Genomic DNA, 57671 nt, shown 5'->3' on the forward strand with positions numbered 1-57671 from the left:
TACGTCCGACAGCACCCATCCAGGCGTACCTGCGCCCTTCGCTCCGGCCATGCGCGGAGTCACCGACCGACTACGTCCGACAGCACCCATCCAGGCGTACCTGCGCCCTTCACTCCCGCCATGCGCGGAGTCACCGACCGACTACGTCCGACAGCACCCATCCAGGCGTACCTCCGCCCTTCACTCCCGCCATGCGCGGAGTCACCGACCGACTACGTCCGACAGCACCCATCCAGGCGTACCTCCGCCCTTCACTCCCGCCCTGCGCGAAGCTATCGACCGACTACGTCCGACAGCGTTTACTGAGGCGGAACCGGGCGGATGTTCAGCCCAGCGGGACGCGGCGCAGCAGGCCGTCCCTGGCGTCGGCGGCCTCCACCTCGTGCCGGGTGACCCCGAGGATGAACAGGACCGCGTCCAGATACGGATGGGAGAGCGCGGCGTCGGCGACCTCGCGCAGCGCCGGTTTGGCGTTGAAGGCCACGCCGAGCCCGGCGGCGTTGAGCATGTCGATGTCGTTGGCGCCGTCACCCACCGCGACGGTCTGTTCCATCGGCACCCCGGCGTCGGCGGCGAACTTGCGCAGGGCGGTCGCCTTGGCCGCGCGGTCGACGATCTCGCCGACGACGCGGCCGGTCAGCTTGCCGTCCACGACTTCCAGGGTGTTCGCCTGCACGAAGTCCAGTTCCAGCTCGTGTGCCAGCGGTTCGATCACCTGCCGGAAACCGCCCGACACCACGCCGCAGCGGAAACCGATCCGGCGCAGCGTGCGGATGGTGGTGCGGGCGCCGGGGGTCAGCTCGATCCGGTCGGCGACCTCCTCGATCACCGACTCGTCCAGCCCGGCCAGCGTCGCTACCCGCTGCCGCAGCGATTCGGCGAAATCGATCTCGCCGCGCATGGCGGCCTCGGTCACCTTGCGGACCTCGTCCTCCACGCCCGCGTGCGCGGCGAGCATCTCGATGACCTCACCCTGGATCAAGGTGGAATCGACGTCGAAGACGATCAACCGCTTGCCCCGGCGCGCCAGCCCGGCACGTTCCACGGCGACGTCCACCTGCTCGGCCACCGCGACCTCGGCCAGCGCCGTGCGCAGCCGCGAATCGGTGTCCGGGCCGGAGTCGGTCGCGGTGACCATCAACTCCATGCCGGTCACCGGGTAGTCGGCGATACCGCGGATGGTGTCGATGTTGGCTCCCAGCGCGGCCAGTTGCCGCGACACCGCGCTGAACGCGCGCGCGGTGACCGGGCTGCCGAGAATGACCACCGCGTGGGTGGACATCGGCTGCCTGCCGATCGCCGCGTCCACCTCCACGTCGACGTTCATGCCGACGGTGTTCATGGCCTCTTCGAGCTCGTCCTGCAACGCCTCGGCGTCGGTCGGGCAGGTCACCAGGACACCGAGGGTCAGCCTGCCCCGGATCACGACCTGCTCCACGTCCAGCAGGCTCACTCGGTGCCGGGACATGGCCGCGAGCAGCACGGACGTCACACCGGGGCGGTCCGGCCCGGTGACGGTGACGAGGACGGTGGTGTCGGCCAACTGATGCGCTCCATGTTCGATGTTCGCCGTCGCTGTGCTGGACGTCGTTGTCGCAACGCACGGTGCGTACTGATCTCCACAAACGAGTGTGCACCCGCTGGTGACCAGCGGGTGCACACTCGTCGCGATGAATCCTACGGCGCGGCCGGACATCGCCCGTCCGGCCCCGCCGGGCAAGCGCCCTACTGCGCGAGGACGTTCGGCTCGTGCAGGTCGGTGGCGTGCTTGCCCGCGCCCCAGCCGACGTGCGCCTCGGCGCGCATGCGCTCGACCATGTGCGGATAGTGCAGCTCGAACGCGGGACGCTCCGAGCGGATGCGCGGCAGCTCGTAGAAGTTGTGCCGCGGCGGCGGGCAGGTGGTGGCCCACTCCAGCGAGTTGCCGTAGCCCCACGGGTCGTCCACGGTGACCACCTCGCCGTAGCGGTAGCTCTTGAAGACGTTCCACAGGAACGGCAGCATCGACGCGCCGAGCACGAAGGCGCCGATCGTGGAGATCGTGTTCAGCGTGGTGAAGCCGTCGCTGGGCAGGTAGTCGGCGTAGCGGCGCGGCATGCCCTCGGCGCCCAGCCAGTGCTGGACCAGGAAGGTGGTGTGGAAGCCGATGAACGTCGTCCAGAAGTGCCACTTGCCCAGGCGCTCGTCCAGCATCCGGCCGGTCATCTTCGGGAACCAGAAGTAGATGCCCGCGTAGGTGGCGAACACGATGGTGCCGAAGAGCACGTAGTGGAAGTGCGCCACGACGAAGTACGAGTCGGTGACGTGGAAGTCCAGCGGCGGGCTGGCCAGGATGACGCCGGACAGACCACCGAAGAGGAAGGTGACGATGAAGCCGATGGAGAACAGCATCGGCGATTCGAAGGTCAGCTGACCGCGCCACATGGTGCCGATCCAGTTGAAGAACTTCACACCGGTCGGGACCGCGATGAGGAAGGTCATGAACGAGAAGTACGGCAGCAGCACGGCGCCGGTGGCGTACATGTGGTGCGCCCACACCGCGATCGACAGCGCGGCGATGCCCAGGGTGGCGTAGACCAGCGTGGTGTAACCGAAGATCGGCTTACGCGAGAAGACCGGGAAGATCTCCGAGACGATGCCGAAGAACGGCAGCGCGATGATGTACACCTCGGGGTGGCCGAAGAACCAGAACAGGTGCTGGTAGAGCAGGATGCCGCCGGTCGCGGGGTCGTAGATGTGGCCGCCCAGGTGACGGTCGTAGGCCAGGCCGAACAGCGCGGCGGTCAGCAGCGGGAAGGCCAGCAGCACCAGGACGCTGGTCACGGCGATGTTCCAGGTGAAGATCGGCATCCGGAACATGGTCATACCGGGAGCACGCAGGCAGACCACCGTGGTCAGCATGTTCACGCCACCGAGGATGGTGCCCAGACCGGACACCGCCAGGCCCAGGATCCACAGGTCGGTGCCGACGCCCGGGGAGTGCAGGATGTCGGTCAGCGGCACGTACGCCGTCCAGCCGAAGTCCGCGGCGCCGCCCGGGGTGATGAAGCCCGCGGTCGCCATGCTGGCGCCGAACGCGTACAGCCAGTAGCTGAAGGCGTTCAGGCGCGGGAAGGCGACGTCGGGGGCGCCGATCTGCAGCGGGAGGATGATGTTCGCGAAGCCGAACACGATCGCGGTCGCGTAGAACAGCAGCATGATCGTGCCGTGCATGGTGAACAGCTGGTTGAACTGCTCGGTCGAGAGGAACTGCAGGCCCGGCCGGGCCAGCTCACCGCGCATCAGCAGGGCCATCAGGCCACCGATGAGGAAGAAGCCCATCGACGTGGTCAGGTACATGACACCCAGGACCTTCGGGTCCGTGGTGGTGACCATCTTGTAGATGAACGAGCCCTTCGGCCCGGTCCGAGCCGGATAAGGCCGAGTCGCTTCCAACTGAGGGACTGGCTGGGGCTCTACGGCAGTCACTGATCCTCCTGAAAGGTGCCTTTAGGTCGCTCCGCAGGCTCCGCTGATCGCATCCATCCCGATGTCGGAACAGACGACAGTTCGCTTGCGCTCTCCGAATCGTAAACCCGTGAAGATGCGCCCGACCGAACGGGTCCTACTCTCTGTCGTAGCTGTGTTGTTTTCCGGGACCGATGAGTTCTGTCGGTGGCCGGCGTCTGTAGAGGTGACACGAGTTCACCTCAGGCCAGGAGAGCAGCGATGACCGGAACCAACCGCACGAAGATCGGCGATCCCTGTTGGGTCGATTTGTACAGCTCCGACCTCGATCGGAGTATCGCGTTCTACCGCGAACTGTTCGACTGGACCGCCGAGAGCGCGGGCGAGGAGTTCGGCGGGTACGTCACCTTCCGCAAGGACGGGCGCGCGGTGGCGGGCGCGATGGCCAGGATGCCCGGCGACACCGACAGCCCGGAACAGTGGACGGTGTATCTGGCCAGTTCCGGCGCACAGGCCACCGCCGACGCGGCGACGGCGGCGGGGGCGTCGCTGGTCGTGCCGCCCATGGCGGTGGGCGAGCTGGGCACGATGGCCGTGCTCGGCGACGTCGGGGGTGCGGGCGTCGGCATCTGGCAGGCCGGGACGTTCCCCGGCTTCGAGACCATGGGTCTGGTCTCCGGCGGGCAGTGGCGTGAGCACGCGGGCGCGCCGTCCTGGTTCGAGCTGCACACCCGCGCCTACGACGCCTCGTTGACCTTCTACCGGGAGGTCTTCGGCTGGTCGGACATCTTCACCGTCTCCGACGCCCCGGAGTTCCGCTACTCCACCATCCACGCCGAGAGCCCGATGCTCGGCGGCGTCATGGACGCGTCGGCCTTCCTGCCCGAGGGCGCACCCGCGGGCTGGATCGTCTACTTCGGCGCCGACGACGTGGACAAGACCGTCGAGCGGCTAACCGAACTGGGCGGGACGGTGCTCTCGCCGCCCCAGGACACGCCCTACGGCCGGATGGCCGCGGTCACCGACGCCACCGGCGCCCGCTTCAGCATCGGAGGCAATAGAGCCTGATCCCGGCGGCCCGCACGCAGACCGGCACCGACCGGGGCGTTGCGTGCGGGCGTCTGCTGGGTGGTGGATTCCTGCCCGCGAAGCGCGGCGCACGGACGCCAACCGCCGCGACCTCACCCAGGGACCCGCCACCGCCGACATGTACCCTCACTCGCATGCCGGTGAGCGACGTGATGCAGGTACGCACCCGAATTCGCGCGATTCGTCATCGGAACGGCGCGGCCGGTCATCGGTTCCGGGCGGTCGTGGCCGGGTGTGCCGCGCTCGTGCTCGCGGGCTGCGGCGGCGCCACCGACGACTCCGCCTCCATCGTGCGCACCACCACCAACATCGCGGGCGCGGGTGTGGTGGGGCTGGAGCGCGACACCACCAAGGCGTGCGCGCTGCCGAGCGCGCCCGACCCGGCGGGCGGGGACACCCGCAGCGTCACCCATGCGGCGGGCGTGTCCGAGGTCCCCGCCGACCCGCAGCGCATCGTCGTGCTCAACACCTCCGCGTTGGACGCCGTCTGCGCGGTCGGCCTGTGGGAGCGGGTCGTGGGGACGGTGACCCTCGACGGCCCGAGCCCGCAACCGGCCTATCTGGGCACCGGCGTACTGAAGATCCCCGGCGTAGGCACCGCCGCGCAGCCGGACCCGGCCCGGATCGCAGCCCTGCATCCCGATCTGATTCTGGGCGAGAACCCCACCGGCACAGCGAGTTTCAGCACGTTGCAAGCCATCGCACCGACCGTGCTGGTCGGTTCGAACAACAGCTGGCAAGCCGAGTTCGCTGCGTTCGCGGCAGGCATGGGACGGCGCGACGCGGCGGAGACCGCACTGCAGAACTACCGCACCGAGGCGCGCGACACCGGCACCACGCTGGCGGCGGGCCAGACCCAGGCATCGATCCTCCGGTTCACCGGCGACGCCCAGCGGGTACAGGGCGGTGACAGCTTCTCCGGCCAGGTGCTCGCCGACGCGGGTGTGCAGCGTCCTGCCGCGCAGCGCGGCGCCTCGTTCGACGTGCGCGAGAGCGAGTTCGCCACCAAGGCGGAGGGCGACCTGATCTACGTGATCCTCGCGGGCCAGGAGGGCAAGAAACACGGTGAAGCGGTGCTGCGCACCGACGAGTGGAAGGAACTCGGCGCCGCCACCGATCGCCGGGTGTTCGCCGTGGAGGACAGCGTCTGGCACAGCGACGGCCTCACCGCCGCCCGCGCCCTGCTCACCGACCTGCGCAACACGCTCAACGGTTACGTGACCGACTGACCGCCCACCCCTTGGGTGAGGTTTCCCGCACCCTTGGAGTGCGCGGACCAGCGCTGGGGTTGCTGTCGAAAAGTCCGCTCGAGGACGAGATTCAGAGGTACGCCGAGAACCTCTCAATCGACCCCGAGGACACGACATGCACACGCTGACCGATTCGCTCGCCGACAACCTGTACTCCCTGCCGGTGGCACAGCCCGTCGCCGAGGTCGATCCGCACGCGGTCGTGGCATCCACCGCCGGTTGCGACCTGACCTACGCCGAGCTGGACCGCTGGTCCAATCGCCTGGCCCGGCTGCTGCTGCGCCTCGGCGCCGGACCCGGCACCCGGATCGCGGTCGCGATCGACCAGGCGATCGAGTCCGTCGTGGCCGAGCGGGCCGCCACCAAGATCGGCGCCATCGCCGTGCCGGTGACCGACGACGGCTCCTACGCGCTCGGCACCTCGGTGGGCGTCACCACCAAGGACCAGCAGCCCGAGTCCGCGGAAGCGATCACCTGGCTGGTGCTGGACGAGCGCTCCACTCTGCAGCGCTACCTGACCAGCTCCGCCGCCCCGCTGGGCGCGGCCGACCTGGATCTTCTCCCGAAAGCCGCCTGACCGGACACAACCCCTCCCCCGCGACCCGAACAGCGATGTTCGGGTCGCGCAGTGTGCCCAATACCCCCGCAGCGTCGACCGCGCCGGTTCAGAATTGAGTTGCCGCGTGCTGTGCGGCGGCAGGTACTACCGCTACCGCGGTGGCTACGGGCGGTCACTGCCGATCGGCCGGATCGCGGTCAGAACGTAGGACACGTCATGCAACAGCCTTCCCTTTCGGCGAAAGATTCCGACACAGTTCTTCCCGATGGGGCTTTCGCCCTATCGGCGGCACAGCGCGGCATCTGGTTCGCCCAGCACGTCGCCGGTGATACTCCGATCTCGATCGCCCAGTACGTCGAACTGAACGGTCCGATCGACCTCGACCTGCTCGCGCGGTCGGCGCGGCAGGCCGGGCGCGAGTTCGGCACCGGCTACCTGCGCCTGGTCGAGGTGGAGGGACATCCGTTCCAATTCGTCGACCCCACGCTCGACGACAGTCTGGAAACGCTGGACTTCCGTTCCGAACCCGATCCCGAGGCGGCCGCGCACGCGTGGATGCGCGCGGAGTACGAGGCCCCGCTGGAGCTGACCCGCGACCGGCTGGTGCGCATCGCCATGCTGCGCGTCGGCGCGGACCGCTGGTTCTGGTACTCGCGCATCCACCACATCGTGCTCGACGGCATGGGCGCGCTGACCATGGTGCAGCGCACCGGAGAGCTGTACAACGCCGCCGTCGAGGGCCGCGAAGCGTCGCCCGCGAAGGCCGAGGACCTGCGCAAGATCGTCGAGGCCGATCTGGCCTACCGCAGTTCCGAGCGGTTCGGCGCAGACCGGGAGCACTGGCAGGCGCATCTGGACGGCATGGCCGATCCGGTGAGCCTGGCCGGCCGCACCGCGGGCGTGGACGGGCATCCGCGGCGGGTCACCGGCGCGCTGCCCGCCGACACCGGCACCCTGCTGGACGCCGTCGCCGAGCAGGTGTCCTCCGGTGTCGCGCCGACCGTGGTCGCCGCCTTCGGCGCGTATCTGTCCGCGATGACCGGCGCGCCCGAAGTCGTGCTGAGCCTGCCGGTGTCCGCGCGCACCACCGCGACGCTGCGGCGTTCCGGCGGCATGATCGCCAACGTGGTCCCGCTGCGGCTGCGGCTGACGCCCGCCACGACCGTCGGCGAGGTGATCCGGGCGGCCCAGGGCGAGCTGACCGGGGCGCTGCGGCGCCAGCGCTACCGGCAGGAGGACATCTTCCGCGATCTGGGCTGGCCGATGGACGAGGCCGGGTCGTTCGGCCCGTCGGTGAACCTGATGATGGTCGACACCAGAATCCAGCTCGGCCCGGTGACCGGGCGGCTGCACGTGCTGACCTCCGGGTTGATCGACGACCTGTTCGTCAACCTGTATCCGGGCGTCGGCGGCGAGAGCACGCACATCGACTTCCAGGCCAACGGCAACCTCTACACCGAGGCCGAGCTGACCGGCCAGCATCGCCGCTTCCTGTCGTTCCTGCACCGTTTCCTGGCCGCCGGGCCGGACGCGCCGCTGGCGAGTGTGCCGGTGCTGTCGGACGACGAGCGCACCGGCTTCGCGCCCGCCCGGGGACCCGCTGGCGTCGCGGCGCGGACGCTGCCCGCCCTCCTCGCCGAAGGCGCGGCCCGCGATCCGCTGGCGACCGCGCTGGTGGAGGGCGAGACCGCGCTGACCTACCGTCAGGTCGACGACTACACCAACCGGCTGGCCCGGGTGCTGATCGCCGCGGGCGCCGGGCCCGAGCGCACCGTGGCGATCTCCATCCCGCGGTCCATCGGGTCGGTGCTGGCGACGATCGCGGTGGCCAAGACCGGCGCGGCGTTCGTGCCGATCGACCCGACCTACCCCGCCGACCGGATCGAGCACATGGTCGGCGACAGCGGCGTCGTCGCGGGCATCACGACGGCGGCCGCGCGAAAGTCGTTGCCGCGCCGGGTGTCCTGGCTGTCGCTCGACGACGAGGGCACCGAACGGGCGATGGCCGAGCAGGATGCCGCGCCGCTGACCGACGCCGACCGCACCGCGGCGACGCACCCTGACCAGGCCGCGTACATCATCTACACCTCCGGTTCCACCGGGCTCCCGAAAGGCGTGCTCGTCCCGCACCGAGGGCTGGCCAACCTGGTGGCGAGCTCCGGCGCCGGATTCGGCATCGACGCCGAGTCCGTCGTCGCCCACGCCGTGTCGCCGAGTTTCGACATCTCGGTCGAGGAGATCCTGGTCACCCTGGCCACGGGCGCGACGCTGGCCGTGGTGCCGCCGTCGGCGTACGCGGGCGAGGAGCTGGCCCAGGTACTGCGCGCCCACCGCGTCACCCACCTCAACGTGACCCCGGCCGTCGTGGGTTCGCTGGACCCGGCGAGCCTGCCCGAGCTGCGCACCGTGATCGTGGGCGGCGACGCCTGCCCGCCCGAGCTGGTGACCAAATGGGCGGGCCGGACCCTGTTGAACGGCTATGGGCCCACCGAGACCACCATCACCGTCACCCTCAGCGCCCCGCTGACGCCGGACGGTCCGGTCACCATCGGCAGTCTGGCCCGCGACGTGTCGGCGGTGGTCCTCGATCCGTGGCTGCGTCCGCTGCCGCCGGGCACCGTCGGCGAGCTCTACCTCGCCGGTCCCGGCGTCGCGCGCGGTTACCACCGGCGCAACGGGCTGACCGCCGACCGTTTCGTCGCCGACCCGTACGGCACGGGCGAGCGGATGTACCGCACCGGCGATCTCGTGCGCTGGGTGCACAACGACGGCCGCGTCGAACTGGAGTACCAGGGACGCAGCGACTTCCAGGTGAAGGTGCGCGGCTTCCGCATCGAGCTCGGCGAGATCGATGCCGCCTTGCAGCGGCAGCCCGACGTCGACTTCGCACTCACCCTCGGTGTCGAAACCGGTTCGGGCGCCACCGCGCTCGTGTCGTACGTGCTGCCGGAGCCGGGTGCGCAGATCCACCCCGAGGCGCTGAAAGCCGCGGTAGGAGAGTCGCTTCCGGCCTACATGGTGCCCGCCGTGATCATGGTGCTCGACCGTCTTCCACTCACGCCGCTCGGCAAGGTGGACCGCAAGGCGCTGCCCGCACCGGAATTCGGCGCGCGCACCACCGCGAGCAGGCCGCCGTCCACACCGCGCGAGGAGACGCTCGCCGCGCTGTTCGCGGAGGTGCTCGGCCTGGAATCGGTGGGAGTGGACGAGAGTTTCTTCGCGCTCGGCGGCGACAGCATCGTCTCGATCCAGCTGGTGTCGCGGGCGAAGGCGGCCGGGCTCGGGTTCGGCGCACGGGATGTCTTCGAGCGCAAGACCGTCGCCGCGCTGGCCGCGGTGGCCACCGATGTGCCGACCGGAGTGGTGCACGAGCTGCCCGGCGGCGGAGTCGGCGACGTTGAGCTGACGCCGATCGTGCGCGCGATGCTCGAGACCGGTGACACCTGGCGGCGGTTCGCCCAAGCGGTGCTGATCGAGTTGCCGTCGGGCATGGAACGCACGGATCTCGTCGCCGCGCTCGCAGCGCTGTTCGACCGGCACGACCTGCTGCGTTCGACGCTGCGCCGCACCGGCGACGGCTGGAACTGGGTGGTCGCCGAGCCCGGTGCGGTGAACGCGGGCGCCCTGCTGGAAATCGTGCCCGCGGACGCTGATCTCGACGCGACCTGCGAGCGTGCGTTGCAGCGCGCCGCCGACCTGCTCGACCCGGAGGCCGGCGTGGTCGCGCGATTCGTGTGGATCGAGCGTGCCGACGCCGCGCCGCTGCTGTGGCTTGTGCTGCACCACCTCGTCACCGACGGCGTTTCCTGGCGGATCCTGCTGCCGGACCTCGCCACCGCCGCGCTGGGCGCCGAGCTCGCTCCGGTCGGCACCTCGTTCCGGCGCTGGGCGCACGGCCAGCGCGAGCACGCGGCCTCGCGCACCGGCGAACTGCCGTTGTGGCAACACGTCCTGGCGACACCCGACCCCGCGCTCGGCTCGGCGCCGATGGACCCGGCCGTCGATGTGGTGGGCTCCATGGCGCACCTGGCGACCGTCGTACCGCCGGACATCGCGCAGTCCGTGCTCACCACCGGGCCGGATCGTTTCCACTGCGGGGCCGACGACGTGCTGCTGGCAGCCCTCGCGCTGGCGGTGGCACGGTGGCGCGAGCGCAGCTCCACGCTGTTCACGCTGGAGGGCCACGGCCGCGCGGAAACCGTCCTGCCGGGCGCCGACGTGGCGCGCACGGTGGGCTGGTTCACCAGCGTCTACCCCGTCGCGGTCGATCTGACCGGCATCGACGTGGCGGACGCGTTCGCGGGCGGGGCCGCGGCAGGCGCCGCGATCAAGGCGACCAAGGAACAGCTGCGCGCGCTGCCGGACAAAGGCATCGGATTCGGGATGCTCCGCTACCTGGTCCCGAGCACCGCGGCGGCGCTCGCGGACGCGCCCACCCCGCAGATCAGCTTCAACTACCTCGGGCGGGCGTCCACCGGCGGCGAAGCGGAACCGTGGCTGCCGCGCCGGTTCGCCGCGACCCAGGACGACCGCGCGCCGCTGGCCGCCGCGGTCGACATCAACGCCGTGCTCACCGATGCCGGACTCGAGGTGACCTGGGCCTACGCCGGACGGCTTTTCGAGGAGACGGATCTCGGCGAACTCGCCGCGCTGTGGGAGCAGGCGCTCGGCGCGCTGGCTCGGCACGTCGCGTCCGCGAGCGCGGGCGGACGCACACCGTCGGACTTCGATCTGGTCACCGTCACACAGGCGCAGATCGACGACTGGGAGCGCGCCTACCCGAACCTCGCCGACGTGTGGCCGCTCTCGCCACTGCAGTACGGCCTGCTCTTCCACGCGCTCTACGATTCCGACACCGCCGACGGCTACACGGTGCAGTCGCTGCTCACCTTGGCAGGCACCGTCGACGCGGCCCGGTTGCGCCGTGCCGCACAGGCTTTGGTGACCCGCCACGAGAACCTGCGCGTCGCCTTCGTCGAGACCGAGGACGGTCCGCGCCAGCTCGTCCTGGCCGACGCCGAGATCGACTGGCGGGAAGCGGATCTCACCGGCATCGCCGACGAGGCCGAGCGCGCCGGGGAAGTCGACCGGTTGATCGCGGTGGACGCCCGCACCCGGTTCGAGCTCACCCGGCCCCCGCTGCTGCGCTGCACGCTCATCCGGATCGCCCCGGACACCTACCGTTTCGTGCTGACCAACCACCACCTGGTGCTGGACGGCTGGTCGACCCCGCTGCTGGTACGCGAACTGCTCACCCTCTACGTCACCGACGGTGACGCCGCGGCCCTGCCGCCCGCGCATTCCTATCGTGAGTTCCTTACCTGGCTGGAGACCAACGACGACGCGGAATCCCTCGCCGCATGGACCGAGTCGCTGGCCGGTATCGACACCCCGACCCGCGCGGTGCCCACCCTCGCCGGGATCGAATCGACCGAAACCGGCATGACCTCCGTCGACCTGACCCGCGACACCGTCGCCGGGCTGGAGGCCGCGGGCCGGGAAGCGGGCGCGACGGTGAACACCCTGGTGCAGGCCGCGTGGGCGATGCTGCTGGCCATGCTCACCGGACGCACCGACGTGGTGTTCGGCGGCACGGTCTCGGGACGGCCGCCGGAGCTGGCCGGGGTCGAGGAGATGGTCGGCCTGTTCATCAACACGCTGCCGGTGCGGGTGCGGCTGGATCCGGCGGAAAAGGTCGCCGACCTGCTCGCGCGCGTGCAGGCCGAGCAGGCGCGGCTGATGGACCATCAGCACGTCGGATTGGCCGCCATCCACCAGGCGGTCGGCCTCGCCGAATTGTTCGACACGCTGACCGTATTCGAGTCCTATCCCATCGACCGCGAAGCGCTGTCGCAGGCGCTGGACATCGCGGGCATGCGGGTGCTCGACGTGGAGGGCACCGACGCGACGCCGTACCCGCTCAACCTCATGGTGATCCCGCTGCGCGGCGACGACGGCCGGGACACGCTGCGGATCACGCTGAAGTACATGGCCGACCAGCTTCCGGCGGAGGAGGCCCGGCCACTGCTGGATCGCTTCGTCCGGCTGCTGACCCAACTCGCGGACAACCCGCACGCGCTGGTCTCCCAGTTGCAATACTGCGACGACGCCGAGCGCGCCGCGCTGGCGCCGGTACGCGGCCCGGCGTCCGTGCCGCCTGCCACGCTGCCCGAGCTGCTCACCGCGGGCGCGCGCATCGATCCGGACGCGATCGCGATCACCGCGGGCGAACTCACCATGTCCTACGCCGAACTCGACGCCTGGTCCAACCGCTTCGCCCGGGTACTGCTGCGCCGCGGCGTCGGGCGGGAGGTGTTCGTCGTGCTGGCGCTCACCCGTTCGCTGGAGTCGGTGGTCGCCGTGTGGGCGCTGGCCAAGACCGGCGCGGCGTTCGCTCCGCTGGACCCGAACTACCCGGTGGAACGCATCGAGCACATGCTCACCGACTCCAAGGCCCCGATCGGCGTGACGGTCACCGCGACCGGCGAGACGCTTCCCGGCACGATCGACTGGCTGCTGCTCGACGACCTGAACACCATCCGCCGGGTGATGACGGTGTCCGAAGCGCCCATCACCGACGAGGAGCGCGGCGGGCCGATCGACCTCGATCAGACGGCGTACCTGATCTACACCTCCGGCTCCACCGGCAAGCCCAAGGCCGTGCTGCTCAGCCACCGCGGCATCGCGAATCTGGTGACCGCGCAACGGGAGACGCTCGCGCTCGACCACACCACCAGCGCGCTGCAAGTGGCCTCGCCGAGTTTCGACGCCTCGGTGTTCGAACTGCTCATCGCGCACGGCGCGGGTGGCAGGCTAGTGGTGTCGCCGCCGGATGTCTACGGCGGGACGGAATTGGAGACGCTGCTGCGCACCCAGCGCGTCACCCACGCCGTGATCACGCCGTCGGCGCTGGCCACCATGGAACCCGCCGGGCTGGAACACTTGCGCGTCCTCGCGGTCGCGGGCGAAGCGGCGACGCCGGAGCTGATCGAGCGGTGGGCGCCGGGCAGGCGGATGGTGAACCTATACGGCCCCACCGAGTTCAGCATCTGGGCGACCGGGCCGGGCGAACTCGTCAGCGGCGAGCCGATCACGATCGGCGGCCCCATCCGCGGCGCGGACACCGTGGTGCTGGACGCCTGGCTGCGTCCCGTGCCGATGGGAGTGCCCGGTGAGCTGTACCTCGCGGGTCCCGCGCTCGCGCGCGGCTATTTCAACCGGTTCGAGATGACCGCGAGCAGGTTCGTCGCCGACCCCTTCGGCGAACCCGGCGAGCGGATGTACCGCACCGGCGACATGGTGCGCTGGGTCGACAACGGCGCCGGTCCCGAGCTGGAGTACCTGGGCCGCAGCGATTTCCAGGTGAAGATCCGCGGCCTGCGGATCGAGCTGGGCGAGATCGACGCGGTGCTCTCCCGCGACGACGAGGTCGAATACGCGGTGACCATCGGGCGCACCGGCCCCGCCGGGACGACCGTGCTGGTCTCCTACGTGCTGCCCGTCGAAGGCGCGCGGCTCGACGTCGAGCGGCTGCGCGCGCAGGTGGCCGCCGAACTGCCCGGCTACATGGTGCCCGGTTACCTCGTCGTGCTGGAGACTATCCCGCTCACCCCGGTCGGCAAGCTGGATCGCAAAGCCCTTCCGGTGCCGGACTTCTCCGACAGCCACCGGCCCTACCTCGCGCCCCGCGGGCCCGTCGAGGAGGCGGTGGCCGCCGTGTTCGGCGAGGTGCTCGAACGGGACCGCGTCGGCGTCGACCAGTCGTTCTTCGAACTCGGCGGCAACTCGCTGAGCGCGACCAAGGTGGTGGCGCGAGTGAACGCGGCGCTCGGCTCGCGGATCGCGCTGCGTGATCTGTTCGACGCGCCGACCGTGGCCCAGCTGTCGGCCCGGGTGGTGCCCGCCACCGGCGCCGCGCCGGGCGGGTTCGGCCTCGCGCCCCGCATCCGGCCGGACCGGGTTCCGCTGTCTCCCGCGCAACAGCGCATGTGGGTGCTCAACCGGATGGATCCGGCTTCCGCCGCCTACAACATCGCGGTGGCACTGCGGCTCACCGGAGAGCTGGACGTCCAGGCGCTGCGCGCGGCGCTCGTCGACGTGGTGGACCGGCACGAGAGCCTGCGCACGCTCTACCCCGCCGACGCGGAAGGGCCGCGTCAAGTAGTGGTCGACGCCGACGTGGCCGTGCCCGCGATGCCGGTGAGCGACACCGAGGACGGCGCGGAACTGCGGGAACGGATCACCGAATTGGCGGGAACAGGCTTCGATCTCGCCACCCAGCCGCCGCTGCGGGTCGGCCTTTTCCGGATCCACGGCGACGTCGAGCCCTCCGCGAGTGCGGGACCGGTGTCGTCGGCCCCTTCCACCGGCGAAGCGCCGATCTCGTCCGGGCCCGTGAGCGCGACCGCACCGGTCTCATCGAGTTACACCGCGAGTTCCGCCGAGGTCGCCGCCGCCACGCCGCCGGTGCACGTCGTCGTGCTGGTCGTGCACCACATCAGCGCCGACGGCGCGTCGATGGCGCCGCTGGCCGCCGACCTGGTCGCCGCCTACTCCGAACGGTCCGCGGGCGGGCACGCCGTCCGTGTCCCGCTGCCGGTGCAGTACGCCGATTTCGCGCTGTGGCATCGCGAGGTGCTCGGCGACGAGGCGAATCCGGACTCTTTGGCGGCACGGCAGATCGAGTTCTGGCGCGCGACCCTGGCCGGCGCGCCCGACGTGCTGGAACTGCCCTCCGATCGGCCACGCCCCGCGGTGCAGACCATGCACAGCGCCGACTTCGGCTTCACCGTCGACGCCGAGACGCACCGAGCGCTGGTGGATTTCGCCACCGCGCACCACGTCAGCCCGTTCATGGTCGTGCACGCGGCGCTCGCGGTGCTGCTCGCGCGCCTCGCCACCACCGACGACGTGCTGATCGGCACCCCGGTCGCCGGACGCGGCGAGGAAGCGCTTGACCAGCTCGTCGGCATGTTCGTCAACACCCTGGCACTGCGCACCCCGGTCGATCCGGGCGCGGGCTTCGCCGCGTTCCTGGACACCGTCCGGTCCACGGACCTGGACGCCTTCGCCAACGCGGACGTGCCGTTCGAGCGGCTGGTCCAGGTGCTGGATCCGGCTCGTTCGACCGCGCACCACCCGCTGTTCCAGGTCTCGCTGTCGCTGCAGAACTTCGTCGAACCCGTGCTGGAACTGCCCGGCCTGCGGTTCGAGGTGGAGGACTTCGAGCGCGACGCCTCCCAGTTCGACCTGACCTTGGATCTGCGCGAGCGCTTCGCCGCCGGCGGTCCGGCGGGCATCGAGGCCGTGCTGACCTACGCCACGGATCTGTTCGACGAGGCGACGGTGGCCGCGTTCGCCTCCCGGTGGCGGCGCGTGCTCGCGGCGGTGCTGGCGCGGCCCGAGGTACGCATCGCCGATATCGACATTCTCGACGAGACCGAACGGGCGACGTTGGTACCCGTGCGTGGCCCCGCCGCGGCGGCGACCACGATCCTGCCGGACCTGCTGGCCGACACCGTGCGGCGGTACCCGGACCGCATCGCCTTGGTGTCCGACGGGCAGACCACCACCTATGCCGAGATCGACGCGCACGCCGATCGCCTGGCCCGAGTGTTGCTCGAGTCGGGCGGCGGCCCGGAAACCGTGGTCGCGCTGGGGCTGCCGCGTTCGCCGGAACTGCTCATCGGCATGTGGGCCGCGGCGAAAGCGGGCGCGGCGTTCCTTCCGGTCGATCCGAAGCACCCGGTCGAGCGCATCGATCACATGCTCACCGACTCCGGCGCGACGCTCGGGCTGACCCTCGCCGCGTTCCGGCCCATGCTGCCCGACAGCACGAACTGGCTGGTGCTCGACGACCTCGCGCTCGTCGAGCGGTGGAGCGCCGCGAGCAGCCGGCCGCTGGGCGAGCGTGAGCTGCCGGGCCCCATCCGGCCGGACAACGCGGCGTGGATGATCTACACCTCCGGCTCAACCGGCACACCGAAGGGCGTCTCGGTATCCCATCGCGGTATCGCCGATCTGGTTGCGGCGCAACGGGATTCACTCGGCCTGGACGAGCGATCCCGGGTGCTGCAGGTGGCGTCACCGAGCTTCGACGCGTCGGTGTTCGAGGCGATCATGGCGTTCGGTTCCGGCGGCGCGTCGGTCGTGGCACCGCCGGAGGTGTTCGGCGGCGGCGCGCTGGCGGAGCTGATCGACACCGAACAGGTCAGCCACATGGTGATCACGCCATCCGCGCTGGCGACCCTCGACCCCGCCGAGGTGACCAGCGTCCGGGTGCTCGCGGTGGCAGGCGAGGCGGTCGGCGCGGAACTGGTCGAGCGCTGGGCCACCGGACGCACCATGGTCAACCTGTACGGCCCCACCGAATCGACCATCTGGGCAACAGGTTCCGCGCCGCTGGCGGTGGGCGCCCCGGTAACCATCGGCACGCCGGTGCAGGGCGCGCAGGTGCTGGTCCTCGACGACCGGTTGCGCCCGGTCCCGTTCGGCGTGGCGGGCGAACTGTATCTCGCCGGGCCGTCGCTGGCGCGCGGGTACCACGCGCGGCCGAGTCTGACCGCTGCCCGCTTCGTCGCCGGTCCCTTCGGCACGGCGGGTGAACGGATGTATCGCACCGGCGATCTGGTGCGCTGGATCCGCGGCGACTCCGGACCCGAACTGGAGTACCTGGGCCGCACCGACTTCCAGGTCAAAGTGCGCGGACAGCGGATCGAGCTGGGCGAGATCGACGCGGTGCTCGGCCGCGCCGACGGCGTGGACTTCGCGGTGACGCTCGGCGTACCCGGCCCCACCGGGGCCACCGCGCTGGCCGCCTACCTGGTCCGCACGCCCGGCTCCGAGCTGGACGTGGCGAAGGTGCGCGCCTTCGCCGCCGACATCCTGCCCGGCTATATGGTGCCCTCGGCGTTCGTCGTGCTGGACGAGATCCCGCTCAACGCGGTCGGCAAGCTGGACCGCAAGGCGCTGCCCGCGCCGGAGTTCCGCGCCGACCGCACCGAGTACCGCGCGCCCGAAACGCCGACCGAACAGCAGCTGGCCGCGATCTTCGGCGAGTTGCTGGGGGTGGCGCGGGTGGGCGCCGACGACTCTTTCTTCGCGCTGGGCGGCGACAGCATCCTGGCGATCCAGCTGGTGTCGCGCGCCAAGCAGCAGGGCATCACCTGCACCCCGCTGCAGGTGTTCGAGCACCGCACGGTGGCGGCGCTGGCCGCGGCCGTCGACGCGGCGGGCGCCGCGGTGACGTTGGACGAGCTGCCCGGCGGCGGCGTCGGCGAACTGCCGCTCACGCCGATCGCGCACTACATGCTGGAGCGCGGCGGAAACCACGACCGCTTCGCCCAGACGGCGGTCCTGGAGCTACCGGTCGGCATCGAGCGGTCCCAGATCGTCACCGTGCTCGCCGCCGCGGTGGACCGGCACGACATGCTGCGCGCCCGGCTGGTGACCGACGGCGCGGACGGCCCGCGCATACTGGTCGGCTCCCCCGGATCGGTCGACGTGGACGCGCTGGTGCACCGCGTCGAGTTCACCGCCGTCGACCCGATCGAACTGCACGAGTTCGCCATGACGGAGCTGGACGCCGCCGCCGACCGGCTCGACCCGGCCAACGGCACGGTGCTGCAATTCATCTGGCTCGACCCGGTCGGCGACGCGGGCTCGCGCACCCGATCGGGCCGGTTGATCGTGCTGACGCACCACTTGGTGATCGACGGGGTGTCCTGGCGCATCCTGATCCCGGACCTGGTGGCCGCGTGGGCCCAGGTGTCGGCGGGCGCCACCCCGGTGCTGGCGGAGACCGGAACCTCGATGCGCCGGTGGGCCCACGCGCTGACCGAGGAGGCGCACTCCGAACAGCGGGTCGCCGAATTGGCGTACTGGCACGACGTGCTCGCCGGACCCGACCCGCTGATCGGGGGCCGGGAACTCGATCCCGCCGTCGACCGGACCGGCACGCTGCGCATGGTCGAGCGAGAGGTGTCCGCCGAGGTCACCACCGCGCTGCTCACCACCCTGCCCGGCTTGTTCCAGGGCAGCGTCAACGACACGCTGCTGGCCACCTTGGCGCTGGCCCTGGTGCGCTGGCGCGCCGGTGACCCGTCGGCGCTGCTGCGCCTGGAAGGTCACGGCCGTCAGGAAGAAGTGGTGCCCGGCGCCGATCTGTCCCGCACCGTCGGCTGGTTCACCAGCATCTACCCGGTGCGCCTCGATCTGGCACAGATCGACATCGACGACGCGCTGGCCGGTGGACCCGCGTTGGGCGCCGCGATCCGCGCCGTGAAGCACCAGTTGCTCGCGGTGCCCGACAAAGGCATCGGCTTCGGCCTGCTGCGCTATCTCAACGCCGAGACCGCGCGCCAGTTGCCGCGGCGGCTGCCGGGCCGGGTCGGCTTCAACTACCTGGGCCGCTACTCCACCGGGGACATCCCGGCCGGACTCGAGGGCCTGGGCTGGCTGCCGACCGACGAACTGGGCGACGTGCACGTCGCCGAAGACCCCGGCGTGCCGCTGCAATCGGCGATCGACGTGAACGCGGTCGTGATCGGCGACCGGTTGCGGGCGAGCTTCGGCTTCCCGTCCACGCTGCTCGACCAGGACGAGGTCGCCGAACTGGCCGATCTGTGGATCGACGCCCTGAGCGCCGCGGCCCGGTTCGCCCATACCCCGGCGGCGCGGACCGCCGCCGAGGAAGAAGCGGCGGCCACGGCGTCTCCGGCCGTGCCCGCGGCGGGCGGCCTCGGGCTGGACGTGGTGCTGCCGATCCGGCTCGGGGGCGAGCAACCCGCGCTGTTCTGCATCCACCCGTCGTCCGGGATGTCGTGGACCTACCTGGGATTCGCCGACGCGCTCGCACCCGGCCGCCCGATCTACGGGCTGCAAGCGCCCGACCTCGGCGGCCACGAACCGCCCGCGCGCTCCATCGACGAGTTCGCCGAGCGGTACGTGCGGGAGATCCGGACCCTGCAACCCGAGGGGCCGTACCACCTGCTCGGCTGGTCGTTCGGCGGTCTCATCGCCCACGCGGCGGCGGCGAAGCTGAAGGCCGAAGGCGCCGAGGTGGGCGTGGTCGCGCTGCTGGACGCCGACACCGCCGACATCGACGGCGACAGTATCGAACGGCTCACCGCGGGCTCGTTCGTGAACACCTTCGGCGCGGTGTTCGGCATCCACGACGTCCCCGCGGACGCGACCGCGCAGCAGGCGGCCGATCTGATCCGCGAACGGCTCGGCGTGTCGCTGATCGACGCCGCGACGCTGGAGCGCATGGCCGCGTCCTACAACGCCGCCGCGCGGACCAGAACCGGTTACCGCCGCCCGGTGTTCGACGGCGACATCGTGTACTTCAGCGCGATCGTCGACACCTCCGACATCTTCGGTCCGGACGGCTGGGGGCCGTACGTGACCGGCGAGATCATCAACCACGACATCGAGGCGACCCACGACGAACTGACCGCGCCGCACGTGCTGCCGGTCGTCGCGCGCGTGCTCGATGCACATCTGGGAGGCCGAGGATGAATTCCGACCAAGGAGTCGTAGTCGAAGGGATCGAGAAATCCTTCGGCGCGGTCAAGGCATTGCGCGGAGTCGACTTCGCGGCCGAGCCGGGCGAGGTGCTCGGCATTCTGGGACCGAACGGCGCGGGCAAGACCACCATGGTGAACGTGCTGTCCACACTGGTCCGGCCGGATCGCGGCCGGGCGACGGTCGCCGGGTACGACGTGCTGGCCGATCCCGCGGCTGTCCGCCGCAGCATCATGCTGACCGGCCAGTACGCCGCGCTGGACGACATGCTCAGCGGCTACGAGAACCTGGTGATGTTCGGCAGGCTGATGGGCCTGCGCAAGCGGACCGCCCGCGCCCGCGCGGACGAACTGCTCGCCGAGTTCGACCTCGAACGCGCGGCGGGCCGCCGGGTCGGCACCTACTCCGGCGGCATGCGCAGGCGCATCGACATCGCCTGCGGTCTGGTCGTGCGGCCCGACGTGGTGTTCCTGGACGAGCCGACCACCGGCCTGGATCCGCGCAGCAGGCAGGGGGTGTGGGATCTGGTCGCCGGCTTCAAGAAGGCGGGCATCACCACCCTGCTCACCACCCAGTACCTGGAGGAGGCCGACGCGCTCAGCGACCGGATCATCGTCATCGATCACGGCGTGGTGATCGCCCAGGGCACCGCCGACGAGCTGAAGGCGCGCACCGGCGGCAGCTACTGCGAGGTGGTGCCACTGAATCTGCGGGACCTGCCCGCTATCGCCGCCGCGCTGGGCCACCTGTTGCCGCAGGAGAATCGGGACGCGCTCGGTCCCGATTCCGATCGGATCGCCATACCGGCCCCGGACGGGGCGAAGACACTGCTGGAGGCGCTGCGCAGGCTGGACAGCGCGGGCTTCGATCTCGTGGACGTCGCACTGCGTCGGCCCTCGCTCGACGACGTATTCCTCCAGCTGACCGGGCATCTGGCGACGACGGAAGAGATCGCACGGCGGGAGGCCGCGTCGTGACGGCGGCGGCGACCTGGCTCAGCCAGACCCGTGCGACGCCGCTGCGGCCGCAGCAGTGGTGGGTGCTGACCACCCGGTTGATCGCACCGTCGATGCGAACCGGCGAGGTGCTCACCTCGGTGCTCGCGCCCGTGACGTTCACCGCCAGCTTCTTCATCCCGCTGAAGACCATCATGACCGTCATCGGCACGGGATTCAGCAGCTACGCGCAGTACATGATGCCGCTGGTCATCCTGCAGGCCGCCGCGTTCACCGCGGTCTCGGCGGCCTTCCGCGCCGCCACCGATTCGGTGGCCGGGCTGAACCGGCGTTTCGGCTCGATGCCGATCGGCCCGCTGGTCCCGGTCACCGCGCGCCTGGCCGGCAGCGTCTTCCGCCTGATCATCGCCTTGATCAGCGGATTGATCTGCGGATACGTCATCGGGTTCCGCTTCTACCTCAGCCCCGCCCACACAGTCGGCTTCGTGTTGTTCTCGGTGCTCGTCGGGATCGCGCTGATCTGGGGCGGGGATGTGATCGGCACCTTGTCGCACAACCCGGAGGCGACGGCACAGGCGCTGGTGTTGCCGCCGCTGATCCTGGGCATGCTGTCCACCGGCATCGCGCCTGCCGATCAGTTCCCGGAATGGGTGCAGCCGTTCGTGCGCAATCAGCCGGTGTCGCAGTGGGCCATCGCCTTGCGGGCGTTGGCCGGGGACAAGGGACCGAACGCGGGTGAGGTGACCTGGTCGCTGATGGGTCCGCCGTTGGTCTGGGCGCTGGGCTATCTGGCCACCTCCGTCCTGCTGTCGATGCGACTGAGCTCGAGGAGGGCGTGATGGCACTGTTGACCGAACACTCGGACGAGTTGCTCACCGGCTCGGAGATATCGGGGTCGGCACTGGTGCGGCACACGCTGATCCAGACCCATCGACTGCTGCTGCGCTGGGCGCGCAACCCGGTCACGCTGTTGGAGACGCTGATCATCCCGTGCCTACTGCTGATCATGCTGAACACCGTCATCGGCGGGCAGATCCGGAAGTTCACCGGCGAGAGCGCGCTGTACGGCTCGGTGCCCTTGGTCGCTCTGGTCGGCGCGCTCTCCGGTGCGGTCGCTGGAGGTGTCCTGCTCGGCCGCGAACGTGACGCGGGCCTGCTGGCCCGCTTCTGGGTGCTGCCCGTGCACCGTGCCTCCGGACTCGCCTCGCGGGTGCTCGCCGAGGGCTGCCGCATCTTCGCGTGCACCGTCTCCGTCGTGCTGGTGGGCTTCGTGCTCGGGTTCCGCTTCCACGAGGGTGTCGCGGCGACGATCGTCTTCCTGGTCCTCCCGACGTTCTTCGGCGTGGCATTCGCCACCATCGTCACCTCGGTCGCCGTGTTCACCGCGAAATCGACTCTGGTGGAGAGCATCACGATCCTCACCTCACTGATGATGTTCTTCAGCACCGGCTTCGTGCCGCTGGTCGCGTTCCCGAAATGGATCCAGCCGGTGGTGCACAACCAGCCCATGTCGGTGGGAGTCGACGCCATGCGCGCGCTCGCCTACGGGGGACCGCTCGCCCGCCCGCTCACCCTGACCGCCGTGTGGTCGCTCGGCGCGATCGTCGTGTTCGCGGTGCCCGCGAGCATCGGATATCGCAGGGCCAGCAGGCGCTGAGCCGCACAGCGAACTCCCAGCGTGAACCCAGCCGGACAGCAGCGCCCGTTCCTAACGTCGCCGAGGACGATGTCGACGAACGAAAGGGCACACAGTGGGCGAACGACGCGGCGAGGCGCACGAGCACGATCTCGGCCTCGCACATGACATGAAGGTGATGGTGTCGCGCCGCCGCGCCCTGTTCTTCCTCGGGGCGACCGCGGGCGCGGCGGCGGTCGCGGCCGGTTGCGCGTCGGGCTCGAACGACACCGCGGCCACGGCCACTGCGACGGCGTCCGCCACCGCCACGCAATTCGGCGGCACCACCGCCGCCCCGCAGGAGACCGCGGGTCCGTACCCGGGCGACGGATCGAACGGACCCAACATCCTCATCGAATCCGGCGTGGTGCGCAGTGACATCACGACCTCGTTCGGCTCTTATTCCGATGTCGCGCAGGGCGTCCCGATGACACTCGAGCTGACGCTGCGCGACTTGGCGAAGAACGGCGCCGCGGGGGCGGGCATGGCAGTGTACGTGTGGCACTGCGACCGGGATGGCAGCTACTCGCTCTACAGCAGCGGCATCACCGAGCAGAACTATCTGCGCGGCGTGCAGGTGGCGGGCGACGACGGCAAGGTGACCTTCACCTCGATCTTCCCCGCCTGCTACTCGGGCCGGTGGCCGCACATCCATTTCGAGGTCTACGACTCGCTGCAGACCGCGGTCGCGGGCCAGAACGCCCGTTTGACCTCGCAGATCGCCCTGCCCCAGGACATCTGCGAGGCGGTGTTCGCCCACGACTCCGGCTACGCGCGCAGCGTCACCAACCTTTCGCAGGTCACGCTGGCCTCCGACAACGTCTTCGGCGACGGCTGGGACGCGGAACTGGCCACCGTGACGGGCACGCCGTCCTCCGGGCTGCGGGTGGCGCTCACCGTGGGCGTCGCCGAGAAATCACAGAACACGCAGCCGGACAACGGTGCCGGGCCGCAGTCCGGTGGGCGCCCGCCCGGCGCACCCGGCGGCGGCGCACCCGGCGGTCGCCCGCCGCGGTGACCGGCGGCCCCGTGCCCGACCGCCACGGGCCAGGGGCCGAGCCACGGCGGCTCACCGCTTGCCGCACAATAGGGGGCCGCGCGCGGCGCGTCACAGCGTTCTTCCCGACGTAGACGCCTGCCGCGGCGACACAAGGTGTTGTGCTGAGCGGACATGTCGGCCACAAGGAGTAGTGTCCCGAGGGTAGACATTCCGTGACGACAGGTGCTCGGGAAAGGCGTGGAGGCAGGATGAAACTGATCGATCGGGTGTCGGCCATCAACTGGAATCGGGTGCCCGACGAAAAGGACGCCGAGGTCTGGGACCGGCTGACCGGCAACTTCTGGCTGCCGGAGAAGGTCCCGGTCTCCAACGACATTCCGTCGTGGAACACCCTGACCGCCGACGAGAAGCAACTGACCATGCGGGTCTTCACCGGCCTGACCCTGCTGGACACCATCCAGGGCACGGTCGGCGCGGTGAGCCTGATCCCGGACGCGCTCACCCCGCACGAAGAGGCGGTGCTCACCAACATCGCGTTCATGGAGTCGGTGCACGCCAAGAGCTACAGCTCGATCTTCTCCACGCTGTGCTCCACGCGCGAGATCGACGAGGCGTTCCGCTGGTCGGAGGAGAACCGCAACCTCCAGCGCAAGGCCGAGATCGTGCTGGAGTACTACCGGGGCGACGATCCGCTCAAGCGCAAGGTCGCCTCCACGCTGCTGGAGAGCTTCCTGTTCTACTCCGGCTTCTACCTGCCCATGCACTGGTCGTCGCGGGCCAAGCTCACCAACACCGCCGACATGATCCGGCTGATCATCCGGGACGAAGCGGTCCACGGTTACTACATCGGCTACAAGTACCAGAAGGGCCTGGAGCAGGTCACCCAGGCCGAGCGCGACGAGCTCAAGAACTACACCTTCGAGCTGCTGTTCGAGCTCTACGACAACGAGGTCGACTACACCCAGGATCTCTACGACGAGGTCGGCCTCACCGAGGATGTGAAGAAGTTCCTGCGCTACAACGCCAACAAGGCGCTGATGAACCTCGGCTACGAGGGCCTGTTCCCCAAGGACGAAACCGAGGTGAACCCGGCCATCCTCTCGGCGCTGTCGCCCAACGCCGACGAGAACCACGACTTCTTCTCCGGCTCCGGCTCGAGTTACGTCATCGGCAAGGCCGTCAACACCGAGGACGAAGACTGGGAGTTCTGAACCATCAGTTATGGTGTGGGACAACGGGGCCCGGCAGCGATGCCGGGCCCTCGCCTTGTCTCCAATCGCCGACCCGGCGGCGAAGACTCCGCGCCACAACTGTATTTCGATCCGAAGAGGGGGGTTCTCGATGTACCGACGACTGGCTCTGATCGCGGCGGTGCTGTTGACCGCTGCCGCGTGTCAGGACGACGGTCCGGCGGCGACTCCGCAGACCGGTGACGGATCCTTCTGGTCGACCGTGCCGCAGACCGACGACCAGCGTCTGGAAGTGCTGCGCCGCATGCGCGCGATGGACACCTGCGCGTTGCTGCCTCGAGCCGAACTGGCCGAAGTCGGGCAATTGCGCACCGTCGGCACCGACGGGCTGAACTCGTGCAGGGCCGAACTCGACAGCTCGGAACGCTACAAGGGAAAATCCGTCCGCTGGGCCATGGGGGGACCGGCGCCGGAAGTGAAGAACGATCGGGGTACCACCGAGCGACTCGGCGACGTGACCATCACCTTGCTGGCGGACAAGGACACACTGAGCGCCGAACAGGCCGGGCAACTCGTCCAGCGCTCCTGTTCGGCCACCGCACGCTTCCCCTCCTTCGCCGCGATCGGCCTGTGGGTGGACACGCCCTTGGGGGTCGAGCCGTGCCCGATCGCCAAGTCACTGATCACCACGGCGGTATCCGAATGGAAGCGGGAGCCACGTCAGGCCAGCGCGGCGGAAACGATCACCACCGTGCTGACCGGCGCCGACCCCTGCGCGGTGCTGCCGCGGCTCGGCGTCACGGCGGAACCCGCGCAACAGCGAGTCTCCAGCTGTACGTTCTCGTATCACGGCGACGAGATTCGTCTCGCGTACGAATACAGCGCGGAGTCGCTGGTCACCGCGGGCAGTCCGGCTTTCACCGTCGGCGACCGCACCGTCTACCGAGATGCCGCCGAAGAACTGCGGTTCTACAACGTCGCGGTCGGACCGCCGCTCGCATCGGAGAACCGCGGTTCGCTCGGGCCGCGCCTACCCGCCATCTCGCTCACCGGCAAAGCTGACGGGGCCCTCGAAGATGTTGTGCGCCAAGTACTCACGCTCTTTCCGTAGGGCGATCGTCGAGCACACCGCGCCCTCAGATACCGAGGACCAGTTTGGCCGTGGTGAAGTAGATGATCAGCCCGGTGGCGTCGACCAGGGTGGTGACCATCGGGGCGGAGACGACCGCGGGGTCGATGCGCAGTTTCTTGGCCAGCAGGGGCATGGTGCCGCCGATGGTGGCGGCCCAGCCGCAGATCAGGACCAGTGTGATCCCGACGACCAGTGCGATGCGCGGACCGACGAACAAGGCCCCGATGGCCAGGCCGACGGACGCCAGCAGTGATCCCAGCACCAGACCTACCCGGCATTCCCGCCAGATCACCCGGAACAGGTCCGACACCCGGACCTCGCCGACCGCCACCGCGCGCACGCAGGCGGTGGCGGCCTGCGCGCCCGCGTTGCCGCCCGCGCCGATCAGCAGCGGGATGAACAGCGCCAGATGCGCCGCCTGCTGCAAAGTGCCCTCGAAGAAGTCCGTCACGCTCACCGTGAGGGTCGCCGCGAACAGCAACAGCAGCAGCCACAGCGCGCGGTAGCGTGCCAGCTGGAACACCCCGGCGGCCATGTAGTGGCCTTCCCACGGCGCGGACCCCGCCTGCAACGCGACGTCCTCGCTGTCGGCGGCCTCGATCACCTCGACCGCGTCATCGATGGTCAGCAGGCCGACCAGCCGGTCCTCGCTGTCCACCACCGGCAGGTTGATGTCGTTGGTCTCGCGCATCAAGCGGGCCGCCTTCTCCGCGGCGTCGGTGGCGCGCGCGAAGGCGGGCTCGGTGACGACCAGCTCCGACACCATCGTCTCCGGCTTGCTGAGCACCAGTTCGCGCAGCTCGACGATGCCGGTCAGCCGCCTGCCCGCGTCGACGACGGGCAGCGTGTACACCGTCTCGGCGTTGCCGCCCTTGGCCCGCACCATGCCGAGCGCTTCGGCCACCGTGAGGTCACGCGGCAGCGCCACCACCTCCGGCGTCATGTACTGCCCCGCGGACCCCTCCGGGTAGCCGAGCAGGCTCGCGGTCATCCGCCGCTCGCGCGGGCTCAGCCCGGCCAGCGCCTTCTTGGCGACCTTGGCGGGCGCCTCGCGCAGCATTCGGGCGCGGTCGTCGGGCGCCATGCCCTCGACCAGGTCGCGGAAGCTCTGATCGCGCAGCCCCTGCAGGATCTGCTGCTGGTCCACCGGCTCGAGTTCCTCGAAGACGGCCAGCGCCAGGTCTTTGTCGAGCAGGCGGAACGCCATCCCGGCCCGCACGGCATCCATCCGGGCGAGTTGATCGGCGATGACGTGCGGCGGGTGGTTGCCGAGCCAGTCCAGCGCGGCGTCCACGCGGCGGGTTTCGACGATGTCCTGGAGGGATTCGGACAGCGTCGGACGTACTTCGATGATGTCGGTCTGCGACATGAGAGGACCTCAGCACATGCGTGAGTGAACGGAGAGCTCGAAATTCACACCGCGGGCGCCGGCCCCTGCCGTCGCGACCTGACTAGGAATGCGAAGGGGCGGCGCCGCGCGGCCTTCGACTGGGAGGTTCGCTGCGCATCGCTACCCCACCTCCCTCTCGTCGCCGCCGCGGAACTCGGATATCCGCACCGTTCGGATCAACATCTCACGGACACGAAAATGTCCTCGTGCAGCTTACATCGCTTCGTAGACGATGATCACCTTACGACAGGGTGTTGTGACCGAAGCCGCTCCACACCGGGGTCCGCGCGTCATACGAGACCTCAGCACCGGGAAACCGCGACGCGACTCGTTCGCAGCGCAAGCGACGACCGCCGGGACGACCGGAACCGGGCAATGCGTTACCGCGCGTCAGCCTGACCCCTTCGTAGTCCATCGGCCACCGTAAAACAGGGTTATACGCAGTCGGCGTCGAACTGTTGCTCCCACGCTTGGGAACCGGGACAGTGTTTGCCAGGCAAGTGCCGAAACAACATCGGCGCACGCAGGCACCAGTACAGCTCACGAAAGTTTCGAAGTGTCGACAGCCACCGCCCTGATCCGCCGTCGCGCGGTCGACTTCATGCGCGTTCCGCACGGAATCTGTTGCCGCTGAGGCAACGCGGCCCCCGTTTCCGACCGGATCCCGCACGGTCGTCCACCGCCGCATCGCTCCCGCTGTGGTGTCTCCGGACGCCGAGCGTCGAATCGCACGGCGTCTTCTCGTCTTCGAAAGAACAACAATGCCTTTCCCCACCTCGTCCCGGCGCGTCGCCCGCGCTCTCTCCGCCGCCGTAGCGGTGCTCACCGGGCTGTCCGTGCTCACCGGCTGCGGCGAGTCCGCACCCGCCAAGACCGCGGACGGCAAGACCGTGCTGCGCTACCAAGGCTCCACCGGGCAGGTGAGCGCCTTCGAATTGGCCGACGACCTAGGCTATTTCAGCAAGGTCAGCCTGCATTGGGAAGGCGACACCACCAGTGGCCCCGCCAACATCCAGGCTGCGGCGACGAACCAAGTCGAGTTCGGCAGCGCGTTCAACGGCGCGGTGGTCAAGCTGATCGCGGGCGGCGCGAAGGTCACCTCCGTGCTCAGTTCCTATGGCGCGGACGAGCAGTCGTTCACCGGTTACTACGTGCGTGACGATTCCGGCATCAACTCGCCGCGCGATCTGATCGGCAAGAAGGTCGCGGTCAACACCCTCGGCGCGCACCACGAATTCATCACCAGGGAGTGGCTGCATCAGCAAGGCCTGACCGAAGACGAGATCAAGCAGGTGCAACTGATCGTCGTGCCGCCGGCCAACACCGAGGAGGCGCTGCGCAAGGGACAGGTCGACGTCGCGGCCTTGGGTAGCGTCTTCCGGGACACCGCCCTCCAGCGCGGCGGCATCCACCCGCTCTACACCGACAAAGCCATCTTCGGCACGTTCGACTACGGCACCTATGTCTTCCGCAACGACTACATCGCCAAGAATCCCGAAGCGGTGGAGGACTTCGTGCAGGGCACCGCACGCGCTATCCGCTGGCTCCAGGTGACGCCCCGCGAGCAGGTGCGCGAGCGGTTCACCCAGATCATCAACAAGCGCGGCCGCAACGAGAACACCAACTTGGTGCCGTACTGGCTCAGCTCCGGAATCCCGGTGCCGGGTGCGGTGGTCGCGGACAAGGAACTGCAGATCTGGATCGACTGGCTGGTGCGCAACGGCGAACTGCCGAACGGCAAGTTGAAGGCAGCGGATCTGTTCACCAACAAGTTCAACCCCTACGCCAACGGCAAGTACAAGCCGGAGGCCGGGCCTACCGGAGAGGTGGTGGCCGCGAAATGACCACGACGGCGACGAAACTGTCGCTCACCGGAGTGAGCAAGCAGTTCGCGGTGCGCGGCTCGCACGAGCGATTCACCGCGCTCGACGACATCTCGCTGGAGCTGCGCGAGGGCGAATTCCTGGTGCTGGTCGGCCCGAGTGGTTCGGGCAAGTCCACGCTGCTGGACCTGCTGGGCGGGCTGAGCAAGCCCAGCTCCGGTGAGATCCTGCTGGACGGCAAGCCGATCACCGGCCCCGGCCTGGATCGCGGCGTCGTCTTCCAGCAGTACGCGCTGCTGCCATGGCGGACGGCCCGGTCCAACATCGAATTCGGGCTGGAGGCCAAGGGTTTACGACGCAAGGCGCGCCGCGAACTCGCCGAGCACTATCTGGAGCTGGTCGGGCTAGCCGGTTTCGGCGACCGCTACCCGCACGAGCTGTCCGGCGGCATGAAACAGCGCGTCGCGATCGCGCGCAGTCTCGCGTTCGATCCCGAGGTGCTGCTGATGGACGAGCCGTTCGCCGCGCTCGACGCGCAGACCCGGGAGTCGTTGCAGGACGAACTGTTGCGCATCTGGCGGGCCACCGGCAAGACCGTCCTGTTCATCACCCACGGCATCGATGAGGCGGTGTACCTGGGCCAGCGGGTGGCCGTGCTGACCTCACGACCCGGGCGGATCAAGGCCATCGTCGACGTCGAGATCGACCGGGAAACCGACGACGACATCCGCTCCTCCGAACGCTTCCGGGATTACCGCCACGAGATCTGGACGCTGCTGCACAGCGAGGTCCAGCGGGCCGCGAGCCTGGAACTGAAGTCCTTGTCCGACCACACGGCCGACGTCGAATCCACCACCGAGAGGACGGCCAATGTCTAGTGCCATTCAGCTGAGCGAGCGGCCGGTACGGGAGAGCGCGGCCGCGCAGGCCCGGCCCGCCCAGGTGCGCAGGGCCGAGACCGCGCCCTCCGCCGGAACACAAGCCATCCGCGCGGTGAGCCGGTTGGCCTGGCGGGTGTTCAAACCGACCGTCGTCATCGCCCTGTTCCTGCTGCTGTGGCAGCTCGCCCCGACCCTCGGCCTGGTGGACGAGGTATTCCTGCCGCCGTTCTCGGTGGTCGCCCAGGCGTTCGCCGACCTGGTGGCGAGCGGGGAGATGTGGACCCACATCTCCGCGAGCCTGAACCGTTCGCTGGCCGGGTACTCGCTCGCGTTGGTAGCCGGCATTCCGGTGGGCATCGCGATCGCCTGGTACAAGCCGGTCGCGGACTTCCTGAACCCGATTCTCGAACTGTTCCGCAACACCGCGGCGCTGGCGTTGCTGCCGGTGTTCCTGCTGATCCTGGGCATCGGCGAGACCTCGAAGGTCGCCATCGTCGTCTATGCGAGCTTCTTCCCGATTCTGCTGAACACCATCACCGGCGTGCGCACCGTCGATCCGCTGCTCGTCAAATCCGCCGCCTCCCTCGGTTTCTCGCCGTTGCGGCTGTTCCAGAAGGTGATCCTGCCCGCGGCGCTGCCGTCCATCTTCACCGGCCTGCGGATGGCCGCCGCCAGCTCGATCCTCGTGCTGCTGGCCGCCGAGATGTTCGGAGCCAGAGCCGGTCTCGGCTATCTGATCACCGCCGCGCAGCAGAACTTCGCGATCCCGAACATGTACGCGGGCATCCTCGCCATCTCGCTGCTCGGCCTCGCCTTCAACGGCCTGCTGGTCGCCCTGGAACGCCGCCTGTCGCGGTGGCGCGCCCCGGCGAACGCCTGATAACCATGCCCGCCCACCCCGCGCTCGGAAGGCAGTCGTCGTGCAGGCGCTGACCAAACGTCGCGTCGTCGACTTCATGCGCGTCTGCGGCAGCGCTTGTCGCCTTGCCGCAGACCCCGCATCTCCGGTTGCCGCCGGCCCGATCCTCTGATCCGAAATGAGTTCTTCCGATGACCGCTGTACACGAATCCCCCGTCTCGACCGCTACCGATGGCGCGGTGCACGTCGCTCCCGTCGCCGGGCACATCGGCGCCGAGATCTCCGGCGTCGATCTCCGTGAGTCGCTGACCGACCAGCAGGTCGAGGCCATCACCGACGCGCTGCACACCTACAAGGTGCTGTTCTTCCGCGATCAGCACATCGATCACGCACAGCAGATCGCCTTCTCCCGCCGCTTCGGCGCGGTCACGCCGTCGCACCCGTACGACGACGACGCGCCGACGGAGTACCCGGAGATCCTCGCGGTCGACAGCCGGCTGTACGAGAAGCGGTTCGGTGTGCGCAAGCACAGCTACACCAACCACTGGCACACCGATGTCTCCGCGCTGATCAACCCGCCCGCGGCCTCCATTCTGCGCGCCGAGATCGCCCCGGAGCGCGGCGGCGACACCGGCTGGACGAACCTCGTCGCCGCCTACGAGAACCTGCCCGAGTCGCTCAAGCGCTTCGCCGAAGGGCTGCGCGCCGAGCACCGCTTCGGCGGCAACAGGCCGGCCTGGAACTCCGACAGCGACTACGCGAAGAAGGTCGCGGCCGCGCCGCTGGTCACCGAGCACCCGGTCGTCCGGGTGCACCCGGTGACCGGTGAGCGGGCGCTGTTCGTCAACCCCGGCTTCACCACCCGGATCGTCGGGCTCACCCCGAGCCAGAGCGACGCGGTGTTGAAGCTGCTGTTCGACGAGGTCACCCACCCCGCCTACACGGTCCGCTTCCGCTGGCAGAAGGGCAGCATCGCGTTCTGGGACAACCGGGTCACCGCGCATCTCGCCCCGAGCGATCTGGACCACCTCGATGTCACCCGGGTGCTGTACCGCACCACCCTCGAGGGCGATATCCCGGTCGGCGTCGACGGTGAGCCGTCGAAGTCCGTCGCCGGTGAGAAGTTCACCGGCGCGTAGGGATCGAACAGACGCGATCGGCCGGGCGCGCGAGCTCCCGGCCGATTTCGTGCGGTCACAGCACGCGAGCCGAAGCGCTCGAACCGGAAACCGGCTCCCGGCCCCGCGCACCGGACTACAGGTGCGCCCGCGGAAACCGATCCGTCGTCTCCAGCACGGCCCGCTCCGCGTCCTCCCAGGTCGGGACGTGTCGCACCCACTCGGGGACCGGCTCCGACTGCGCGCCGAACAGCAATCGGTGCGGCACTACCTCACGCAGCGCACGGTGAACGTCGACGCGATCGTCGATCATGTGCGTGATGCCGAGTTCGGCGCAGTGCACCGCCTTGTCCGCCCGGGCACGGCAGAAGCGCACGTTCTCCCGGGCGATCCCGGTGCGGTCGTAGAAGTCGTGGTGATCGAGCCACTGGCGGGTGCGCTGCTCGATCCGCGGGCCACATTTGGAAATCACCCAGGCGCGCCCCTCGAACCGCCGGACCAGGCGCGGCAGTACCTCGAAAGCGCCCACGCTGGGCGGCGTGCGCAGCGCCTCCTCGAGCCCGCCGGAGAGGAACACCGTGTCCTCGTCCCCGGGCGCTAGAGCGGCCCCCTGGATGACCCGGCCGAAATCGACGCCGAGCCGAGGCTGCGTTTTCTTTGTTCCAGCGTGCGACATTCGCCCTCCATATATCGCCAGCGAATTCTGTTGGTGAGCAGCCTTCCGGAATGGCCCATTCGGTTAGGGCGATCGCATCAATTCGATGCGTCGAGCGCCGAACGGTTGCCAGCGCGCGGCGCACTGGTAACAGTGAGGTAGAGGCCGCGGCGCTCGCCGCGGCCGTTTCGGGTACACACGAAGGAGATATTCGTGCGCTTCGGCATCTTCGTCCCGCAGGGTTGGCGGCTCGATCTGGTGGGCATCGATCCGGCGGACCAATGGGGGGTGATGCGAGACCTCGCCCAGCGCGCCGATGCGAACCCGGTGTGGGAATCGCTGTGGGTGTACGACCACTTCCACACCGTTCCGGTGCCCACCGAGGAGGCGACGCACGAAGCGTGGTCGCTGATGTCGGCGTTCGCCGCGACCACCTCGCGTATCCGCTTGGGCCAGATGTGTACCGCGATCAGCTACCGCAACCCGGCCTATCTGGCCAAGGTGGCCGCGACGGTCGACCTGATCTCCGGCGGACGCGTCGAGATGGGCATCGGCGGTGGCTGGTACGAACACGAGTGGCGCGCCTACGGCTACGGATTCCCGTCCGCGGGCGAACGGCTGGGCCGCCTCGACGAAGGCGTGCAGATCTTCCGGCAGGCGTGGACCACCGGTTCGGCCACCCTCGACGGCAAGTACTACCAGGTGGACGGCGCGATCGTGCGCCCGCTTCCCCTCCAGCAGGGCGGGATTCCGCTGTGGATCGCTGGTGGAGGCGAGAAGAAGACGCTGCGCATCGCGGCGAAATACGCCCAGTACACCAACTTCAGCGGCAATCCCGACGAGTTCACCCACAAGTCCGAGGTGCTGCGCGCGCATTGCGCCGACGTCGGCACCGACTTCGACGCGATCGTCCGCAGTTCCAACTTCAATGTCGTCATCGGCTCCACGCAGGCCGAAGTAGAGGATCGCCTGGAGGCGCTGAAAGCCCGCCTGACGCCCGTCATCGGCGCCGACGCGGCCAAGTCCTACTTCGAGCAGCTGTACAACAGCGGCGCCGCCACCGGCACCCCCGAGCAGATCGCCGAGAACCTGCGCCGGGTCCGCGACCTCGGCCTCGGCTACGCCATCTTCAACTTCCCCGAAGCCGCCTACGACACCTCCGGCATCGAACTCTTCGAACGCGAAGTGCTCCCGGCCCTGAGCTGATCACGCGGGGCAGGACTCACGAGCACCGAGCCTCCGTGATTCCTGCCCCGGGAAGGTCCGCCTACCACACCTTACGGCCGACCGCGCTCCAGCAGTTCACTTGCGAGTCGAGCCAAGACGGCGACTCGCCCTGCGGACGCCATTGATTGGTGACGACGATTCCCGGGTCCAATAGTTCCAACCCGGTGAAGAAGCGGGCGAATTCGTCCCGCGTGCGCGTCTGGGCATAGACCCCGCTCTGCCGGTACACGTCGAGTGCGTCGGTCATCATCTCCGGTTCGAGGTCGGCGGTGATGTGCGAGACCACGAGGAACGATCCCGGCGCGAGAGCATCCATCAATGTCTCGACGATCCCGTAGGGGTCCTGCTCGTCGGCCAGGAAATGCAGCACGGCGACCAGGCTCAGCGCCACGGGGCGCTCCAGGTCCAGGGTCTCGCGGAGTTCGGGCGCGGACAAGATCGCCGCGGGGTCCTTCAGGTCGGCGTCGACGTACGCGGTGCGGCCCTCCGGCGTGCCGGTGAGCAGGGCGCGGGCATGGGTCAGCACGATCGGGTCGTTGTCCACGTAGACCACCCGCGCTTCGGGCGTCGGCGCCTGCGCCACCTGGTGCAGGTTCGGCTCGGTGGGGATGCCGGTGCCGACATCGAGGAACTGCGTCACGCCCAACTCGGTCAGCGCGTTCACCGCACGGTGCATGAACGACCGGTTCTGCCGAGCCGCGACCCTGGTGGTGGGAAACGCCGCGATCACTTTCTCGGCCGCGTCCCGATCCACTTGATAGTGGTCTTTCCCACCCAGCACATAGTCGTATATTCGAGCGCTGCTCGGCACGCTCGCGTCGTGAATCGCCCTGAGCGGCTTCCCATTGCCGCCGAGATCGGTCATCGTCGTTCCCATCACTACCGGATCGCTTCTGCCCCAGCTTATTCCAGGCGCTGACGGCCTACCGCACGCGATGCGAGGAAGAGCGCAGGATGGGGTTGCGCTTCGAGCGTAGGCGAGTGCGCGATCTCAGCGGCCGCGGAATGCGAAAAGGGCCCCCTTCCGGAGGCCCTGTTCGCAACCCGAACTACAGCATGCAGGAGACGCAACCTTCGACTTCTGTTCCCTCCAAGGCCATCTGGCGCAGCCGGATGTAATAGAGGGTCTTGATGCCCTTGCGCCAGGCGTAGATCTGGGCGCGGTTGAGATCGCGGGTGGTGGCGGAGTCCTTGAAGAACAACGTCAGCGACAGGCCCTGGTCCACGTGCTGGGTGGCCGCGGCGTAGGTGTCGATGATCTTCTCGTAGCCGATCTCGTAGGCATCCTCGTAGTACTCGAGGTTGTCGTTGGTCATGTAGGGCGCCGGATAGTAGACGCGCCCGATCTTGCCTTCCTTGCGGATCTCGATCTTCGACGCCACCGGGTGGATGGAGCTGGTGGAGTGGTTGATGTAGGAGATCGATCCGGTCGGCGGCACCGCCTGCAGGTTCTGGTTGTAGATGCCGTGCTCCATGACCGAGGCCTTCAGCTCGCGCCAGTCGTCCTGGGTCGGGATGTGCACGCCCGCGTCGGCGAACAGTCGCCGGACGCGCTCGGTCTTCGGCTCCCACACCTGATCGGTGTACTTGTCGAAGTACTCACCGCTGGCGTACTTCGATTCGGGGAAGCCGCCGAAGTACGTACCGCGCTCGATCGCGATCCGATTCGACGCCCGGATCGCGTGATAGACCACGGTGTAGAAGTAGATGTCGGTGAAGTCGATGCCCTCTTCGGACCCGTAGTGGACCCGTTCGCGCGCCAGGTAGCCGTGCAGATTCATCTGCCCGAGGCCGATGGCGTGGGAGAGGTTGTTGCCCTGCTCGATGGAGGGCACCGAGTAGATGTGGGTCTGGTCCGACACCGCCGTCAGCGCCCGGATGGCCACCTCGATGGTCTGCGCGAAATCGGGTGAGTCCATCGTCTTGGCGATGTTCAGCGACCCGAGGTTGCAGGAGATGTCCTTGCCCACCTTGGCATAGGACAGATCGTCGTTGAACTCCGACGGCGTGGAGACCTGCAGGATCTCCGAGCACAGGTTGGAGTGGGTGATCTTGCCCGCGATCGGGTTCGCCCGGTTCACCGTGTCCTCGAACATGATGTACGGATAACCCGACTCGAACTGCAACTCGGCGATGGTCTGGAAGAACTCGCGCGCCTTGATCTTCGACTTGCGGATGCGCTTGTCGTCGACCATCTCGTAGTACTTCTCGGTGACGTCGATGTCGGCGAACGGCTTGCCGTAGATGCGTTCCACGTCGTACGGCGAGAACAGGTACATGTCCTCGTTCTTCTTGGCCAGCTCGAAGGTGATGTCCGGGATGACCACGCCCAGCGAGAGCGTCTTGATGCGGATCTTCTCGTCCGCGTTCTCCCGCTTGGTGTCCAGGAACCGGTAGATGTCCGGGTGGTGCGCGTGCAGGTAGACCGCGCCCGCGCCCTGCCGCGCGCCGAGCTGGTTGGCGTAGGAGAACGAGTCCTCGAGCAGCTTCATGATCGGGATGACGCCCGAGCTCTGGTTCTCGATCTTCTTGATCGGCGCACCGTGCTCGCGAATGTTGCTCAGTAGCAGCGCCACTCCGCCGCCGCGCTTGGACAGCTGCAACGCGGAGTTGATCGAGCGCCCGATCGACTCCATGTTGTCCTCGATGCGCAGCAGGAAGCACGACACCGGCTCGCCACGCTGCTTCTTGCCCGAGTTCAGGAAGGTCGGGGTGGCCGGCTGGAAACGGCCTTCGATGATCTCGTCGACCAGTTGGCCCGCCAGCGCCTCGTCACCGGCGGCGAGCGTGAGCGCGACCATGCACACCCGGTCCTCGAACCGCTCCAGGTAGCGCTTGCCGTCGAAGGTCTTCAGCGTGTACGAGGTGTAGTACTTGAACGCGCCGAGGAAGGTGGGGAACCGGAACTTCTTGGCGTAGGCCTGCTTGAACAGCTTCTTGATGAACGCGCGGCTGTACTGCTCGAGAACCTCGGCCTCGTAGTAGTTCTCCTCGATCAGGTAGTCCAGCTTCTCGTCCAGATTGTGGAAGAAGACGGTGTTCTGATTGACGTGCTGCAAGAAGTACTGGTGGGCGGCCTCACGGTCCTTGTCGAACTGGATCTCCCCGTCCGGGCCGTACAGGTTCAGCATCGCGTTGAGGGCGTGGTAGTCGAGGACCTCGCCCGCCTCGCCGCCGCGGACCGGGGGCTGCTCTAAGCGAGCTGTCTTTCCGGCCGGTGCTGTCGTTGCTGTTGCCAAAACAATCCCAATCCCTCTCGGACGCGCTCGACGTCCTCAGCGGTTCCCATGAGTTCGAAGCGATACAGGTACGGCACCCCGCACTTGCGTGCGATGAGCTCGCCCGCGTAGCAGAAGGTGTCGCCGAAGTTCGTGTTGCCCGCCGCGATCACCCCGCGCAGCAACGCGCGGTTGTGCGGGTCGTTGAGGAACTTGGCGACCTGCCTCGGCACGAAGTCCTTGTCGGAACGATCGCCCCCCAGTACGTGCCGACCGCCCCCGTAGGTGGGGACGATCAGCACGTACGGATGGTCTACGCGCAGCGAGTCGGCGGTGTGCAGTGGTATGCGAGTCGCCGGGAGACCCAGCTTCTCGACGAAGCGATGCGTGTTCTCCGAAGCGCTGGAGAAGTAGACCAGCGCCGTCGTCTCCGACATGGTCGCCTTCCTCTTCTCGGGAGCGCCGTAGCGCTCGCCCTCGGATGAACCGGAAGCGGTGGAAGCGTCAGGCCGCCACGGTCGCGAGCGACTTGATGCGGTCGGGACGGAAGCCCGACCAGTGATCGTCCCCCGCCACCACGACCGGCGCCTGCAGGTACCCAAGTGCCATGACGTAGTCACGCGCCTCGTCGTTCTCCGAGATGTCGATGACCTCGTAGTCCACCCCGGCCTTGTCGAGGGCCTTGTAGGTGGCGTTGCACTGGACGCAAGCGGGCTTGGTGTACACGGTGACGGTCATTGATGTCCCTCTCTCCTTGTGCCTGATCCACAGCCTGTGATCCGTTGCAATTCACGATCCGACGTATGCTGCGCAAACTCCTGGATCCGAGCTCGAATCCCCTGATCAGCCACCTGTGGCCGACTCGTGCCGAGTGAGGTCTCTCGCCGTCTTCCAGTACCGAAGACACTACACCTAGTGGCCGACAGATTCCTACAACACGACATGTAGCGAGTCACATTGATGAAATTCCATCGAGAGAAGTACCAGTACGCTCGATTCACCCCGACGCAAAACAGTGGCGCAGATCACTCCACGGCGCGTCAGCTTACTTTCAGCAAACTTTCCGGCAAACGAAGAGGGCCACCGCTGCGCCCCGCAGCGATGGCCCTCGTTCAGACCGGAGAAGGAGCTTACACCGACGCCAATTCGCCGCGCGTGGCCTCCACCAAGTCGCGCACCGTACCGGCCAGCTGAGTCAGCGCCTCGGCATCGTCACGCGGATGCGTGGCGCCGAACCGCTCGCCGATGACCCCGAAGTGCAGGTGCGCGGACTCGACCACCCGCGCGCCCGCCACGCCCAGCGCCTTGACCGCGTCGCCGTGTGCCCACTGGGCGGCGTTCGGGCTGATCGATGCGCTCACCACGGCGGTGGGCTTGCTCTTGATCGCTCCCGCGCCGTAGGGACGGGAAGCCCAGTCGATCGCGTTCTTCAGCACCGCCGACAGCGTGCCGTTGTATTCCGGGGTCACCACCAGCAGGCCGTCCGCCTCGGCGACCGCGTCGCGCAGCGCCTGAGCGGCCGCGGGGACGGAGCCGGGGACATCGATGTCCTCGTTGTAGAACGGGATGTCGGCGAGCCCTTCGTAGAGAGTGACCTCGACACCCTCCGGCGCGCTGTGCGCCGCGGCCTCGGCGAGCCGCCGGTTGACCGACGCGGCGCGCAGGCTGCCGACGAGTGCGAGAATGCGGGTCTGGCTCATGACGACTCCTGGTGTACTGATGAGGTGGTGTCCGTACGTTCACCACACACTAACCGGACCATGGTCCGATTACTTCCCGCGGAGCCTGCGTGAGCGCTGTGAACTACCCCACACCGGACGCGTCGGCCGATGGCGCACCTCGGCTGCTCGACGTCGGCACGCCATTGCCGGGCACCTCGGAGCCCGCCGAGCGCGCCGACGCGGCGCGCAACCGTCAACTGCTCCTGGACGCGGCGCAGCAACTGGTGCGAGAGCACGGCGTCGACAGCCTCACCATGGACGCGCTGGCCAAACGCGCCGGGGTCGGCAAGGGCACGGTGTTCCGGCGGTTCGGAAGCAGATCCGGCCTGCTGCTCGCGCTGCTGGACCACTCGGAGCGGAAGTACCAGGAGTCGTTCATCTTCGGGCCGCCGCCGCTCGGACCGGGCGCGCCCCCGGTGGAACGACTGGTCGCCTTCGGGCGGGCCAGGCTCCTGGACATCGAGGTGGCAGGCGAGCTACACCGCGCCGCCGAGCTCGGCGAGGCGAGCGAACGCTATTCCGGTGGACCGTACGGACTACAGCGCGCGCACGTCGTGATGCTGTTGCGGCAGGCCGACGTGCCCGGGGAGGTCGCGCTGGTCGCCGACTGGCTGCTGGCGATGCTCGGCGCAGCGCTGGTCATGCACCAGATGCAAGTGCTCGGCTTCACCCGCGAGCAGATCGGCGACAACTGGGAGCTCGTCGTTCGGCGCGTCGTCGCCCGCTGAGCCGCCAGTAGACTCGGGCGCCATGGGGAACCTGCGTGCACAGATCATCAGTGAATTGGGCGTCCGGCCCACGATCGAACCGAAGGAAGAGATCCGCCGCCGGGTCGATTTCCTCAAGGACTATCTGAACGCGACTCCCGCACGAGGTTTCGTCCTCGGCATCAGCGGCGGACAGGACAGCGCTCTCGCGGGCCGGTTGTGCCAGCTCGCGGCCGAAGAACTGCGCGCGGACAGCGTGGACGCGACCTTCCTCGCCGTGCGGTTGCCCTACGGCGTCCAGGCCGACGAGGCCGACGCGCGCACCGCCCTGACGTTCATCCGGCCCGACCGGCAGGTCGTGGTCAACGTCCGGCCCAGCGCGAACGCCGCGGCCGCCGAGGCGGCGTCCGCCTTGCAGGTCCACCAGCTGCGTGACTTCGTGCGCGGCAATATCAAAGCGCGCGAACGCATGGTGATCCAGTACGCGCTGGCCGGGCAGGAGAATCTGCTCGTGGTCGGCACCGACCACGCGGCCGAGGCGGTCACCGGATTCTTCACCAAGTACGGCGACGGCGGCGTCGACCTGACCCCGCTCACCGGTCTGACCAAGCGCCAGGGCGCCGCCCTGCTCCAGGAACTCGGCGCGCCCCCGAGCATCTGGTCCAAGGTGCCCACCGCCGATCTGGAGGACGACCGGCCCGCCCTGCCCGACGAGGAAGCGCTCGGTCTGCGCTACAGCGAGATCGACGACTACCTGGAGGGCAAGGAGGTGACCCCCGAGGTCGCCGAACGGCTGGAGAGCATCTTCCACAACACCCGTCACAAGCGCACCGTCCCGGTGACGCCGCTGGACACCTGGTGGCGCTAGCCCTTCGGGGGGACCTCGGCGTCCGGCGAGGAGCGCCGCCGTGCAGCGTCGTCGCTCACGAAAACCGCGCACCTCATCGACACCTGGCACAGCTGGTCGTGGCGGCGCTGGATGTGAACGCGCCGCCTAGCCGCCCGCGAAGGGTGGCAGGACGTCGACGCGCGGGCTCAGCGCGACCGCGGGATCTCGGGTGAGTTCGTCACCGACCAGGTAGGCGCACACCGACAACATCTTGTCCAGGTCCGGGCCGTAGGCCGCCGCCAGGGTCGCGCGCAAGTCGGCCACCGTCGCTCCGGCCGGGAGGTCGAGCGTCTCGCCGTCCTTGCCGACGGCGTCGGCGATCGCGGCGAAGTAGCGGATCTCAACCACCGATGGCTCCCATCGTCCGCTCCGGCGGGACGAAGCCCTCGGCGTCGATGCCGTGACCGGCCCACTTGTTCCACATCGCACCGCGCCAGAGCGTCGCGAGTTCCTCGTCGTCGGCGCCGGAGCGCAGTGCCTGGCGCAGGTCGAATTCCTGGTCGCTGAACAGGCAGGAGCGCAGCATGCCGTCCGCGGTGAGCCGGGTGCGGTCGCAGGTGTCGCAAAACTTCCTGGTCACCGTGGCGATGATGCCCACGGTGCCGGGCCCGCCGTCGACCAGCCACTTCTCCGCGGGCGCCGACGGATCGGAGCGGCCCACCTCGTCGAGGGAGAACCGGGCGCCGAGCACGTCGAGCAGTTCGGCGGCGGTGACCATGTTGGCGCGGGCCCACTCGTGGTCGGCGTCCAGCGGCATCTCCTCGATGAAACGCAGCTCACAGCCCTCGTCCAGGCACCAGCGCAGCAGATCGGGCGCGCCGGAGAGGGTCTCCCGCATCAAGACGGCGTTGACCTTCACCGGGGCCAGCCCGGCGGCGCGGGCGGCGCGGATGCCCGCGAACACCGATTCGAGGCGGTCGCGGCGCGTCAACCGCGCGAAACCGGCCCGATCCACGGTGTCCAGCGAGACGTTCACCCGGTGCAGACCGGCGGCGGCGAGGCCGATCGCGCGGTGCTCTAGCCCGATGCCGTTGGTCGTCATGGCCAGCGGGATGTGCGGCACCTCGGCATGACAGCCCGAGATGATCTGTTCCAGGTCGCGGCGCATCAGCGGCTCGCCCCCGGTGAAGCGTACCTCGCGCACCCCCAGCTCCAGCACCGCGAGGCGCACCAGCCGGACGATCTCGTCCACCGTGAGCAGTTCGTGCCGGGGAATCTCCGGCAGCCCCTCCTCCGGCATGCAATAGGTACAGCGCAGCGAACACTTCTCGGTGATGGACACACGTAGGTCGCGGGCGACGCGTCCGAAACGATCCAGCAAATAGGGGGTGTCGGGACGGCCGGCGAGCGAGGGACGCCCGGAACGCACGGCCGGAATCCCGATCTCGACCAGAGTCACACGTCCATTATGACCGCCTGCCCCAATTCGTTCGCGGGCGGAATGCTCGATTTCGGCTCACTTCGGCCGCGGACAGGCGGTGAGGCCTTGCCACGGCGTCCGGCGACCTGCGCATGGCGGCAGAGGCGGAGAACCGCCCGGACCGGGCGCTAGGCGTACCTCCGCCTTCGCTCCGGCCATGCGCAGGCTGAGGACGGACTACGTCCGACCGCACCCATTAGGCTGACTCGCATGAACCCTCGGCCCGCCGGCGTCTCGGCCAGGCCCGTCGACGACTATCGCGACAGCATCGAACAGCTGCTGCGGCCACTGGCCGCGCGCGCGGTCGAGTCCGTCGCGGTGCCGCGGGCGCTGGGCAGGCAGCTGGCCGAAGACGTCCGTTCGCCGATCGATCTGCCGGTGTTCCGCAACTCCGCGATGGACGGGTACGCGGTGCGTGCCGAATCGGTGCTGGTCGCGCCGGTCACCCTGCCTTTGGCAGGCGTCGTCGCGGCGGGAGCCGCCGGCCGCGCGCCGCTGCCGCCCGGTGCGGCGATGAAGGTGATGACCGGTGCGCCGATCCCGCCCGGCGCGGACTGCGTGGTTCCGGTGGAGGACACCCGCGTCGGCGACGGCACGGTGACCATCGAGCGCGGCCGCAGCGCGGGGGAATTCGTGCGGGAACCGGGCACGGACGTCCGGACCGGTGACCTGCTCACACGGGCGGGCACCACGCTCGCGCCCCGGCATGTCGCCGCCCTGGCCGCGGTCGGGCTGTCCGCGGTGGCGGTCTTCCGCGCGGTGCGCGGCGCGGTGATCACCACCGGCGACGAGCTGGTCGCGGCCGGAAAGCCGCTGCGCCCCGGCCAGATCTACAACTCCAACGGCGTCGCCCTCGCCGCGGCGCTCACCGCGAACGGCGTCGAGGTCGTCTCGGTGGCGCACAGTACCGACGATCCGGAGCGTTTCCGCGGGCTGCTGTCGGACGCGATGGAGCGCGCCGATGTGGTGTTCACCTCCGGTGGTGTGTCCAAGGGCGACTTCGAGGTGGTCAAGGACGTGCTCGAACCGATGGGCGGACGGTTCGGCTCGGTCGCGATGCAACCGGGCGGCCCGCAAGGGCTGACCGTCGTCGACGGTGTGCCGGTGCTCAGTTTCCCCGGCAACCCCGTCAGCACGATGGTGTCGTTCGAGGTGTTCGCCCGCCCGATCCTGCGGCGCCTCGCCGGTCTGCCCGAGGTGGGCACCTACGAGCTCCCCCTGTTCAACGCCGTGCCGCGCTCGCCGGAGGGCAAGCGTCAGTTCCTGCGGGGGAGGCTGATCCGTGGGCACTCGAGTGAGTCGTCCGCGTCCGGACGGCCGCGTGCGGTCGAGGTGGTGTCCGGTCCGGGCTCGCATCTCGTGGCGGCCATGGCGAAAGCCGACGTGCTGATCGATGTACCCGCCGAGGTCACCGCTCTGCCCGCGGGCGCGGTTGTGCGAGTGTGGACCTTATGAGCGAGTTGTCCCATGTCGACCACGAAGGTCGCGCCCGCATGGTCGATGTGAGCGCGAAGAGCGAGACCACCCGGATCGCCGTCGCGGCAGGCGAGTTGCGCACCACGGCCGAGGTGGTCGCGCTGGTACGGGCCGACGACATGCCGAAGGCGGACGTGCTGTCCACCGCCCGCATCGCGGGCATCGCGGGGGCGAAGAAGACCTCCGAGTTGATCCCGCTGTGCCATCAGCTGGCGCTGTCGTCGGTGCGGGTGGAGTTCGATTTCACCGACACCGCCATCACCATCGAGGCCACCGCGAAGACCAAGGGTCCGACGGGTGTCGAGATGGAGGCGCTCACCGCGGTCGCGGTCGCGGGTCTCACCCTGCACGACATGGTGAAGGCGGTCGACCCCGCGGCAGTGCTCACCGGCGTGCGCCTGCTGACCAAAGAAGGCGGCAAACACGGTCATTGGCAGCGCCCCGACGACGCGGCCTCGGACGAGAGCGAGGACGAGCCGATCACCGCCGACTACGCCGAGCCCGAATTCGACGAGGAGGAACGCTCGGCCGTGGTGCTGGTCGCGTCGACCGGGGTCGCGGCGGGCACCCGCGTCGACACCACCGGTCCGGTGCTCGTGGACTGGCTGTCCGGCCTCGGCTTCTCGGTGCGGGGCCCGCTGGTCTACGCCGACGCCGAGATCGAATTCGGACTCGCCGACGCGCTGCGCTTCGAACCCGCACTGGTCATCAGCACCGGTGGGACCGGCGCCTCCCCCACCGACGCCACCCCGGAGGCCACCCTCGCCTTGCTCGATCGCGAACTACCCGGTGTGGCGGAGGCGATCCGGCAGCGCGGCACCGCGAAGTTCCCGCTGGCGGCGCTGAGCCGCGGCGTGGCGGGACTCGCGGGACGCTCGGTGATCGTGAATCTGCCCGGGTCGCCGGGCGGCGTGAAAGACGGCATCGCGGTGCTGGAACCGCTGCTGGATCATCTGCTCGCACAAGTCGCCGGAGGTGGAAGTCATGACAACGGCTGAGGCTACGGTCCGGCTCGCCCGGATCAGCGACCAGCCGCTGGACCCAGCGGAGGTCGAGGAGGCGGTGTCCGGATCGCATTACGGCGCTGTCGTGGTGTTCACCGGGAAAGTCCGCGACCACGATGGCGGACAAGCCGTTTCGGCCCTGGAATACTCCGCGCACCCGCAGGCGGAGCGGTTCCTGCACACCGTCTGCGCTGAACTCGCCGCCACGCACGGCCTGCCGGTCGCGGCCGTGCACCGCGTCGGCTCGCTCGACATCGGTGACCGCGCGATCGTCGTCGCGGTGGCGGCGGCGCATCGCGGCGCGGCGTTCGCGGCGTGCGCGGAACTGGTGGACCGGATCAAACACGAAGTTCCGATCTGGAAGCGCCAGCTGTTCGCCGACGGACTGTCGGAATGGGTGAACGCCTGCGGGTGATCTGACCGTGACGTGAATCTCATGACGAATCAACACGTCCGGTATAGCGTGTGCGCGCGGTATCGCTTCACTCGGAGACCGACGGTGCGCCGATCGGTCGCGTGGCAGAAGGGAGCACGCGATGGGAACCGATCAGGTTCTGCTCCACCGGTTCGTCATCTCGCAACTCATCGCGGCCGGGGTGGACCGCGACCGGCTGCTCCGGGAAACCGGATTGCCGGAGTGGACCATGGCGGGCGAGGACCTGCACCTGCCCAGCCAGATGTTCTCCCGGCTGTGGGAGATCGGTGAACTCGAACTCGGCGATCCGGACGTCGCCCTGAACGTGGCGAGCCGCTACGAACTGACCTGCCTGGGGCTCTACGACTATCTGTTCTCCTCGGCGCCGACACTGGGGGCCGGACTGGCGACCTGCGGTCCGTACGTCACCGCGGTGACTACCAACCACCGGTTCGACCTGGTCGCGGAGAACGACGACGAAGTCACCTTGTATCTGGACATGATCGACGGGGAAGGCCGCGGCCGCGATCTCACCCAACTCTGGGGGCTGAGCGCGGTGCTCAGCCGGGCGCGGCGCGTGGTGCGTGAACCGCTGGCCCCGGTGCGGGTCGCGCTGCGCCAGCACGCGCCCACCAAGATCGACACCTTCATCGAGGTGTTCGGCACCACCGCGATCGAGTTCGACGCGCCGGTGGACGCTATGACCTTCCGCGCCTCGGACATGGATCTGCCGCTGACCACCAGCGATCCGGTCCTGGCCGGCATCCTGCAACCCTTGGCCGCCGCGCTTCCGCCACCGCCGCCGCTGGCCACCGCATGGCCCGAACGCGTCGCGGCCGCCCTGGCGGACTGCCTGGAGGACGGCGACGCGTCCCTGGAGCGGGTGGCGCGGAGGCTGGCCACCAGCCCGCGCACGCTCCAGCGGCGGTTGCGCGAGGCGGGTACCACGTGGCGCGCCGAGCTGGACCGGGCGCGCGGCGCGCGGCTGGTCGCCGCGACCGCCACGGGGCCGCTGAGCCCCTCGCGCCAAGCCGAGATCCTCGGTTACTCCGACCCGGGATCGCTGCGGCGCGCGGCTCGGCGCTGGTCGCTGGCCACCCACGCGCCGCGCACCGAGCGGAGCTTCACGGCCTGAGGAAACGCGCGGCGATCGACCAGAAGGTCGCGTCCTCGATCGCCCGGAAATCCCAGCTGTTGGTGAGTGCGTGGGTCTCGGCGACGATCGCGGGAACGTCGAAGTCGTCGCGGGTGGCGGTGCCCTTGGCCTCCAGCACCTCGATGACGTACGCGGTGGCGCTCTCCATGGAATCTGACACGGGAAACTCCCATCGGTCGCAGGACGATTCGGTCGGTAACGGATCGGCTGCCGAGCGGCGCCGCGCGCGGCAATACGCTCCCGGTGCCCACCGACCGGCGGACACGCATCCAGTCTCATGAAAAGACCGCTCTGTCACCAGCACCGAACACGACATGTCGCGACCGAACGCGCCAATCTGCGCGCTCAGTGCGGCGTATAACGCCATACCCCGAGCATGCTCTGCGAATCGAGCGGTTCGGCGTCGTCGTGCACCGTGTCACGAAGCCGCGCCATGGCCTTGTCGGTGTGCAGACCGGCACCGATGAGCACCAGCTGCGCCCCCCGCGATTCGCCGCGCGACCAGCCGCCCGGCTCGAAGACGATGTGGCGGCCGACCATGTGCAGGACGAATTTCCTGCGTTCGCCCGCCACCCCGAAGGCGGCGAAGCCCTTGGCCCGGAACAATCCCGGTGGCGGGTCCTCCAGGAAGCCGATCAGTTTGCGCGGGTCCAGCTCCCGGTCGCTGGCGAAGGAGACGCTGGTGTAGTCGTCGTGCAGATGGCGGTGCCCGGCGTGGTCGTGGTGCTCGTGCTCGACCAGCAGTTCGTCGAAGCTCAGTTGCTCGGCCACCAGCTGGCGTTCGCGTCGCGGTCGGTCGAACAGCAGTCCGGGATCGATCCGGCCGTGGGTGGTCGCGTACACCGGCACCGAGCCGACCAGCGCCGCGATGTCCGCACGCAGCCGTGCGAGCTGCTCGGGCGCCACCCGATCGGCCTTGTTCACCACCACCAGGTCGGCCAGCCGCACATGAGTGCGCAGCTCCGGATGCCGGGCACTGCTGTCCGGGAACTGTTCGGCGTCGACCACCTCGACCAGGCCGCCGTAGCGCAGGCGCGGATTGTCGCTGCCGACCACCATCCGGATGAGATTGCGCGGCTCGGCCAAGCCGCTGGCCTCCACCACGATCACGTCGATTCCGGCGCGCGGCTGCGTCAGCCGGGTGAACAGCTCGTCCAGTTCGGTGACGTCGACGGCGCAGCACACGCAGCCGTTGCCGAGCGAGACCATCGCGTCGACCTGCCCGGCGACCAGCATCGAATCGACGTTGATCGCCCCGAAGTCATTGACCACCACGCCGATCCGGGTCCCCCGGTTGTTTCGCAGCAAATGATTGAGCAGCGTGGTCTTCCCCGAACCGAGAAACCCCGCGACGAGCACAACAGGAATCCGGTCAGCCATTCCGCTCACCCTAGTGCGCCGCGAGACCCGCGGGAAAAGCCGGACGCCACCCTCGCCGTGGTGAGGGTGGCGTCCGGTGGGTTCGGTGCGCGGACTATTTCGCGGGGCCCAGCAGCATGCCCGCCAGGCTGTAACCGAGATTGATCAACTCCGTGCTGATGGCGTTGTTGTCCAGCCCGAGCATCTTCGCCAACGGCATCAGCAACTCCATGATCGAAGCGTTGCCCCCGGCGGCCCCGGGGGACTGCTGTGCGTTCGGCGTGCCCGGCGACTGGGTTCCGGAAGTACCCGGCGATTTCGGCGCCGCCGACGCACCGGGTGACTGCGGTGTCGCCGTTCCTGGAGCCGGTTTCGGCGTCGTGGTGCTGGGAACCGACTGCGCCTGCGGCACCGCCGGTGCCGCAGGGCTCTGCGGCACACCGGGAGTCGTGTAACTCTGCGGCACCGCGGGAATCACCTGGGCCTGCGGTACCGCCGGGTTCGTCTGAGCCTGGGGAGCGAACGGGTTCGTCTGGGCTTGGGGGGCGAACGGGTTCGTCTGGGCCTGCGGCGTTCCCGGCGTCGGAGCCTGCGGCGTTTCCGGGGCGACCGCGGGATGGTCGAACGACGCACCCTGCGGGGTGCTCTGGCCGCCCTGCTGATCCGGCGCGGCACTCGGCTGCGGTGTGCCGAGCAGGTAACCGACCACGCCGGTGGTCAGCGCGATCGCGTGCTTGAGCTGCCCGTCCGGTGTCTCCAGTGACGCCGCGTCCTCGGGATTGGCGCCATTGCCCATCTCGAGGAAGACGAGCGGAACGGTGGTCAACGCGGGCCCGGCGATGTCCGTGCGGGTCTGCAGACCGTCCACCACCCCGCCGTAGTTGGCGGGCGGGAATCCCGCATCGCGATACGCGTCGCGCACCGACTTGGACGCGGCGAGTCCCGCTCCCGCCTGGACCTGATCGACGATCAGATTCGGGATGGGCAGCTCCGGGATGATCAGGTGGAATCCGCGATCCTGCGCGGGCGCGCTGTCGGCATGGATGCTCACGGCGACGTCGGCGCCGGACTGGCTCGCCGCGCGGGCCCGTTCGTCGACGCAGCCGCCCCAGTTCATATCGTCCTGGCGGCTCAGCACGACGTGCGCGCCGAGCGTCTCCAGCGATGTCTTGACGACCTGCGCGACGTTCCAGGTGATGGTGTGCTCGGGAACGCCGTTCATCGTGGTCATGCCGGTGGTCTGGCAGTCCTTGGTGCCGCCGCGACCATCGCTGACCTGTCTGGCCAAGTCCTGGGAGTGGTTGGACCCCTGGTGGCCGGGGTCCAGGAATACGGTCTTGCCTGCGAGTTTCTTCGACATGTCCAGCGGCGACGGCGCCGCCTGCGCGCTGGCCGGAAGCAATCCGGACAACGTCACCGTTACCGCGGCCGTGACCGCGGTGCAGATACCGGCTTTGACGATGCTTGGCTTCATAGTGCGGTCGGTGCCCCGGGATGGGGCACCCCTCCCTTCCCACTTGTAACACCAAACCCAATGGTCACTCTGGCAACGCATGTATCAGCAAAGCAAGGTGCGTGATCGAAGTGTTACAGCATGCGCGACGCCCGGCGGTCAGATCCGCCCCGGCGGTTTGCGCAGAGATAGCAGAGCGTAATGCACGCGGGTCGGCACTGTCTCGATCGGCACGCCGAAATCCGTGGCGACTTCCCGATACGTCAGGATTGCCCGGAATTTTCTCGGCGATAGCGAGGTCCGCGTGGTCCGGTCCGGAAACGCGGATTCCGGCACACCACCTGGTCGGTTCTGGTAATGCTTGCCGCGGAGATGCGGGGGATCTCTCGAGTCGGCCGCGACGGCGGGAGCACGACGACCCGTGGACGCGGCGGGAGTACAAGTCAAGGAGAACCGGTATGCGTGCTAGCGCGCTCCTCCTCACGGGAGCCATGAGTTCCGCGGTGACCCTGCTCGCGGCGGCGACGGCGACGGCCGAACCCGCGAACACCATCTCGCAGGATGGCGTCTATTCGGTCGGCGTCGATATCGTCCCCGGTCTCTGGGAGGCGCCCGGCACGAGCGACCCCGCCTACGCGTGTGATTGGCGCAGGTTGTGGAAGGTCGAGGGCGACAACACGAACATGCAGTACATCATCGCGAACAACTACACCCGGCTCGGCCCGGTCCGGGTGCGGATCAAGCCGACCGACGTCGGGTTCAAGACCGAGAACTGCGGGCCGTGGCGGTTGCTGTCGACGGCGCCGCCGACCGGCTCCTCCGGCGACTGAAACGACGGAGGCGCACTCGACGGACGACGTCCGACTGTGCCTTATAAGGTCAGCCGCATGTCGCGAAAAAGGATTCTGATCACCGGCGCGAGCGCGGGCCTCGGGGCCGCCATGGCGCGCGATTTCGCCGCCGAGGGCCGCGACCTCGCGCTGTGCGCCCGCAGGCTGGACGCGCTCACACAGTTGCGCGACGAGCTGGTGGCGAGTCATCCCGGAATCACCGTCGCGGTGCGCGCGCTCGACGTGGACGACCACGCGGCGGTGCCGGCCGTCTTCGGCGAACTGCGCGACGAACTCGGCGGCTTGGACCGGGTGATCGTCAACGCCGGGATCGGCAAGGGAGCGCTGATCGGCACCGGACGGGCCGACGCGAATCTCGCGACGGCCACCACGAACTTCGTCAGCGCGCTCGCGCAGGCGGAAGCGGCGCTGGAGATCTTCCGCGCGCAGCGGGCGGGGCACCTGGTACTCGTCGCGTCGATGAGCGCGGTGCGCGGGCTGCCCGGCAAGAAGGCGGCCTATTCGGCGAGCAAGGCGGGGCTCGCCGCGCTCGGCGAGGCACTGTCCACCGAATTGGCACGCTCGCCGATCCGGGTGACCACCCTGCTGCCGGGTTTCATCGCCACCGATATGGCGGCCAAGGCGGGCGACGCGCGGATGGTCGCGCCCCTGGACAAGGGCGTGGCGGCGATGGTGGCCGCCATCGAGCAGGAGCGACGCCGAGCCTGCGTCCCCGGGTGGCCGTGGCGGCTGATCGACCTCGCGCTCCCCCATCTCCCCGACGCCGTGGTGGCGCGGATGAGCTGAACCGGCCCCCGCCGGGGCGGCTCTGAATGAGCGTCACTTGACCAGCGTGAACTGCACGATATCGATGCGACCGGCACGGAATTGCGCCGCGCATCCGGTCAGATACTTCATGTACCGCTGGTAGACCTCCTCGGATGCCAGGGCGACCGCCTCCTCCCGATGCGCCCGCAGCGCCTCGGCCCAGCAGTCGAGGGTGCGCGCGTAGTGCGGCCGCAATTCCTGCATCTTCTCCGTGCCCAACCCGGCGCGCCCGGCCAGGCGCGTGACCTCGGCAGGATGCGGCAGCTGCCCGCCGGGGAAGATCTCTCGTTTGATGAAGATCTGGAACAGCGCGTCGTCCCGGGTCACCGGTATGCCCATGCGCCGCATGTCTTTCAATGTCCACCCCACGATCGTGTGCAGCAGCATCCTGCCGTCCGGCGGCAGCATCCGGTGACACCGCTGGAAGAACGTCTCGTAGCGCGACCGCCGGAAGTGCTCGAACGCGCCGATGCTGACGATCCGGTCGACTTCGCCCTCGTATTCCTCCCAACCCTGCAGCCGGACCTGCACACCGGGGATGCGCTCGCGCTCGATCTCGTCCCTGACGTAGTCGTACTGGTTGCGACTGAGCGTCAGACCCACGACCGTGGCGCCGTAGGCCGTGGCGGCGCGCAGCATCGTCGACCCCCACCCGCAGCCGACGTCCAGCAGGGTCATCCCCGGCCGCAGGTCGAGCTTGCCCAGGGCCAGGTCGATCTTCGCGCGCTGCGCTTGCTCCAACGTCATGTCCGGTCGCTCGAACCAGGCGCAGCTGTAGGTCATCGTCGGGTCGAGGAAGAGTGCGTAGAACTCGTCGGAGAGGTCGTAGTGGGCCTGCACCTGCCGATAGAACGGTTGGAGGTTGGTCATCGCGTTTCTCCTGTTCATCGGGTTCATCAGCTGATACCCGCGCGCCGCCGCCGCGTTTCGCCGCACGCGGACCGATACGCAACCGATGTGCGGGTCACCGTCCGGCAACGGCGGCGGAAGAACGTCGATTACCCGCGAGGTAATCGACTCCGTGACCCGCGGCAGGCAGGATCGCGGACATGATCGATGAGACGGGCACGAAGTTGTTCCACCAGACCATGCCGTTCACCGAACGCCTCGGCGTCGAGGTGCTCGCGCACGGGCCCGAGCTGGTGCGCAGCCGCCTGGCCTGGGACGAATCGCTGTGCACGCTGGGCGGCGTGCTGCACGGCGGGGTGCTGATGTCGCTGGCCGACGCCACCGGCGCGGTCTGCGCGTTCCTCAACCTGCCGGAGGGCAAGCAGGGCACCACCACGGTGGAGTCGAAGACGAACTTCCTGCGCGCGGTCCGTTCCGGATACGCCGTCGCGTCGGCCATGCCGCTGCACGCCGGACGCTCGTTCGTCGTGGTCGAGACGGTGATCCGGGACGACGCGGACAAGCTGGTCGCGAAGGTCACCCAGACCCAAGCGGTGCTCTAGCCGACGCCGACGGCCGAGGGGACTCGCTCGCCCGCCGCCGCGCGGGCCACGGGCCACACCCGGGCGAGATCGAGCAGTTGCCGCAGCCCGGCGTCGAAATCCGGCGCCGGGACCGGCAACCGGGCCGGGGACGATCCGATCGGGGCCGCTCCCGCCTCGCGCGCGAGCGCCGCGTACGCCACTTGGTGCGCGTAGTCGGTCAGCGGACATCCCGAGCCTGCCATCGCCGACGTCGGGGCGTAGCGGCCGAGTTGCAGCAGCGCGTCCTGGATCTCCACGGTCATGCGCATCAGCCGGGTCTCCGGGTCGGCCTGCTCACCGGCCGCGGGCCGCAGCACGATCTCGGGCACCGCGGTGGTGAGATCCCGCCACAGCGGGCGCAGCCTGCGACCGGCGCGTCCGGCCCGATCCAGTTCCGCCATCGCCAGCAATGTCTGGACCAGCGGAATCGCGACCAACGTCGCGTCGACCAACAGGCACAGGGTGACCGTCGTTTCGACCCTGACCATCTGCGCGCCCAAGCCTTGCCATCCGGTGACGACCCACACCGTCGACAGCACCAGATTCGCCCCGAAGAGGGTCGCCGCCCAGATCAGCGTGCCACACACCAGCTTTCCCGCCAATCCGATGCCACCGGCCCGCAGTTCATGCGCGCACATGCGCGCCAGCAGCCAGACGTTCAGCAGCAACGGGAGGCCGAACGCGGTCCACACCACCACGCCCTCGGTGTCGAGGGTCAGCTCGACCAGCCTGCCGTCCTGTCGCGCCGACGTGCCCGCCAGCAGGATCGCGGCGGTGGACGCGACCGCCAGCGTGCAGCAGACGCGGTGCCTGCACCGGATCGCGGCCGGTTCCGCGCCCAACGCCCAGATGCGGACGATCCCTTGCAAGCACATCGATGACATCACCGTGCAACCCAGCGCGAGCTGATGGGCGAGACTCGCGATGCCGGGCGTCATGCCGCAGCGATACAGCAGCAGACTCAGCAATCCCCACCCGAACAGCTTGTTCAGCAGCCGGTCGACGATCGTGTCGCGTACCAGCAACCACCGGCCCGCGAAGACGGCCGCGACGAAGCCGACGACCGGCCACGCGATGATTCCCGGAATCGATGCCGCCATCGGCCGACCTCCCCACCCACGAAACTGTCCTTTGCGAACGATAACGTTGTCGCGTGTTCGTGACCACGCGGAACAAGAATCGGCGGCAACCGATAGCCGAGGCATGCACCGAACCGATGTCTTATTTGTCCAATTATCGACATCGCGTGCCGAGCGCGGGGCGGACATCGTTTGTCACCGGCCCCAGAACTTCCGCCGCGCCGTCGGCGACTGTCACAACAGCGTGCCGAACAGCCAATTCCATAAGGACACAAAACATTCGGCGGAATCGCTGTGGATGTTACGCTGTATCACATAGAGTTTCAGTGACGACACTCACCTCCGACACGCACCTCCCGGCGGGTGCGCCTGCTCTTCGTAGCCCGCGAACGCGGCTCTACCTCATGCTCTGCCCGCCCGTTCGTGCGGCAAGAACGGAGATATCTGTGCGCGATGAACCACGATCAGCTTTCCGGCCCGAGCGAATCGATGGTGCATCGATCGAAATCGACTTCGTTCCCCCGGCGCCGAGACCGGTGGCCCGCGCGGTGATCAGGATCGGGGCGCCCTCGGTCGAGCGGCGATACCGCCTTCCGGAAGACAGCGCACCAGTGCATCTATGCGTCACGGCGTGATGGCGCCGGGGGAAACGGAAGCGATGAGCAAGCAGACTGCCGGAACAACCGAACTAGCCGTGCGCCCGGCCGCCGGGACGGACACGATGAACACCGCGCTGCGCGATCGCCTGATCGACGCGACCGTCGAGGTGGTGTCGACCGAGGGTTTGCACGCGCTCACCGTCCGCCGCGTTTCCCGTATGTGCGGGGTCTCCACGATGGCGGTGTACTCCAACTTCGGCGGGATGCCCGGCCTGATCCGGGCGGCGGGTTCCGCGGGCTTCGCGCAACTGGCCGAGCGTATGACCGCGGCCGGGGTGAGCGACGAGCCGATCACCGACCTGCTCGTGCTCGGCCTGGTGTTCCGCGACGAGGCCCAGCGGCGGCCGGAACTCTTCCAGCTGATGTTCGGCACCGGGACACGCATCGACCTGAAGATCAATCGCGGCAATGTGCTGGTGGCCGGGCACGATTCGGAGTTCGAGCACTACGCGGAAACCTTCGACCACGTGGTCGGGGCGGTGCAGCGCGCGCAGGACGCCGGGCTGATCAACACCCCGGACGTGCGGTCCGCCGCGGCGCAGCTGTGGATGGGACTGTTCGGCTTCGTCCAACTGGAGATGGCCGGTCATCTGGGCGACGACGGTCTGCTCGAAGTGCTGGTGCCCGCGATCGTGAATCTGCTCGTAGGCATGGGCGCCGAGCTGGAATCCGTCGGCGCTTCGGTCCTGCTCGCGGTGGAGCGGTTCGCCACGCTGTTCGGCGAGTGAGCCCCCGCCCGGATCAGAAGGGCAGCTTGGACCGGAATCGCTGGGCGCGCGCCATCGCGCGCTCGGCGGCGCTTCCGCGCGGCGGCATCAGACCCAATTGCAGCAGCATCTCCGTGAGATCCCAGGTGGCCTGGCTGCGCCAGATCAGCCCGGAACGGAACTGCCACGCGTCGATGACAAGCAGATCGAGCTTCTTGCCGGTCGGGCCGAAACCGGGCGGGTCGATGGGGCCGAGATGGGTGCCGGTCATCCGCCACGGCACCAAGGCCAGCCGGCCGTCCGCGGCGAGTACCGGCGGAAACGGGTTGGCGTAGGCGACATCCGGGAACGAGCGCACCGTGTCGGCGACGAACTTCTCCACACCCGCCCGGCCGTGCGCGGGCGCGTCCAGCGAAGGGTCGTGCCAGATCGTGTCCTCGGTGACGCATTTCGCGACCGCCGCGCCGTCACCGCTGTTCCACCCCGCGATGTATTGCTCGGTGAACGCCAGCAGCCACTCCAGGCTTTCGATGGGTTCGGCCTCCGCCTCGATACGGAACTGCCCGGTGTTGTACGAATCCACGCCCATCGCCTTTCAGCCAGTGCTTTTCGACGAGCCATCGTAGCCACGAATGGACCGCGCGCTCAACATCTTCCGGCACTCCGGAGCCGGACGGTACGGAATAACATCGGAATAACGATGTAATTCACACCCGTTCCACCGCTCGATAACTCTGTAATAACGCCGGAATAATCCCGTCATACCCCCTCTGAACTGCGTTGATGACGAATTCGGCATTACTTGCCCAGCAATGGTTTTCGGTAACCGCCCGCACGATTCCGTATTGACCTTCGCGAATCGCCGCTCCTACCATGGGTGGACACTGACCTCCTACCGCGGAACCACTTCACCGCCGGACGACGCCATGGCCGAACAGGTTTACCGGCGCCGCGATTCCGGCTGTCTCCACGCTGATTCGACGACGCCGACGTGAAACCGTCTGCGTTTCCGAATGCCCGAGCATCAGGGGATTTTCATGCCCAATGTAGCAATTGTCGGTATCGGCTGCCGTTTTCCGGGCGGCATCGACGGACCGGACACTTTCTGGGATCTCGTCGTGCACAAGGGCGACGGGATCGTGGAAGTACCGGCGGACCGCTGGAACCTCGCGAAGTTCTACGACCCGGACCCGGACGCCCCGGGGCGGATGTACACCAGGCATGGTGGATTCCTGACCCAGTCGCTGTGGGACTTCGACGCCGAGTTCTTCGGCATCTCCCAGCGTGAGGCGTCGATCATGGATCCGCAGCAGCGGCTGCTGCTCGAGGTCGCCTGGGAGGCGCTCGACGACGCGGGGATGGCGGGCCGGGTCGGCGGCCGCGAGGTCGGCGTGTTCGTCGGCGGCTTCATGAACGACAACGCGCTGGTGCGCAGCGGCTCGGTGGCCAGGGCCTCGATCAACAGCCACAGCCCGACCAGCTCGTCACACACGCTGCTGTCGGCCCGCATCGCGTTCCTGCTGGATCTGCTCGGGCCCACCATGACCATCGACACCGCCTGCTCCTCCTCCTTGGTCGCGCTGCACCAGGCGGTGCTGGCGCTGGAGTCGGGCGAGTGCGAGACGGCGATCGTCGGCGGCGCCAACGCGATGCTGCGACCCGAGGCGTTCATCTCCATGTGCAAGGGCCGGTTCCTCGCGGTCGACGGCCGGTGCAAGTCCTTCGACGCGGCCGCCGACGGCTACGGGCGCGGTGAGGGCGCCGGCGCCGTGGTGCTGAAGACGCTCGACGCGGCGGTCCGCGACCGCGACCGGATCTACGCGGTGGTGCGCGGCAGCGGCGTGAACCAGGACGGCCGCACACTGGCCATCCCGGTGCCCAACCCGGCCGCGCAGGAGGCGCTGGCCCGGCGGGTGCACCGGCTGGCGGGCATCGACGCGCACGACGTCCGCTATGTGGAGGCGCACGGCACCGGCACGCCCGTCGGCGACCCGCTCGAATTGGCCGCGCTCGGCGCGGTGTACGGCGCGGTCGAGGGCCGCGACGAACCGCTGCCGGTCGGCTCGGTGAAGAACAACATCGGCCACACCGAGGCCGCCGCGGGCGTCGCGGGCCTCATCAAGGCCGCGCTGACGCTGCACCACGGCGTCATCGCACCGCAACTGCGGCTGGACAACCCGAACCCGGAGATCCGGTTCGACGAACTGCGAGTGCGCATTCCGCTGGAGACCGAACCGCTGCCCAACGACGACGGCCGGGCCGCGGTGGCGGTCAACAGCTTCGGCTACGGCGGCACCAACGCCCATGCGATCCTCACCCGTGCGCCGGAAGCGCCCGCGCAGGAGCGGAAGCGCGGGCCGATCACGGTGCTGCCGCTGTCGGCCCGCAACGAGACCGCGTTGCGCACGATGGCCACCCAGGTGCACGACCTGACCGAGACCATCCCCGCGGACGCGGTGACCGAGGCGGCGTGGACGCAGCGGGCGCACCATCCGATCCGCGCGGCGTTCGCCTACCGCGACACCGACGATCTCCGCGCGCAGCTGGCCGATTTCGCCGCGGGCGCGAGCAAGTCACCCGTCCGCGCGCTCACCGACGGCTCCACCCAGCCGGTGTTCGTCTTCAGCGGCATGGGCCCGCAGTGGTGGGGCATGGCCCGTGGCCTGCTCGAGGCCGGCGGGCATTTCGCCGCCGCCGCGCGATCGATCGACGAAATCTTCCAGGACATCGCGGGCTGGTCGATCGTCGAGGAACTGCTGCGCCCCGAGGCGGAGTCGCAGATCACCAGAACCGCGTACGCGCAGCCGGCGAACTTCCTGGTCCAGGCCGCGCTCCTGGCCGAATTCGCCGAACTCGGCATCCACCCCGCCGCGGTGGTCGGCCACAGCGTCGGCGAAGTGGCCTCGGCCTACGCCTCGGGCTCGCTGTCGCTGCACGACGCGCTGCTGGTGAGCTATCACCGCGCCCGATTGCAGGCCACCACCGCGGGCACCGGCGGCATGCTCGCCGTCGGCCTGTCGGAAGACCAACTGCGCGAGCGTCTCGCGGGCGTTGCGGGCGTCTGCGTCGCGGCGATCAACAGCCACTCCGCGGCGACACTGTCCGGCGACTCGGCCGAATTGGACCGTATTCGGGAGGAACTCACCGCCGAAGGCGTCTTCGCCAGGACGCTGCGCGTCGAGGTGCCCTACCACAGCCACCTGATGGACCCCATCCTCGGCGAACTCACCACCGTGCTCGCCGGACTCGCGCCGCGACCCGCGCGGGTGCCGATCTGGTCCACCGTCACCGGCGGGGAACTGTCCGGCCCCGACTGGGACGCCGAGTACTGGTGCCGCAACGTGCGCGAGCCGGTGCGGTTCGGCGCGGCCGTGGACAGCCTGCTCGACGCAGGCCACCGGGTCTTCCTCGAGGTGGGACCGCACCCGGTGCTCAGCGGCAACATCAAGGAGGCGTTCGTGCGCCGCGGCCTGGACGGCGCGGCGATCAGCACGCTGTCCCGC

At 68.9% G+C, this 57671-nt stretch carries 42 protein-coding genes and 1 pseudogene (1 of these 43 cut by a window edge); 26 read left to right on the forward strand and 17 right to left on the reverse strand.

Going from position 1 to position 57671, the window contains the following annotated elements:
• Positions 1-325: 325 nt before the first annotated feature.
• Positions 326-1543 (reverse strand): phosphoserine phosphatase SerB, encoded by a 1218-nt coding sequence (serB, locus tag AB0L97_RS14965; RefSeq protein ID WP_039795339.1) that lies wholly within the window; start codon positions 1541-1543, stop codon positions 326-328.
• Between the two features lie 182 nt (positions 1544-1725).
• Positions 1726-3468, reverse strand: coding sequence for a cytochrome c oxidase subunit I (ctaD, locus tag AB0L97_RS14970; protein WP_355078763.1), 1743 nt, complete (start codon positions 3466-3468; stop codon positions 1726-1728).
• A 240-nt stretch (positions 3469-3708) separates the two neighbouring features.
• Here ctaD and AB0L97_RS14975 point away from each other — a divergent pair, with 240 nt between their 5' ends.
• The 10 genes from AB0L97_RS14975 to AB0L97_RS15020 all read left to right on the forward strand — a co-directional run bounded on the left by AB0L97_RS14975 (position 3709) and on the right by AB0L97_RS15020 (position 25801).
• Positions 3709-4515: a VOC family protein gene (locus tag AB0L97_RS14975; RefSeq protein WP_364429378.1), complete on the forward strand. Its 807-nt coding sequence runs from the start codon at positions 3709-3711 to the stop codon at positions 4513-4515.
• Between the two features lie 155 nt (positions 4516-4670).
• The gene (locus AB0L97_RS14980) at positions 4671-5765 is read left to right on the forward strand and encodes an ABC transporter substrate-binding protein (protein WP_364429381.1); all 1095 of its coding nucleotides are present in this window, start codon (positions 4671-4673) and stop codon (positions 5763-5765) included.
• A gap of 136 nt (positions 5766-5901) precedes the next feature.
• Entirely contained in the window at positions 5902-6363 is a 462-nt protein-coding gene (locus tag AB0L97_RS14985) for an AMP-binding protein (RefSeq protein ID WP_355078758.1), read from the forward strand.
• Positions 6364-6561: 198 nt separating this feature from the next.
• On the forward strand, positions 6562-19863 hold the full coding sequence (locus tag AB0L97_RS14990) for an amino acid adenylation domain-containing protein (RefSeq protein ID WP_364429386.1): 13302 nt from the start codon (positions 6562-6564) through the stop codon (positions 19861-19863).
• Positions 19860-20846: an ATP-binding cassette domain-containing protein gene (locus AB0L97_RS14995; protein WP_355078756.1), complete on the forward strand. Its 987-nt coding sequence runs from the start codon at positions 19860-19862 to the stop codon at positions 20844-20846. The genes AB0L97_RS14990 and AB0L97_RS14995 overlap by 4 nt, the downstream gene beginning before the upstream one ends.
• A complete protein-coding gene (locus AB0L97_RS15000; protein WP_355078755.1) occupies positions 20843-21664 on the forward strand; it encodes an ABC transporter permease in 822 nt (273 codons plus the stop codon). The genes AB0L97_RS14995 and AB0L97_RS15000 overlap by 4 nt, the downstream gene beginning before the upstream one ends.
• Entirely contained in the window at positions 21664-22482 is an 819-nt protein-coding gene (locus AB0L97_RS15005) for an ABC transporter permease (protein ID WP_355078754.1), read from the forward strand. The genes AB0L97_RS15000 and AB0L97_RS15005 overlap by 1 nt, the downstream gene beginning before the upstream one ends.
• A gap of 148 nt (positions 22483-22630) precedes the next feature.
• Positions 22631-23518, forward strand: coding sequence for a dioxygenase (locus AB0L97_RS15010; protein WP_364429618.1), 888 nt, complete (start codon positions 22631-22633; stop codon positions 23516-23518).
• Between the two features lie 230 nt (positions 23519-23748).
• Positions 23749-24711, forward strand: a complete 963-nt coding sequence (gene nrdF / locus AB0L97_RS15015; RefSeq protein ID WP_355078753.1) for a class 1b ribonucleoside-diphosphate reductase subunit beta — start codon at positions 23749-23751, stop codon at positions 24709-24711.
• A 130-nt stretch (positions 24712-24841) separates the two neighbouring features.
• Complete coding sequence (locus tag AB0L97_RS15020) at positions 24842-25801, forward strand: hypothetical protein (RefSeq protein ID WP_364429393.1); 960 nt, start codon at positions 24842-24844, stop codon at positions 25799-25801.
• Between the two features lie 25 nt (positions 25802-25826).
• Here the strand turns inward: AB0L97_RS15020 and mgtE are convergent, their stop codons facing one another.
• The gene (mgtE, locus tag AB0L97_RS15025; RefSeq protein WP_355078750.1) at positions 25827-27191 is read right to left on the reverse strand and encodes a magnesium transporter; all 1365 of its coding nucleotides are present in this window, start codon (positions 27189-27191) and stop codon (positions 25827-25829) included.
• A 782-nt stretch (positions 27192-27973) separates the two neighbouring features.
• Between mgtE and AB0L97_RS15030 the strand changes: the two genes are divergently transcribed.
• From AB0L97_RS15030 to AB0L97_RS15045, 4 genes are all read left to right on the forward strand, one after another.
• Positions 27974-29056, forward strand: coding sequence for an ABC transporter substrate-binding protein (locus AB0L97_RS15030; protein WP_355078749.1), 1083 nt, complete (start codon positions 27974-27976; stop codon positions 29054-29056).
• The gene (locus tag AB0L97_RS15035) at positions 29053-29913 is read left to right on the forward strand and encodes an ABC transporter ATP-binding protein (RefSeq protein WP_355078748.1); all 861 of its coding nucleotides are present in this window, start codon (positions 29053-29055) and stop codon (positions 29911-29913) included. The genes AB0L97_RS15030 and AB0L97_RS15035 overlap by 4 nt, the downstream gene beginning before the upstream one ends.
• Positions 29906-30796, forward strand: coding sequence for an ABC transporter permease (locus AB0L97_RS15040; protein ID WP_355078747.1), 891 nt, complete (start codon positions 29906-29908; stop codon positions 30794-30796). The genes AB0L97_RS15035 and AB0L97_RS15040 overlap by 8 nt, the downstream gene beginning before the upstream one ends.
• Before the next feature lie 170 nt (positions 30797-30966).
• A complete protein-coding gene (locus AB0L97_RS15045) occupies positions 30967-31914 on the forward strand; it encodes a TauD/TfdA family dioxygenase (protein WP_364429400.1) in 948 nt (315 codons plus the stop codon).
• A gap of 115 nt (positions 31915-32029) precedes the next feature.
• Here the strand turns inward: AB0L97_RS15045 and AB0L97_RS15050 are convergent, their stop codons facing one another.
• On the reverse strand, positions 32030-32569 hold the full coding sequence (locus tag AB0L97_RS15050) for a hypothetical protein (protein WP_364429403.1): 540 nt from the start codon (positions 32567-32569) through the stop codon (positions 32030-32032).
• A gap of 192 nt (positions 32570-32761) precedes the next feature.
• Here AB0L97_RS15050 and AB0L97_RS15055 point away from each other — a divergent pair, with 192 nt between their 5' ends.
• Complete coding sequence (locus AB0L97_RS15055) at positions 32762-33754, forward strand: LLM class F420-dependent oxidoreductase (protein WP_355078744.1); 993 nt, start codon at positions 32762-32764, stop codon at positions 33752-33754.
• A 61-nt stretch (positions 33755-33815) separates the two neighbouring features.
• Here AB0L97_RS15055 and AB0L97_RS15060 read toward each other — a convergent pair whose 3' ends face one another.
• From AB0L97_RS15060 to AB0L97_RS15080, 5 genes are all read right to left on the reverse strand, one after another.
• Positions 33816-34640, reverse strand: coding sequence for an SAM-dependent methyltransferase (locus AB0L97_RS15060; protein WP_364429407.1), 825 nt, complete (start codon positions 34638-34640; stop codon positions 33816-33818).
• Between the two features lie 184 nt (positions 34641-34824).
• Positions 34825-36906, reverse strand: coding sequence for a class 1b ribonucleoside-diphosphate reductase subunit alpha (nrdE, locus tag AB0L97_RS15065; protein ID WP_355078830.1), 2082 nt, complete (start codon positions 36904-36906; stop codon positions 34825-34827).
• A 62-nt stretch (positions 36907-36968) separates the two neighbouring features.
• Positions 36969-37430 carry a class Ib ribonucleoside-diphosphate reductase assembly flavoprotein NrdI gene (nrdI, locus tag AB0L97_RS15070; RefSeq protein ID WP_355078742.1) on the reverse strand — a complete coding sequence of 154 codons (462 nt, stop codon included), beginning with the start codon at positions 37428-37430 and terminating at the stop codon, positions 36969-36971.
• A gap of 67 nt (positions 37431-37497) precedes the next feature.
• Positions 37498-37731 carry a redoxin NrdH gene (locus AB0L97_RS15075; RefSeq protein WP_039799742.1) on the reverse strand — a complete coding sequence of 78 codons (234 nt, stop codon included), beginning with the start codon at positions 37729-37731 and terminating at the stop codon, positions 37498-37500.
• A 392-nt stretch (positions 37732-38123) separates the two neighbouring features.
• Complete coding sequence (locus tag AB0L97_RS15080; RefSeq protein WP_355078741.1) at positions 38124-38693, reverse strand: NAD(P)H-dependent oxidoreductase; 570 nt, start codon at positions 38691-38693, stop codon at positions 38124-38126.
• A 143-nt stretch (positions 38694-38836) separates the two neighbouring features.
• Between AB0L97_RS15080 and AB0L97_RS15085 the strand changes: the two genes are divergently transcribed.
• Both AB0L97_RS15085 and nadE read left to right on the forward strand, forming a co-directional pair.
• A complete protein-coding gene (locus AB0L97_RS15085; protein ID WP_364429622.1) occupies positions 38837-39442 on the forward strand; it encodes a helix-turn-helix domain-containing protein in 606 nt (201 codons plus the stop codon).
• A gap of 22 nt (positions 39443-39464) precedes the next feature.
• Complete coding sequence (gene nadE, locus AB0L97_RS15090; RefSeq protein ID WP_355078740.1) at positions 39465-40289, forward strand: ammonia-dependent NAD(+) synthetase; 825 nt, start codon at positions 39465-39467, stop codon at positions 40287-40289.
• A 126-nt stretch (positions 40290-40415) separates the two neighbouring features.
• Here the strand turns inward: nadE and AB0L97_RS15095 are convergent, their stop codons facing one another.
• Together AB0L97_RS15095 and moaA are read right to left on the reverse strand one after the other, a co-directional pair.
• Complete coding sequence (locus tag AB0L97_RS15095; RefSeq protein ID WP_356961082.1) at positions 40416-40658, reverse strand: MoaD/ThiS family protein; 243 nt, start codon at positions 40656-40658, stop codon at positions 40416-40418.
• Positions 40651-41709 (reverse strand): GTP 3',8-cyclase MoaA, encoded by a 1059-nt coding sequence (gene moaA, locus AB0L97_RS15100; protein ID WP_356961080.1) that lies wholly within the window; start codon positions 41707-41709, stop codon positions 40651-40653. The genes AB0L97_RS15095 and moaA overlap by 8 nt, the downstream gene beginning before the upstream one ends.
• Before the next feature lie 231 nt (positions 41710-41940).
• Between moaA and glp the strand changes: the two genes are divergently transcribed.
• The 4 genes from glp (at position 41941) to AB0L97_RS15120 (ending at position 45760) form a co-directional block, all read left to right on the forward strand.
• The gene (glp, locus tag AB0L97_RS15105) at positions 41941-43185 is read left to right on the forward strand and encodes a gephyrin-like molybdotransferase Glp (RefSeq protein ID WP_364429416.1); all 1245 of its coding nucleotides are present in this window, start codon (positions 41941-41943) and stop codon (positions 43183-43185) included.
• On the forward strand, positions 43182-44204 hold the full coding sequence (gene moaCB / locus AB0L97_RS15110; protein WP_364429420.1) for a bifunctional molybdenum cofactor biosynthesis protein MoaC/MoaB: 1023 nt from the start codon (positions 43182-43184) through the stop codon (positions 44202-44204). Before glp ends, moaCB begins: the two co-directional genes overlap by 4 nt.
• Complete coding sequence (locus AB0L97_RS15115) at positions 44191-44625, forward strand: molybdenum cofactor biosynthesis protein MoaE (RefSeq protein ID WP_355077707.1); 435 nt, start codon at positions 44191-44193, stop codon at positions 44623-44625. Before moaCB ends, AB0L97_RS15115 begins: the two co-directional genes overlap by 14 nt.
• Positions 44626-44746: 121 nt before the next feature.
• Positions 44747-45760: an AraC family transcriptional regulator ligand-binding domain-containing protein gene (locus AB0L97_RS15120; protein ID WP_364429425.1), complete on the forward strand. Its 1014-nt coding sequence runs from the start codon at positions 44747-44749 to the stop codon at positions 45758-45760.
• On the opposite strand, the gene AB0L97_RS15125 is transcribed toward AB0L97_RS15120, so the two are convergent.
• The 3 genes and pseudogenes from AB0L97_RS15125 to AB0L97_RS15135 all read right to left on the reverse strand — a co-directional run.
• Positions 45750-45941 carry a hypothetical protein gene (locus tag AB0L97_RS15125; RefSeq protein ID WP_355077710.1) on the reverse strand — a complete coding sequence of 64 codons (192 nt, stop codon included), beginning with the start codon at positions 45939-45941 and terminating at the stop codon, positions 45750-45752. The genes AB0L97_RS15120 and AB0L97_RS15125 overlap by 11 nt on opposite strands.
• Before the next feature lie 185 nt (positions 45942-46126).
• Positions 46127-47161, reverse strand: coding sequence for a CobW family GTP-binding protein (locus AB0L97_RS15130; protein WP_355077712.1), 1035 nt, complete (start codon positions 47159-47161; stop codon positions 46127-46129).
• Positions 47162-47831: 670 nt separating this feature from the next.
• Positions 47832-48614: pseudogene (locus tag AB0L97_RS15135) on the reverse strand (N-acetylmuramoyl-L-alanine amidase); the annotation flags it as partial.
• A 437-nt stretch (positions 48615-49051) separates the two neighbouring features.
• Here AB0L97_RS15135 and AB0L97_RS15140 point away from each other — a divergent pair.
• The gene (locus AB0L97_RS15140; protein ID WP_364429430.1) at positions 49052-49423 is read left to right on the forward strand and encodes a hypothetical protein; all 372 of its coding nucleotides are present in this window, start codon (positions 49052-49054) and stop codon (positions 49421-49423) included.
• 57 nt (positions 49424-49480) lie between these two features.
• Positions 49481-50230, forward strand: coding sequence for an SDR family oxidoreductase (locus AB0L97_RS15145; RefSeq protein WP_364429433.1), 750 nt, complete (start codon positions 49481-49483; stop codon positions 50228-50230).
• A 33-nt stretch (positions 50231-50263) separates the two neighbouring features.
• On the opposite strand, the gene AB0L97_RS15150 is transcribed toward AB0L97_RS15145, so the two are convergent.
• Positions 50264-51121, reverse strand: coding sequence for a cyclopropane mycolic acid synthase family methyltransferase (locus tag AB0L97_RS15150; RefSeq protein WP_364429436.1), 858 nt, complete (start codon positions 51119-51121; stop codon positions 50264-50266).
• A 179-nt stretch (positions 51122-51300) separates the two neighbouring features.
• Between AB0L97_RS15150 and AB0L97_RS15155 the strand changes: the two genes are divergently transcribed.
• Entirely contained in the window at positions 51301-51702 is a 402-nt protein-coding gene (locus tag AB0L97_RS15155; protein WP_355077719.1) for a PaaI family thioesterase, read from the forward strand.
• Here the strand turns inward: AB0L97_RS15155 and AB0L97_RS15160 are convergent.
• A complete protein-coding gene (locus AB0L97_RS15160) occupies positions 51699-52823 on the reverse strand; it encodes an MAB_1171c family putative transporter (RefSeq protein ID WP_364429441.1) in 1125 nt (374 codons plus the stop codon). The two genes, AB0L97_RS15155 and AB0L97_RS15160, sit on opposite strands and share 4 nt — an antisense overlap.
• 637 nt (positions 52824-53460) lie before the next feature.
• Between AB0L97_RS15160 and AB0L97_RS15165 the strand changes: the two genes are divergently transcribed.
• Complete coding sequence (locus tag AB0L97_RS15165; RefSeq protein ID WP_355077722.1) at positions 53461-54189, forward strand: TetR/AcrR family transcriptional regulator; 729 nt, start codon at positions 53461-53463, stop codon at positions 54187-54189.
• Positions 54190-54202: 13 nt separating this feature from the next.
• On the opposite strand, the gene AB0L97_RS15170 is transcribed toward AB0L97_RS15165, so the two are convergent.
• Positions 54203-54751: a nuclear transport factor 2 family protein gene (locus AB0L97_RS15170; RefSeq protein WP_356961064.1), complete on the reverse strand. Its 549-nt coding sequence runs from the start codon at positions 54749-54751 to the stop codon at positions 54203-54205.
• Positions 54752-55205: 454 nt separating this feature from the next.
• Here AB0L97_RS15170 and AB0L97_RS15175 point away from each other — a divergent pair, with 454 nt between their 5' ends.
• On the forward strand, positions 55206-57671 hold the start of the coding sequence (locus AB0L97_RS15175; protein WP_364429446.1) for an SDR family NAD(P)-dependent oxidoreductase. 3858 nt of this gene lie beyond the right edge of the window; the window shows 2466 of its 6324 coding nt (coding positions 1-2466); it begins with the start codon at positions 55206-55208; the stop codon falls past the right edge of the window.

It is taken from the genome of Nocardia sp. NPDC051911 (genome assembly GCF_040681035.1).
Lineage (GTDB): Bacteria > Actinomycetota > Actinomycetes > Mycobacteriales > Mycobacteriaceae > Nocardia > Nocardia sichangensis.

Coding starts and splice junctions, on each gene's coding strand:
- AB0L97_RS14975 (WP_364429378.1), top strand. CDS start 3,709: ATGACCGGAACCAACCGCACGAAGATCGGCGATCCCTGTTGGGTCGAT.
- AB0L97_RS14980 (WP_364429381.1), top strand. CDS start 4,671: ATGCCGGTGAGCGACGTGATGCAGGTACGCACCCGAATTCGCGCGATT.
- AB0L97_RS14985 (WP_355078758.1), top strand. CDS start 5,902: ATGCACACGCTGACCGATTCGCTCGCCGACAACCTGTACTCCCTGCCG.
- AB0L97_RS14990 (WP_364429386.1), top strand. CDS start 6,562: ATGCAACAGCCTTCCCTTTCGGCGAAAGATTCCGACACAGTTCTTCCC.
- AB0L97_RS14995 (WP_355078756.1), top strand. CDS start 19,860: ATGAATTCCGACCAAGGAGTCGTAGTCGAAGGGATCGAGAAATCCTTC.
- AB0L97_RS15005 (WP_355078754.1), top strand. CDS start 21,664: ATGGCACTGTTGACCGAACACTCGGACGAGTTGCTCACCGGCTCGGAG.
- AB0L97_RS15010 (WP_364429618.1), top strand. CDS start 22,631: ATGAAGGTGATGGTGTCGCGCCGCCGCGCCCTGTTCTTCCTCGGGGCG.
- nrdF (WP_355078753.1), top strand. CDS start 23,749: ATGAAACTGATCGATCGGGTGTCGGCCATCAACTGGAATCGGGTGCCC.
- AB0L97_RS15020 (WP_364429393.1), top strand. CDS start 24,842: ATGTACCGACGACTGGCTCTGATCGCGGCGGTGCTGTTGACCGCTGCC.
- mgtE (WP_355078750.1), bottom strand. CDS start 27,191: ATGTCGCAGACCGACATCATCGAAGTACGTCCGACGCTGTCCGAATCC.
- AB0L97_RS15030 (WP_355078749.1), top strand. CDS start 27,974: ATGCCTTTCCCCACCTCGTCCCGGCGCGTCGCCCGCGCTCTCTCCGCC.
- AB0L97_RS15035 (WP_355078748.1), top strand. CDS start 29,053: ATGACCACGACGGCGACGAAACTGTCGCTCACCGGAGTGAGCAAGCAG.
- AB0L97_RS15040 (WP_355078747.1), top strand. CDS start 29,906: ATGTCTAGTGCCATTCAGCTGAGCGAGCGGCCGGTACGGGAGAGCGCG.
- AB0L97_RS15045 (WP_364429400.1), top strand. CDS start 30,967: ATGACCGCTGTACACGAATCCCCCGTCTCGACCGCTACCGATGGCGCG.
- AB0L97_RS15050 (WP_364429403.1), bottom strand. CDS start 32,569: ATGTCGCACGCTGGAACAAAGAAAACGCAGCCTCGGCTCGGCGTCGAT.
- AB0L97_RS15060 (WP_364429407.1), bottom strand. CDS start 34,640: ATGACCGATCTCGGCGGCAATGGGAAGCCGCTCAGGGCGATTCACGAC.
- nrdE (WP_355078830.1), bottom strand. CDS start 36,906: ATGCTGAACCTGTACGGCCCGGACGGGGAGATCCAGTTCGACAAGGAC.
- nrdI (WP_355078742.1), bottom strand. CDS start 37,430: ATGTCGGAGACGACGGCGCTGGTCTACTTCTCCAGCGCTTCGGAGAAC.
- AB0L97_RS15075 (WP_039799742.1), bottom strand. CDS start 37,731: ATGACCGTCACCGTGTACACCAAGCCCGCTTGCGTCCAGTGCAACGCC.
- AB0L97_RS15080 (WP_355078741.1), bottom strand. CDS start 38,693: ATGAGCCAGACCCGCATTCTCGCACTCGTCGGCAGCCTGCGCGCCGCG.
- nadE (WP_355078740.1), top strand. CDS start 39,465: ATGGGGAACCTGCGTGCACAGATCATCAGTGAATTGGGCGTCCGGCCC.
- glp (WP_364429416.1), top strand. CDS start 41,941: ATGAACCCTCGGCCCGCCGGCGTCTCGGCCAGGCCCGTCGACGACTAT.
- moaCB (WP_364429420.1), top strand. CDS start 43,182: ATGAGCGAGTTGTCCCATGTCGACCACGAAGGTCGCGCCCGCATGGTC.
- AB0L97_RS15115 (WP_355077707.1), top strand. CDS start 44,191: ATGACAACGGCTGAGGCTACGGTCCGGCTCGCCCGGATCAGCGACCAG.
- AB0L97_RS15120 (WP_364429425.1), top strand. CDS start 44,747: ATGGGAACCGATCAGGTTCTGCTCCACCGGTTCGTCATCTCGCAACTC.
- AB0L97_RS15130 (WP_355077712.1), bottom strand. CDS start 47,161: ATGGCTGACCGGATTCCTGTTGTGCTCGTCGCGGGGTTTCTCGGTTCG.
- AB0L97_RS15140 (WP_364429430.1), top strand. CDS start 49,052: ATGCGTGCTAGCGCGCTCCTCCTCACGGGAGCCATGAGTTCCGCGGTG.
- AB0L97_RS15145 (WP_364429433.1), top strand. CDS start 49,481: ATGTCGCGAAAAAGGATTCTGATCACCGGCGCGAGCGCGGGCCTCGGG.
- AB0L97_RS15150 (WP_364429436.1), bottom strand. CDS start 51,121: ATGACCAACCTCCAACCGTTCTATCGGCAGGTGCAGGCCCACTACGAC.
- AB0L97_RS15155 (WP_355077719.1), top strand. CDS start 51,301: ATGATCGATGAGACGGGCACGAAGTTGTTCCACCAGACCATGCCGTTC.
- AB0L97_RS15160 (WP_364429441.1), bottom strand. CDS start 52,823: ATGGCGGCATCGATTCCGGGAATCATCGCGTGGCCGGTCGTCGGCTTC.
- AB0L97_RS15165 (WP_355077722.1), top strand. CDS start 53,461: ATGAGCAAGCAGACTGCCGGAACAACCGAACTAGCCGTGCGCCCGGCC.